The organism is Ulvibacter litoralis (assembly GCF_900102055.1).
In the GTDB taxonomy this organism is placed as follows: domain Bacteria; phylum Bacteroidota; class Bacteroidia; order Flavobacteriales; family Flavobacteriaceae; genus Ulvibacter; species Ulvibacter litoralis.
On sequence record NZ_FNBA01000002.1, the window covers coordinates 288,358 to 346,028 of the forward strand.

Here is a 57,671-nt window from a genome sequence, read left to right on the forward strand (position 1 = left end):
GAAACATATATATTCCCAGCTTCTTTTTGATTTTTTAAAGAGTTTATAAAATCATTGGCCCATTTTTCAACGTTGTAACGTTCCAATCTTTTTTGTAGAATATCGTTGCGTTCCTGTTGCTCTTCCAAAGGCATATTTATCGCTTTGCATAAGGCTTCAGAGGTTTGTTCAAAATTATTAGGATTGATTAGAAGTGATTCGTTCATTTCATTAGCAGAACCTGCCATTTCACTTAATATTAAAACTCCCGATTTGTCTGTTCGTGTAGCGATATATTCTTTAGCAACCAAATTCATTCCATCTCGAATAGGAGTAAGCCACGCGATATCACACGATGTGTATAAATCAATTAAATTTTCAAAAGGCATTGATCTATAAAAATACCAAATAGGAGTCCAATTTACTGTTGAAAATTCTCCATTAATTCTGCCTACGAGTTCGTCAATCTCTTTTTTTAGCAATTGATATTGTGGAACATTAGACCGAGAAGGCACCGCTAGTATTATTAAGCGAACCTTTTCTTTATATTTTGGATGCTTGTTTAAAAAATATTCAAAAGCTTTCAATCTTTTGGCAATTCCTTTGGAGTAATCTAACCGGTCTATCGATAAGATTAATTTTGCATTTTTGGTTGACTCTTTATGTGCATTTAATCGTTGTTGAAAGTCTGATTGATTTTCGATTGTATTCAGTGAATTGGCTTTTCCAGCTTCACTAAACTTTTTATAGTCAATACCCATTGGAAAAGAATCTACCTTAACAATTCTATTGTCAATATGTATTTCGTTAAAACTAACCTCTAGTCGCAACAAGCGTCTAACGGAACTTAAAAAATGTCGTTCGTAATCATAGGTGTGAAAGCCTATTAAGTCGGAGCCTAACAAACCTAATAAAATCTCTTCACGCCAAGGTAAGGTTCTAAATATCTCGTAAGAAGGAAAAGGTATGTGTAGAAAGAAACCAATAGAAATATCAGGTTTTTTATTTTTCACCATTTGCGGAACCAGCATTAATTGGTAATCGTGAACCCAAATAATATCATCATCGTCAGCTTTACTTATAATTTCATCTGCAAATTTTTGATTTACGGCTTTGTATATTTCCCAATTTGTCAATTCAAACTCAGCATACTCTAAAAAGTAATGAAACAAAGGCCAAATAGTTCGGTTGCTAAATCCGAAATAAAAACCATCAACCTCACTTTCAGTTAAGTTTACTTTGGAGCAGCCATGCTCTTTTAATGCGGCATCAATATCCTTTTCTAGTTCAGTAGGGATGTTTTCGGCTGTTAAGCCACTCCAACCTATCCATAAATCGTTACTTCCAGAGTGAACAGATTTCATTCCTGTTGCCAATCCTCCAATACTAGGTGTTGATTTAATCTCTTTATTGTGAATTTCTAATTGAACAGGTAGTCTATTTGAGATAATGATAGTTTTACTCATAAATCGCTATTTTTTGGCTGAAATTAGCTGGTTTTTGTATAAATTTCGATAAAATTGGTATGAAAACCTACTAAATGGAAGTATTTAACCCTAATTTACTATATGAATAATTTAGACTACGGAATAATAGGAAATTGTAGAAGCGCAGCGTTAATCTCTAAGAATGGCGCAATAGAATGGAGCTGCTTACCAACGTTTGACTCTTCTTCCGTTTTTGCAAAAATTTTAGATGAAAAGAAAGGAGGAAGCTTTGAAATTGAAACGACTAATAATTATACCATTACACAAGAATACAAGCTGCATACCGCCATACTAATTACTACATTTTCCGAAGGAAACAATGTTTTTGAAGTAAGAGATTTTATGCCGCGATATAGAGTAGAGGATGGGACGTATTATTCTCCGCCAGAGATTATACGATACATACGTTATATTTCGGGTACCCCTAAGTTTAAAGTACGTTACAATCCTAAATTGGAATATGCAGCTGGAGTAACAAAAACCTACATTAAAAAAGACTTTATTACTAGCTTAACGCACGGCGAAAAATTTGACACGGTTTTTTTATATACTTCTTTTATTAAAGAAGATGTTGTAAACGGTACTGAAATAGAACTTACTGAAGATGGTTATTTTCTGTTTGGTTATAACGAAAAAATATTTGCTCCTACTGTTGAAAAAATATATTTAGAACAACAAAGCACTAAGGTATATTGGCTTAATTGGAGTACTAAAACACCAAGTTATAATTTATACAACAATGAAATAAATAGGAGTTCTATAACTTTAAAACTGCTTAGTTACGATAAAACAGGAGCTGTATTAGCTGCGGCAACAACATCATTACCAGAAACCATAGGAGATGTTCGGAATTGGGATTACCGCTTTTGTTGGATTCGAGATGCTTCTATGGTGATTAAAGTAATGTCTGAACTCGGACATAAGAATGTAGCTAAAAGATACCTTCAATTTATTATTGATCTTATTCCTGACAAGGATGAGAAACTACAAATTATGTATGGTATTAATAAGGAAAAACGACTCACAGAAATAACCTTAGATCATTTAGAAGGATACAAAGGATCTAAGCCCGTACGTGTTGGAAATGCAGCATACAAGCAAAAGCAGAATGACATTTACGGTATTTTAATGGATGTTATTTACCAGCAACTTAATAAATTCTCTAACGACATTGAAAATGGAGAAGATCTCTGGGGAATTACTAAAGGGATTGTTTGGATTGTAGATAAACACTGGCGAGAAGCAGATAAAGGAATTTGGGAATTTAGAGCTGAAGATCGCCATTTTACATTTTCTAAAGTGTTGTGCTGGGTCGCTATAGATCGTGCTATTAAAGTAGCTCGCATTTTTAATAAAACACATAAAATTGAAAAGTGGATTAAGATAGAAGAAGAAATTAAAAAAGACATTCACGATAATGCTTGGAATGCTTCTGTTAACGCATTTACACAATCGTATGGATCTACTTATTTAGACGCCTCTGTTTTGTTAATGGAATCGTATGGTTTTATTGAAGCCAAACACCCTAAGTTTATAGCTACAGTAAAAGCCATTGAAGCTACCTTATGCAATGATGGACTATTATATCGTTATAAAAACGAAGACGATTTTGGATTGCCATCATCCTCTTTCACCATTTGCACATTTTGGTTTATTAATAGTTTATTTAAAATTGGAGAGGAAGAAAAAGCATTGACTTATTTTAATAAATTGTTGGGGTACAGTAATCATTTAGGGTTATTTAGTGAAGATATTGATTTTAAAACCAAACGATTGTTGGGTAATTTTCCGCAAGCCTATTCTCATTTGGCTTTGATAGAATGTGCTATTAATTTTTCATCTAAAGTGACAGATGAGAAGGTGTTAGAATCCATGCGGTAATAGTTTTTTATGCTTTTTTAATAATATATAAAAAAACCGCCCCTTTTTAAGGAGGCGGTTTAAACTAACTAACCAATTTTCAATTTATATTAAATTGAATTTTTAGAATGAATATTTGCCTTCAGCTTTCACTTTTTCAGCAATTTCATTGCGCAAATCTACAATATCAGGGTAGTTTGCATATTTTGTAAATCGTTTAAGACCCATAAGCATCATACGTTGCTCGTCACCTTCTGCAAAAGAAATAATACTTTCTTTTCCTTTTTCTTCTACGATATCTACAGCGTGGTATAAATATAATTTTGCCATAGCAATTTGAGCCGATTGCTCTTTTTCGCCAAAGCGTTTTACATTTTTCTCTGTTCTTAAAATGGCAGATTCTGCCATATAGATTTCAATCAAAATATCGGCTGCAGCAATAAGTAATTGTTGGTGATCTTCTAATTGTGGTCCGTATTTTTGAACAGCACCACCCGCAACCATTAAGAAAGTCTTTTTAAGCTTCTGAATCATTTGCTTTTCTTCTGAAAATAATTCAGAATAATCGGGTGTTTCAAATGAAGGGATACCCATCAATTCTTCTTGTACTTTTTGAGCAGGACCTAATAAATCTACATGTCCTTTCATTGCTTTCTTAACCAACATACCTACTGAAAGCATACGATTAATTTCGTTGGTACCTTCATAAATACGTGCAATACGAGCATCTCTCCAAGCTGCCTCCATAGGAGTTTCTTCAGAGAATCCCATTCCACCAAAGATTTGAATTCCTTCATCGGCACAGTTTTGAACGTCTTCAGAAACGGCTACTTTCAGAATAGAACATTCAATAGCATATTCTTCAACACCTTTTAATTCAGCTTCTTGATGTGTGTTACCACCAGCAACTCGCATATTGATTCTATCTTCAATATTTTTAGCAGCTCTGTACGTAGCAGATTCTCCAGCATAAGCACTAGTTGCCATTTCAGCTAATTTTACTTTTATAGCACCAAATTCTGAAATAGCTGTATTAAATTGTTTACGCTCATTCGCATAGGTTACAGCAGTTGTTAGAATACGACGTTGCGAATCTAAACAAGCTCCCGCTAATTTAATACGACCTACGTTAAGGGCGTTCATTGCAATTTTGAAGCCTTCTCCGCGACCTGCAAGCATATTTTCTACAGGAACTACTGTTTCGCTAAAAAAGACTTGACGTGTTGAAGAGGCACGAATTCCTAATTTGTGTTCTTCTTCACCTAATGTAATTCCATTTGAATTTTCTGGATTGTACTCTACGATAAATCCTGTAATGTTTTTATCATTTTCAATTCGAGCAAAAACAATCATCAAGCTACAGAAACCTGCATTTGAGATCCACATCTTTTGTCCGTTAATTTTATACGATTTTCCATCTTCCGATAGGGTAGCGGTTGTTTTTCCAGAATTTGCATCCGATCCTGCACCTGGTTCTGTTAAACAATACGCTCCAAACCATTCGCCTGTAGCCAATTTTGGAACATATTTTTTCTTTTGTTCTTCAGTACCATATAATGTAATAGGCATTGTACCAATTCCTGTGTGGGCACCAAAAGCAGTACTAAAAGAACCTGTTCCGCTAGAGATATAGTCACATGTAAGTAAGGTAGAAACAAATCCCATTCCTAGTCCAGCATATTCTTCAGGAACAGCTACTCCTAAAAAGCCAAGTTCACCAGCTTTACGCATAACTTCTTCAGTTAAGGCATAATCTTTTGCTTCAAATCTTGCTCTGTGTGCTATAATTTCACGTTCGTTGAACTCCATTACAGCATCTTTCATCATTTTCTGCTCTTCTGAAAAATCTTCAGGAGTAAATACGTCTTCGCATTTTGTTTCTTTTACTAAGAACTGACCTCCGCGTAGGATGTCTTTTTCTGTATCTGCCATGTTTTTATTATCTAATTTGTTCTTTACTATTAATTTGTCTGTTCGAGCGCAGTCGAAAACTATTTTTTAGATATCCGGTCAATTAGGTCTCGACTGCACTCGACCGGACAGTAACTGTTTTTAATTCAAAAACTCAAAAATACCGCAAGCTCCTTGTCCGGTTCCAACGCACATAGTTACAGCACCGTATTTTCCTTTCATATCGCGTTTGCGCATTTCATCAAACAATTGCACTGAAAGTTTTGCTCCTGTACATCCTAATGGGTGTCCCAATGCAATAGCTCCTCCATTTACATTAATAATGTCTGGATTCAACTTTAACTCTCTAATTACCGCTAAAGATTGTGACGCAAAGGCTTCGTTTAATTCAATTAACTCTAAATCTGATTGTTGTAAACCTGCTTGTTTTAGGGCTTTCGGAATTGCTTTTACAGGTCCTATTCCCATGATACGAGGTTCTACACCCGCTGCAGCGTAGTTTACCAGTCTTGCGATTGGCTCAAGGTTTAATTCTTTCACCATATCTTCACTCATTACCATAACAAAGGCAGCTCCATCACTCATTTGTGATGAGTTTCCAGCAGTTACACTTCCTCCAGCAGCAAATACAGCACGTAATTTTGCCAATGCTTCTTTGCTTGTCCCAGCACGTGGACCTTCATCTTTAGTAACGGTATATGATTTTGTTGCTTTTTTCCCGTTTGCATCTACATATGTTTGATCAACAGTAATAGGTACAATCTGATCTTGAAAACGATTTTCAGCTTGTGCTTTTAAAGCTTTCATGTGCGAATTAAAAGCAAATTCATCTTGGTCTTCGCGAGATACGTTGAATTGTTTTGCAACTGCTTCAGCCGTATTTCCCATTCCCCAATAGTAATCTTCATGTCCTGATTTTACAAGGTCGTAGTTCAATTCTGGTTTAAAACCTGTCATCGGAACCGAACTCATACTTTCAGCACCACCTGCGATAATACAATCTGCCATTCCAGCTTGTATTTTTGCCGTAGCCATTCCGATCGTTTCAATACCTGACGAACAAAAACGGTTTACAGTAACACCAGGAACATCAACAATGTCTAATCCCATTAAGGATATAAGACGTGCCATGTTCAATCCTTGTGAACCTTCTGGCATTGCATTACCAACAATTACGTCGTCAATACGTTTCGGATCTAAGTTTGGCAATTCCTTCATCATGTACTTGATGGTTTCGGCAGCCAATTCGTCTGTTCTTTTAAAGCGGAAAACTCCTTTTGGTGCTTTACCAACTGCAGTTCTGTATGCTTTTACTATATATGCTGTTTTCATTTTTTTTCGATTTTTTTAGATTTTTAGGTAGTTTGATTTTGGAATTTCTAACAATAGAGCATTCCTATAATCCAACGATCTAATTTCTTAAAGGTTTTCCTTTCGTTAACATGTGTTGTAATCTTTCTAATGTTTTACGTTCTCCACATAAACTCAAGAAAGCTTCTCTTTCTAAATCTAACAAGTATTGTTCAGACACAAGTGTTGGTTCAGATAAATCACCACCCGCCATTACGTAGGCAAGTTTATTGGCAATTTTATTGTCGTGTTCGCTAATATAGTTACTGTCTTTCATCGAGTCAGTTCCCACTAAGAACATACCTAAAGCCTGTTTTCCTAAAACTTTTACGTCGTTTCGTTTTACAGGTTTTGTGTATCCTTGGTCTGCCATCATTCTAGCAACTGCTTTCGCTGTTGCAATTTGTCTGTCTTTATTTACCACTACGATGTCCTTTCCAGGTAATAAAATTCCTGAATCGTAGGCTTCATAAGCAGAAGTAGATACTTTAGCCATTCCTATGGTTAAGAAATACTCTTGCAAGGTGTTTAATTCAACATCTCCTTTTCTAAAGGTGTCACTTGCTCTAAGTGCCATTTCTTTAGATCCTCCACCGCCAGGAATTACTCCAACGCCAAATTCTACAAGACCAATATAACTTTCAGCAGCAGCAACTACTTTATCTGCATGCAATGTCATTTCGCAACCTCCACCTAGCGTCATTCCATGAGGAGCGACTACAGTAGGAATAGAGGAGTAGCGCAAACGCATACAACTATCTTGGAAATACTTAATAGCAGCATTCAGTTCGTCGTATTCTTGTTCGGCAGCCATCATAAAAATCATTCCGATATTTGCACCCACAGAGAAGTTTGGTCCTTGATTTCCGACTACTAATCCGTCAAAATCTTTTTCAGCAATATCAATTGCTTTGTTTAATCCGGCAAGAACGTCGCCTCCAATGCTATTCATTTTGCTTTGGAATTCTACATTTAAAATTCCGTCGCCTAAATCTTCAACAACAACGCCACTATTTTTAAATACTTCGGAAGATTTTCTAATGTTATCTAAAATGATAAATGAATCTTGTCCTGGTATTTTTACATATTTTTTCTGCGGAATGTCATAATAATAAGTAGCACCGTCTTTCACAGTATAGAAAGACTCTACACCTGAAGCAAGCATTTCTTCAATCCAAGCGGCAGGTTCTTTTCCTAAATCTTTAATAAGTTGTATTCCAGCGTTAACACCAACAGCATCCCAGATTTGGAAGGGTCCGTGTTCCCAACCGAAACCAGCTTTCATAGCGTCGTCAATTTTGTAAAACTCGTCAGTAATTTCAGGAATACGTTTTGAAACATAAGCAAACATACTTCCGAAGCTTTTTTGGTAGAATTCACCTGCTTTGTCTTTTCCTTTAACTAACACTTTAAAACGATCGGCTACTTTGTCGATGGTTTTAGTAAGTTCTAAGGTTGCGAAACTGGCTCTTTTTCCTTTACGGTATTCTAAAGTGTCAAGGTCTAATCCTAAAATTTCACTACTTCCGTCTGCGTTTTTTACTTTTTTGTAAAACCCTTGTCCAGATTTACTACCCAACCATTTATTTTCCATCAAAGTATTGATGAAGTCTGGCAATTTGAAAATATCGTGTTCTTCGTCGTTCGGGCAATTTTCATAAATACCGTTAGCAACGTGTACTAAAGTGTCTAATCCAACTACATCTACGGTTCTGAAGGTAGCAGATTTTGGACGTCCAATAACAGGACCTGTTAATTTATCTACTTCTTCAATGGTAAGTCCCATTTCTTTTACAAGGTGGAACAGACTTTGAATTCCGAAGATACCGATACGGTTTCCAATAAATGCAGGGGTATCTTTAGCGATTACCGAAGTTTTTCCGAGGAATTTTTCTCCGTAACCATTCAAGAAATCTAATACTTCAGTTGAAGTTTCAGGTCCAGGAATGATTTCAAATAATTTTAAATAACGTGGTGGGTTAAAGAAGTGCGTTCCGCAGAAATGCTTTTTAAAGTCATCGCTTCTACCTTCACTCATAAACTTAATAGGAATACCAGAGGTGTTTGAAGTAATCAACGTTCCTGGTGTTCTGTGTTTTTCAAGATTGTCAAACACTATTTTTTTAATGTCTAGACGCTCTACAACTACTTCGATAATCCAATCTACTTCCGATACTTTTGCAATATCGTCTTCCAAATTTCCCGTTGAAATTCGCTTCGCGAAATCAATGTGATATAAAGGAGCTGGCTTCGATTTAATAGCTTTTGCTAAATCGTCATTTACCAAACGGTTACGAACAACTTTGTCTTCTAGTGTTAGTCCTTTCGCTTTTTCTTTGTCGTTTAATTCGCGAGGTACAATATCTAGTAATAGTACTTCTACACCAATATTGGCAAAATGGCAAGCAATACCGCTTCCCATGATACCGGAACCAATAACGGCTACTTTGTTTATTCTTCTTTTTGACATGTTTATGTTATTTTTTCTGTGGTATAAATCTTTTTATTATTGATAAGCTCAAGGATTGTTTGAGCGACATCTTTAAATGTATTTAAGTCTTCTTCAGGAATTGATTCCTTTACAACTTCATCAAAACGTAAGACTACTTTTTTTGAAAAGTCTCTCATTTCTTTTCCGAAGGGAGTTAAATGAATCAAAACACCTCGGCCGTCTAAAGGATTTGGCTTTCGCTCTATAAGTCCTTTTTCTTCCATTATTTTTAAGGTACGTGATAGGCTTGTAGCTTCCATTCCCATTTTTGGGCCTAATGCTGTTGAAGGTGTACCTTCTTCAGGATCGATACTAATTAAAGCAAAACCAGTTGCCATTGTGCTACCTTCTTTACTAGCTTCTTCGTTGTACATTTTCATGACACTCATCCAAGTCGTGCGCAGTACATAATCTATCGTTTTTTCTTTCAATGAAGTTTTCGTTTTCTATCAGAAAATCAAAGTTACGAAAAAATACTATGCACGCATAGTAAATAGTGGTATATTTTTATGATTGAATGTTAAGAAATTGGTTTTAATGATATAAACAAAAAAAGAGCCTTAGTTGGAAGGCTCTTTTTTTTATTTAAAGTATGGTATAAAGGTGAAGTTTATCCTCTTCCATATAGCTTTTCATACAAATCTTTGTACATCGTCTTTATAACTTTACGTTTCGCTTTCATGGTGGGAGTAAGTTGTCCGCCTTCAATACTCCAAACATCTGGTGTTAATTGAAAGGTTTTTACTTTTTCCCATTTTCCAAATTTCTCATTGTGAATATCAATTTCCTTTTGGATACGTGCAATTAGTTCTTCATTTTTAATCGCTTCTTTTGGGTCGGTCGGAATGTTCTTTCCTTTTTTCTCAGACCATGAAGCAACAAATTCCCATGACGGCTGAATTAGCGCAGCGGGCATTTTTTCACCTTCACCTACAACAAGAATCTGCTCAATGAAGTGTGATTGCTTCATTTCATTTTCAATGAGTTGAGGCGCTACATATTTTCCACCACTGGTTTTAAACATGGATTTTTTACGATCGGTAATTTTTAAGAAACCGTCGCTATCTACTTCTCCAATATCTCCTGTGTGGAAATAGCCATTTTTAAGAACTTCTTCGGTTTGTTCTTTATCTTTATAGTAACCCATCATTACTTGTGGGCCTTTGATTAAGATTTCTCCGTCTTCTGCAATTTTAATTTCAGTCTCTGGCAATGCTTTTCCAACAGTTCCAATTCTGAAACCTCCATTGCGCATATCGTTTACAGATACTACGGGAGATGTTTCAGTAAGACCATATCCTTCCATTACTGGGCAACCTGCAGCATTAAATACACGAGCCAGACGTGGTTGTAACGCAGCACTTCCAGATGCGATGGCTTTTAAGTTGCCTCCTAAGGCTTCTTGCCATTTGCTAAATATAAGTTTACGGGCAATTTTCAGTTTAAATTCATAAAAAGCCCCGTTTTGACCATACGGTTCCCATTGTAATCCAAGCTCAACAGCCCAGAAAAACAATTTCTTTTTAATACCCGTTAAATCGGTTCCTTTCGCAATAATTTTATCGTACACTTTTTCAAGTAAACGTGGTACGGCACTCATAACATCTGGTTGCACCTCTTTTAAATTATCACTTATAGTTTCTAAGCTTTCAGCAAAATGAATGCTTGTTCCGCAGTATTGGTACATGTACAATAACATACGTTCGTAAATATGACATACTGGTAGAAAACTTAAAGCTTTCGAATTTCCTAAATCTATTGGCAATCTAGTTTCACTAAATATTGCATTACTCGCAATGTTTTTGTGCGAAAGCATTACTCCTTTAGGTCTTCCTGTTGTACCAGAGGTATAAATAAGGGTTGCTAAGTCATTTTCAGTTACCGCTTCTTTACGTGCTTCAACATCTTCTTGGTTGCTTTCGTCGGCACCTAGTTCTAAAACGTCGGTCCAGTTTGAACAACCGTCTATTTTCTCGAAACAATACACACCTTTTAAAGAAGGTACGTTTCCTTTTATTTTATTTACTTTTTCGAATACTTCTTGACAAGAAACAAAACAGTATTTTGATTCACTGTGATTTAAAACGTATTCGTAATCTTCTTCTGAAATGGTTGGGTAAATTGGCACATCTTGCGCACCTGTTTGAAGAATTCCAATATCACAAATATTCCATTCAGTTCTATTGGTCATCGAAATAATAGCGACTTTATCATTAGCCTCAACTCCTAAACGAAGTAACCCTCGACTAATAGCATTTGCTTTGTCTAGATATTCTTGTGTAGATGTTCCTACCCATTTGCCCTCAATTTTTGTTACTAATGCATTTGCTTGAGGATATTTTTCTAATTGGTAGTATGGGAAGTCAAAAAGTCGTTTTACGTCTGTCATATTATGTATTATTGTAGGAGGTGCAAATTATGAATTTTTTTTTAGATTTTGTAAGAAATAAAAAAAGGAGCTGTTGAAAGCTCCTTTTAAAATTACATAATATTTTGATATATTCTTATTAAAATGATTACTTGTTTTGTAATCCAATGATTTATTCGATGTTAAAATCAGAATCTGAAAAAAGATCTATTTTTCTTCTAACCATTGCTTTGCATTTACAAATCCTTCTAGCCAAGGGGAAACTTCATCGTTTCTATGACTTGGATAATTTGCCCAATTCCACTGAAAAGTAGAGCGCTCAATATGAGGCATCATTGCTAAATGTCGTCCTGTTTTATCACAAAGCATCGCAACATTATAATCACTGCCATTTGGGTTTGCAGGATAGCCTTCATGACCGTACTTCGCAACAATATTGTATTGATTCTCAGGCATTGGAAGGTCAAACTTTCCTTCTCCGTGACTAATCCATACTCCTAAAGTACTTCCTACAAGGCTAGATAGCATCACACTGTTATTTTCTTGAATTTTCACACTTGTAAAGCCACTTTCGTGTTTTTGAGAAACATTATGCTTCATTTTCGCCAACTTTTCGTGCTCAGGATTAATTAGGTCTAATTCTAAAAATAACTGACATCCATTGCAAATTCCGACCGATAATGTGTCTTCTCTCGCAAAGAAGTTTTTCAAGGCGGTATTAGCTTTTTCATTGTATAAAAATGCACCAGCCCAACCTTTTGCCGAACCTAATACATCACTGTTAGAGAAACCTCCAACAGCACCAATAAATTGAATGTCTTCTAACGTTTCTCTTCCTTCAATTAAATCGGTCATGTGTACATCTTTCACATCAAAACCAGCGAGATACATCGCATTTGCCATTTCACGTTCGCTATTACTTCCTTTTTCACGAATGATCGCTGCTTTGATTTTGCGTTCTTTTACTACAGGTAATTTCCCTGTAAAGTGCTTCGGAAAGTGATACGTTAACGACTGATTTTTATAGTTTTTGAAACGTTCTTCTGCCATTCCATTAGCGGTTTGCTTTTGGTCTAATAAATAAGACGTTTTAAACCATGTATCGCGCATTTCAGGAATACTGAAACTAATATCTTCTTGTGTATGCTTCAGTTGAAGCGATTCAGTTTCAGTAACAGTTCCTAGTTTTACGAAGGTAATGTTTGCTTCTGAAAGCGTTTTCTCTACAACAGCATCTTCCGAAGCCTGTAGTACAACACCACAATTTTCAGCAAATAAAGTTGCTACAAGATCGTCGCCTAGTTCTGAAAGATCTAAGTTCGCTCCCAAATTAGTATCTGCGAAACACATTTCTAATAGGGTCGTGATTAATCCTCCTGAAGCGATATCGTGACCTGCGGCGATTTTATTTTTAGAAATTAAACGCTGTAGGGTATTGAATACCGTTTTTACATACTTCGCACTTTTCACCGTTGGCGCATCCGAACCAATCGTGTTAAGCACTTGTGCAAACGAAGAACCTCCTAATTTTGGAGTGTCTTGAGAGATATTTAGGTAGTAGATGCTTCCTTTGTCTTTTTGAAGGGTTGGTTCTACTACTTTTTTAATGTCGTTGCAATGTCCTGCTGCCGAAATAATAACAGTACCTGGAGAGATTACTTCTTCATTCTTGTATTTCTGCTTCATAGAAAGGGAATCCTTTCCAGTAGGGACATTAATTCCTAAATCGATTGCAAATTCGCTAATTGCTTCTACAGCTTTGTACAAACGTGCATCTTCTCCTTTATTATTACAAGGCCACATCCAGTTTGCAGATAACGAAAGACTTTCTAAACCTTTGTCTAACGGTGCCCAAACAATATTGGTAAGTGATTCGGTGATAGAATTTCGAGAACCCGCTACAGGATCAATCAAACCAGAAATAGGGGAGTGCCCAATTGAAGTTGCAATACCTTCTTTTCCGTTATAATCTAACGCCATTACACCACAATTATTAAGGGGTAATTGCAACGGACCTGTACATTGTTGTTTGGCAACGCGGCCGCCCACACAGCGGTCAACTTTATTTGTTAACCAGTCTTTACAAGCTACCGCTTCTAATTGTAATACCTGACTTACATAGTTTTTTACTTCGGAAAGTGTATAGGTTGCATTTTTATAGTTTCGGTTAACAGTAACGTCTGTCATTACTGTTTTTGGAGAACTACCAAACATATCTTCTAAGGCAAAATCCATTGGTTTTTCGCCTGTTGTTTTACTTTGAAATGTAAATTTATGATCGCCAGTTACAGCACCTACTTCATACATTGGAGAACGTTCACGGTCTGCAATTCGTTGTAGATGTGCTATGTCTTTTTCGCCAATTACCAGTCCCATTCGCTCTTGCGATTCGTTTCCGATAATTTCTTTTGCTGAAAGTGTAGGGTCTCCGACAGGTAATTTATCTAGGTCGATAAGTCCGCCAGTATCTTCCACCAATTCACTCAAACAGTTTAGGTGTCCGCCAGCTCCGTGATCGTGAATAGACACAATCGGATTGTGATCGCCTTCGACCATAGAACGGATGGCGTTGGCAGCTCTTTTTTGCATTTCTGGATTCGAACGTTGAATGGCATTTAATTCAATTCCGCTAGAAAACTCACCTGTATCGGCAGATGATACCGCAGCACCCCCCATTCCAATTCGGTAGTTTTCACCTCCTAGAATTACAATTTTATCACCCGTTTGAGGGGTGTCTTTTAAAGCTTGTTCTGCCTTTCCGTAACCAATACCTCCAGCTAACATAATTACTTTGTCGAACCCTAATTTTCGGGCTTCAGAATCGGTAAGTGCATCAACAGCTTCATTGTGTTCAAACGTAAGAACCGAACCTGTAATTAAGGGTTGTCCAAATTTGTTTCCAAAATCGGAAGCCCCATTACTTGCTTTTATTAAAATATCCAGCGGTGTTTGGTACAGCCAATCGCGTGCTTCCATGGCTTTTTCCCATGGGCGATTTTCTTCTAAGCGAGAATAAGATGTCATATACACAGCAGTTCCTGCCAAAGGAAGAGATCCTTTTCCACCTGCAAGACGATCTCTAATTTCTCCACCACTTCCAGTTGCAGCCCCGTTAAAAGGCTCTACCGTTGTTGGGAAATTGTGTGTTTCTGCTTTTATTGAAATTACACTGTCAAATTCTGAAGTTTCATAAAAGTCAGGTTTGTCTTGTGTTTTAGGTGCAAACTGAGTGGCTTTTGGCCCTTTTACGAAGGCAACATTGTCTTTGTATGCTGAAACGATATCGTTGGGATTCGCTTCTGATGTCTTTTTAATTAATTTGAACAAAGAAGAAGGCATTTCTTTGCCGTCAATTTGAAAAGTCCCGTTAAATATTTTGTGACGACAATGCTCGCTATTCGCTTGACTAAACCCAAACACTTCACTATCGGTAAGTTTTCGGCCTAGCTTGGTAGCAAGGTCTTCCAAATAAACAACTTCTTCGGCATTTAAAGCCAAACCTTCTTGCTCGTTATACAACCCAATATTGTCGATTTCACGAATGGCTTCTGGCTGAATATCAATCGTAAAAATATGTTGATCTAATTGCGAATACTTTTGCGAAAGCATCGGATCGAAGGTTTTCGAACTTACAGTTGCATTGGTAAACTCCTCAATTCGAAGAATTCCAGTAACGCCCATATTCTGTGTAATCTCAACAGCATTGGTACTCCAAGGCGTAATCATTACAGCTCTTGGCCCAATAAAAAAATCCGTCCCGATGGTGATCGGAGCGGATGTTTCTATTTTAGGTTGGTTGCCAAACAACCACGCTAATTTTTGTATGTTAGTTTCTGAAATTTCTTCGTGCGTTTGGACAGCAAAAACAGTGTTTTTTACGTCTCCAAAAAAGTGAATCATTCGTTAAAGAATTTGAAGGTTTTTAAAGATGCAAAGATAGCTAATTTTAGCTTACGTTACTACATCATTCAAATTCTTACAAAATAGATTTATTAACTTTTTTTGCTAATAACTTACTACTTATTGTACAATTAGTTTTTGAGTCCCCTTTTTTTCAGAATTTGCGACTTCAATTACATAGATTCCGCTATTAAGGTTCGACACATCAATAGCTTCAGAAGTAGTGATGTTATCTTCAATAATCAATCTTCCTGAAATGTCATAAATACTATAAGTTTCTGGAATAAATTCTGAAGTTGTTTCAATCCAAACTTTTTCCGAAGTAGGATTTGGGTAGATGCTAACTGAAGCTAATTCATTTTCAGCAACACCAGCAATTCCCCAGCGATCTTCAGCAATAGGTCCTCCCCATATAATCGTCGCTAAGTACGGGTTATCAATAAAAGGATTTCGGTTTCCGTAGGCAGTTTCTAAATATGGATTGCGTTGGTCTTCGTAATCGTTTACTTGATCTTCTGCATTCCATTGCAATAAAATTTGAAGCATATCGGTGCTTCCTTGTGTTGCGCCAACAGCATTTAAAGATGGTAAGCAACGATCTCCATAACGTGTGTACATGTACATTAACATACGAGCAACATCTCCTTTCCATTCGTCTCCAGGATACCAATTTCCACTACCAACGTCTCCAGCAGTACCCGAGCCAGCAGCAAAACTTTTGTTTCCTTTGTTGTTATTCATTTGTTGGTCGCTAGGGCGTAAATTGTGCGGGTCTGCAGCAATTCCAGTGCTTCCATTGTTTACACTTCCCATGGTTGGATTTGCGTTAGAACGTGCAAAAACGTGCTCTCTATTGTATTCGCATGACGTTCCTCCAAAATCATCCTTGTCACGACTTCTATCTGTCGTACAACTTCCTGTATCGTCATACCCATAAATTAATAAAACATTGTTTGTATTATTAGGATCTTCATCTGTTATTTTCATAGTATCACGAACATCTCCATAGTTAAATGAACTGCTCGCATTATCTATTTTAGATTGTAGCTCAAAATAGAGATCTTGCCCTGTTAATGTAATGTCTACATCGTTATAATAGGGTTGTTGTGAAAATGCTACAAAAGATATAAGTAGCAAAAGAAGCGTAGTTTTTTTCATTTTTCGTTATTCTTTTTTTTGTAATAGTGCTATATAAAATCCATCGAATCCCGATTTACTTGGGAGTATTTTTTCATCCTTGGTTAAGGTGAACTCTTCACCAGCTTCTCTTTTTAAGAATGTTTTTACTTGTTTTTCATTTTCCGAAGGTAAAATAGAACAAGTTGCATAAACCAACTGCCCTCCAGGTTTTACCATTCGAGAATACGAATCGATAATTTCTGCTTGTGTCTCTTTAATCGTTTCTAAAAACTCAGGACGTAATTTCCACTTCGCATCTGGGTTTCTTTTTAAAACTCCTAATCCAGAACAAGGAGCGTCAATTAAAACCTTGTCTGCTTTCCCAAGTAATTTTTTAATCACTTTAGTAGAATCAATCACACGAGTTTCAATGTTATGAATCCCGTTGCGACGTGCTCTTCTTTTAAGCTCTATTAGTTTATTTCCATAAATATCCATCGATATTACTTGTCCTTTATTTTCCATTAAGGATGCAATATGCAATGTTTTTCCACCCGCACCTGCACAAGCATCTACAACGCGCATTCCGGGTCTAGGGTCTAGTATTTGTGCTACTTTTTGAGAAGAAGCATCTTGTACTTCAAACCATCCATTTTTAAAAGCTTCCGTACTAAATACATTGGCTCTTTCAATTAAACGTAAAGCGTGCGGATGACCTTTTACAGTTTCCGTTTTAATTTCGGCTTCTTCTAAGTGTTCTTTTACTTGTTGAACGGTGGCTTTTAGAGGGTTTACACGAAGTACTACGGAAGCTTGCTTGTTTAACGCTGCAAGTTCAGTGTCCCATTTCTTTCCTAATTCTTTTTCGCCTAACTCGTCCAACCAATCTGGAATCGATTCGCGAAGTTTTCTAATTTTTGAATATTCATCAAAACGTCCTTTAATACGACGTGTTGGTGTTGCTTCAAATTGAGGCCAATCAGGAATAGTAATACCATTTAAGGTTGCCCAAACGGCAAACATTCGGAATAAGTTAGGTCGGTCAAAATGCTCGTTTACATCTGCAATTTCAGCATATAAACGTTTCCAACGTACAATATCGTAGGTGGTTTCAGCAATAAAGCTTCTATCACGTGCTCCCCAACGCTTATCTCTTTTAAGCGTATCTCTTAATACCTTGTCGGCTTGTTTGTTATCGTTAAAAATTAGATTCAGTGAATCTATTGTTGCAAATACCAGATTACGGTGTAATTTCATTGATTTTAAATTGAATAACACCTTATTATATAGGTAGGTGTTTGAAGCTGCAAAGGTATTACAATACAAAGGAATAGTTTTGTTACTTTTGACAAAAATTTTTATGCGATATTTTCTTTCCCTTTTAAGTGTCTTTTTCTTGATTTCGTGTGTGTCTAAAACGGCTCCCGATTTTAAAACGGTTACAATAACTCCTGTATTTACCGACAGTTTGAGTATTAGAGCTATTGTGCCTATAGACGAAACGAGTGTTTGGTTTGCTGCAAATGCAGGTAAGGTGGGTCTTATCGATGGAGCGACACCTAAACTTGCTACAATTAAATATCAAGATTCATTGCTACATTTTAGAGCGATAGCAAAGACACAAAGTGCTGTTTTTGTTTTAAGTATCGCAAATCCTGCAGTGTTGTACAAAATAGGCGTGAGTGGAAAAGATGCAACCAATATTGAAGAGGTTTACGTAGAAGAAGGTGAAAATGTGTTTTACGATTCGATTAAGTTTTTTAACGATACGGACGGAATTGCAATGGGTGACCCTACCGAAGGATGTCTTTCAATTATAACAACTACCGACGGCGGAAATACATGGAATAAAATTTCATGTGATGATTTGCCAGAAATTACCAAAGGAGAAGCTGCTTTTGCTGCCAGTAATTCGAATATTTCAATTGTCGATACCCATGTTTGGATTGCAACAGGAGGGAAGCGCGCCCGCGTATTTCATTCAGCTGACAAAGGTGTTACGTGGGAAGTTTTTAATACTCCGATAGTACAAGGAAAAACGATGACAGGAATTTATAGCATTGCTTTTTTTGATGCACAAATAGGTGTTGTTTTTGGTGGTGATTGGGAAAATAAAGAATTCAATGAAGGCAATAAAGCAATTACACACGACGGAGGAAAAACATGGAACTTACTCAGCAATGGAAAAGGACCGGGTTATCGTTCGTCGGTGAAGTTTGTGCCTAATACCAAAGGGCAAGGGCTAGTCGCAGTAGGTTCGCCAGGGATTTCATATAGTGATGACCAAGGCGAGTCTTGGAAAGAACTATCTTCAGAAGGTTTTTATGCGATCGAATTTGTAAACGATACCCTCGCATTTGCTTCAGGACCCAATAAAATTTCGAAATTAGTCTTTAAGAAATAACCGTTTACTTGTTACTCTTTTTGTGGTTTCGATAGCGATCTAATAGCTTTTTCTTAAAATCTTCTTCTACTTTACGAAGTTTGATAATTTTCTTTGGAGAAATAATTTTCCGTAAATTTTTGGTTAAATCCTCTCGTAGTTGAAGGGAAGTAGCTTCTAATTGATACGCTTTATCAATAAGAGCATTTGCTTCTTCATCGGTTAAATTGTCGATACCGGCTTTAAATTTCTCGAAAATTTCTCGGCGTTCTGCTTTTCTAATGTCATGCAATTTGTTGTCAAAATCGTTATAAACAGGCCAGAACTTTTCAGCTTCAGCAGTCGATAGTTCTAGTTCTGAAGTGATGTAAGCTGTTTTTAAAGCTTTTATTTTTTCGTGCTTTCCGCTTTGGGCGTGGAGTCCCATACTTAGTAAAAAGAACGCTAGGAATATATTTTTCATTTTTATTGTATTAATAAAGTTTCTTCATTTATATGATCTAAAAGGTATTCTTTTAGATTTTCTTCGGAAAACAGTTCGTCTTCGTAAGATAGGTTGTCAATATCATCGTCAGTTAATAACGAAACAACATCGTACGAGTCAATCGCAAGATTTCCATCGTCTATATAAGTGTCAACAGCTGCAAATTGAAGCTTGTTAACTTGATCTGAAACACTTTCTTTCTGATTTACTAACGAGAATACCAAGATAAAACAAGCCGCAATTGCAGCCACATATGCCAATGTTTGTTTTCTAAATAACGGAAGCACTTTTGGTTCTTTAACGAGTGTTTCTTCTTTTACTTCTGAAACAACTACTTTAGCCATGATATCTTCTTCTAACGAATCAAAATAGCCCTCTGGAGTCTTAAAGCCCGTTTTTTTAGGGAGTTCGTCTGAAGCTATTTTGGCAAATAAATCATCTTCAAAAGAATCAAAGTATCCTTCTGGAGTTTTAAAGCCGTGTATGTTTTTAGTATTCTTCACAATAATATGACTGTTAAAAGATTAAAAGGTTTCATTGTTCTTTACATAGGCAGTAATTTTTTTTACTGCAAGGTGATAGCTACTTTTTAGTCCGCCCACCGTAATATCTAAGATTTCTGAAAGTTCTTCGTAGGTATGATCTTCAAAGTACTTCATCGAAAAAATAAGTTGCTGTTGTTGTGGAAGTGTTGCAATTGCTTTCTGAAGCTGAAGCTGAATGGCATCTCCTTCAAAATAAACATCAGATGCTAAGTTTGCGATTGCTTTGTCTTTAACAGCTTCAATTGTGATGTTTCCTCTTTTTGCTTTCTTATTGATAAATGTGATCGCTTCATTGGTTGCAATGCGAAACATCCAAGTATAAAGTTTACTGTCTGCTTTAAAATTATCTATATTTTTAAAAATTTTTATAAAGGTATTCTGAAGTACATCGTCTGTGTCGTCGTGATCCAATACTATTTTGCGTATCTGCCAATACAAACGTTCTTTGTATTGGGATACTAAGGATCGGAATGCTGCCTCTTTTTCATCTTTTGATTGAAGAGCATCTATTAATTCAATTTCACTAACCACGAATCAATTCATTTTAATACTATGACTAATTTACTATTAAAAGGTTTAACCTGCTAGTATATTTATTTTGAGTGCATAAGAAGCTGGTAAAATCGATAAAATGCATTTTTTTCCGATAAAGTAGGAATTTATTTTTTTTGTAGGAAAATAATTACTATTTTTGACATGTACTATTTAATGAACGCTTTCTCAAACAGCAAAGCATTTAATAGGATTATACTAAAAACGGGCTTAAGCGGGGGCTAGCCCGTTTTTTTATACGCTAAATCGAACGAAAAAAAAGAATCGACATTTTGTAGGAAAATAAAAATAATTTACTATCAAAAATCGATAAAAAGCATTAAATAAAGATTAAAAGCAAAATGTATTTGGTAGTTATCTGAAACTTAGATATATTTGAATCATTATAACTTACTTATGTTAAACGTATTACCACGAGCCCCAATTGTGGTGATACAGACTTAAAAGGAGCGGAGCCCCAACCGCTCTTTTTTTATGCTCTATTTTGAAGGTTTTCTTATGAGAGTGATTGCATTTCTACAAGGCTGTAATACATTCCTTTTTTAGCAAGTAATTCTTGATGTTTTCCTTGTTCTACAATTTTACCTTTGGCTAAAACAACTATCATGTCTGCATTTTGAATGGTAGAAAGTCTATGTGCAATGACAATGGATGTACGATTTTTCATCATATTCTCTAAAGCATCTTGAACTAAACGTTCACTTTCCGTGTCTAAAGCAGACGTAGCTTCGTCTAAAATCATAATCGGTGGATTTTTAAGTACCGCACGCGCAATACTTAAACGTTGTTTTTGTCCACCACTTAGCTTGTTTCCACTATCACCAATGTTTGTATCGATTCCTAGCGGTAAACCTTCAACAAACTCCCAAGCATTAGCTACTTTAAGGGCTTCAATAATTTCCTCATTGGTAGCATCTTCTTTGGCAACTTTTAGATTTCCTTTTACAGTATCATTAAATAGAATAGAATCTTGAGTAACGAGGCCTAACAAGCTACGTAATGATTTTTGCGTCATGTCTTTAATATTGACACCGTCAATAATGATAGCACCTTTGTTAACGTCGTAAAAACGCGTTACAAGATTTGCAATGGTACTTTTACCGCTTCCACTTTGTCCTACCAACGCAACTGTGTGTCCTTTGGGAACATTTAGTGTAAACTCATCCAATACCCATTCGTCTTCGTATTTAAACGAAATGTTTTCAATATTTACATTTTGAGTAAAGCCTTCTTTTTCAATAGCATCTGGAGCGTCTTTAATAGAAGATTCCGTTTCTAGAATCTCTAATACACGTTCGGCTGCCGAGTTTCCTTTCTTTACATTATAACTTGCCTTACTAATCGCTTTGGCAGGAGTAAGAATGTTATAGGCAAGCCCCATATATATAATGAAGGATTCTGGGGGTAATGTTTTTTCAATTAAAACCATAGATCCACCATACCATAATAATATGGAAATGGTTACAATTCCTAAAAACTCACTAGTTGGAGAAGCAAGATTCTGACGGTTTAAAAGTATGTTCGAAAATTTGAAGAAACGTTGTGTTGAATCTTCAAAACGTTTGTTGAATATTTTTTCAGCATTAAATCCTTTAATAATTTTAAGTCCGCCAAGTGTTTCTTCTAAAATAGATAAGAAGAATCCTTGTTCCTGTTGTACTTTATCACTGTGTCTCTTTAGGCTTTTTCCAATTCTCGAAATAATAAAACCCGACAACGGAATGAAAATAAAAACAAATAAAGTAAGCTTCGGGCTAATTGCTAGCATGGCGATAATGGTAAATAAAATCATTAATGGCTCACGAACAATTAATTCTAAAATTGAAAGGAAAGAATGTTGTATTTCTAATACATCACTAGTGATACGTGCGATGGTATCTCCCTTGCGTTTTTCAGAATAGAAGGAAACAGGAAGATCAATCGTTTTTTTGTAAAGATCATTACGTAAGTCTTTTAAAACCCCATTCCGAAGAAATGTAATAAAAAACATCGCTAAATACCCAAATAGGTTTTTTAGTAAAAATGTACCTATCACCAAAGCAATCATGATCATCAAGGTATCTAATTCGCCCGACTCAGCAATAGATTTGTTAGCGTAGTAATTGGTGTAATCTTCAAAATAGTCCCCAATTTTCATCAATCCTTGAAAGCTTGGTTTTGCAACCACTTTTTCAGTGTTTCCAAAAAGTACTTTCAGCATTGGCATTAGAGAGACAAAAGCTAGTGTTCCAAATAATGCGTAAAAAATATTGGAAATAATATTGAGCCACGCATAGCTTTTATATGGAATCGCATAGCGAAGTATTTTTTTAAAGTAGTTCATTCGTTGTGGAGCTTACCCCAAATTTAAATGTGAAATGATATTCTCTATTTTTTTCTGAAGCGGAGCTTCTTCGGCACCATTAACAGAAATATAAAACTTTATTTTAGGTTCGGTACCGCTAGGACGCGCTGCAATTTTACTTCCGTCTTCGGTGTAGTAAATTAACACATTCGACTTCGGAATGTTAAGTGGTTCAGAAACACCTTTAAGTACATTAATAGCAGTATTTGCATCGTAATCTTCAATTCGAATTACAGGGCTTCCAGCAATTTCTGTGTACGGATTCTCACGTAGATTTTTCATTATTTCTGAAATCTCTTCAGCACCTTTCTTTCCTTTTTTAACCAACGAAATTAGATGTTCTTTGTAGAACCCAGTTTGTGCATAAATCTCCTGAAGGTATTCGTAAATACTACTGTCAGCTTCTTTTTGTTGAGCTGCAATTTCGCAAGCGAGTAGGGTAGCGGTTACTGCATCTTTATCGCGAACGAAACCACCAACCATATAACCAAAGCTTTCTTCACCACCGCCCACAAATTCGAGTTCTGGGAAGTCTTTTACCATTTTGGCGATCCATTTAAAACCTGTTAAGCCTTCTTTATAGATGACACCAAACTGCGTTGCAATTTTCTCAATCATTGGTGTAGAAACAATGGTAGAAGCTATAAATTGGTTTCCTGTAAGTTTATGTTGTTTTTTGTATTGCTGTAGTAAAAAGTATGTTTTTACAGCCATTGCTTGGTTTCCGTTCAAGAGAACCATTTTTCCTTCTGCATCTCGAACTGCAATTCCGAGGCGATCACAATCAGGGTCGGTACCAATTACAATATCTGCATTGGTTTCTTCCGCCAATTCTAATGCCATCTTAAGCGCAGCAGGTTCTTCAGGGTTTGGAGAAGCTACAGTTGGAAAATCACCATCAGGAATCGCTTGATCTGCCACTAAGGATACATTTTTATATCCAGCTTGTTCCAGTACCTTCGGAACCATAGTAATAGACGTTCCGTGGAGGGACGTAAACACTATTTTTAAATTATCTTTTGCTTCTTGCGAAGTATTAAAACTTCCGTTTTTGATGGAAGCTTCCGCAAAGGCATTGTCAACTTCGGTATCTATTAATTGGATAAGCGCTTCGTTTGCTTCAAATTTGATGTCTGTGTATTCTAAGGCATTAATTTCAGCAATAATTTCAGCATCTTGTGGCGGTACTAATTGTCCACCATCTTCCCAATATACTTTGTATCCGTTGTATTCTGGCGGATTGTGAGAGGCTGTAAGTACAATTCCGCATTGACAACCTAAATGTTTTACCGCAAAAGAAAGTTCGGGAGTTGGGCGTAATTCAGAAAATAAAAACACTTCAATTCCATTGGCCGAAAATACATCGGCAACCAGTTTTGCTAATTCTTTACTATTGTGTCTGCAATCGTAGGCAATTGCTACTTTGCACGTTGTATTTGGAAATTGTTTTTTTAGGTAATTGGAAATTCCTTGGGTGTTTTTACCTAAGGTATATTTGTTGATTCGGTTGTCTCCAACGCCCATAACACCACGCATACCACCCGTTCCGAACGCTAAATTTTTATAAAAACTATCTTCCAATCCTTCGGGATCGTGCGCAATCATTTCCTTAATGGTATGTTGCGTTTGTTCGTCAAAAAAAGGAGTAAGCCATTTATTAAGGCGTTCTAAAATTTTAGGGTCTACGTGAATCATTCTTTGGTATTAGTGGTTTTTTGCGCAAAATATAGACGCAAAAATAACGAAACTTACTCTTTTTGAGTAACGTTTAACCGCTCTTTAATAATGTAGTTTTTAGCATCTTTCTTGCTTCTTAGGATTAATTCGCCTAAAAAACCAGCTAAAAATAATTGCGATCCTAAAATCATTGCGGTTAATGCAATGTAAAATTGTGGTCGCTCAGTGATTAATCTGCCGTAGGGGTTAATAAACAACTTGTCGATTCCTAGATAAATAGCAAGGCAAAAGCCTATAAATAAGGTGACAGCTCCCCAGGCTCCAAAAAGGTGCATGGGACGTTTTCCGAAACGGGAAAGAAACCAAATGGTAATTAAGTCTAAAAAGCCTCTTACAAAACGTTCTGCTCCAAATTTTGTCGTTCCGTATTTGCGGGCTTGATGCTGTACTACTTTTTCGCCAATATTACTAAAACCTGCATTTTTAGCAAGTACAGGGATGTAACGATGCATGTCTCCCGTTACTTCAATCGTTTTTACCACTTCACTTTTGTAGGCTTTGAGGCCACAGTTAAAGTCGTTTAACGAGACACCAGATGTTTTTCTAGCGGCAAAATTGAATAGTTTTGAAGGTAAATTTTTACTGAGTACAGAATCGTAGCGTTTCTTTTTCCAACCGGAAACAAGATCGTACCCATCTTTTACAATCATGTTATATAACTCAGGGATTTCTTCAGGGTTGTCCTGTAAGTCGGCATCCATGGTAATTACAACATCTCCTTTGGTTACCGCAAAACCTGCATGCAGCGCTTGTGACTTTCCGAAGTTTTTCAAAAAGCAAATTCCTTTTACCTCTGTATGCTCTTTTGAAAGGGCTTCAATAAGCTCCCAAGAAGTATCGGTGCTTCCATCGTCGATAAAAATCAACTCATATAAAAAACCATTGGATTGCATAACTTTTGCAATCCAATGGTATAATTCGTTTATTGACTCTTCCTCATTGAGTAGAGGAATAACGATAGATAAATTCATTTAGTAGTTTAGATAGTTGGACGATTGTTTTTCATTACAAGTCCTGAAATTAATGCAATAATAAATCCGAAGAAAAGAGAGGCAATAATACCTATTGCAACCATAATTCCTGGGCTCATCATTTTTTCTGCCATACCAAGTCCCATTTCCATTTGCTCTTCGGTCATGTTTGGATTTTGCTCGATCATTTTAACGCGAGACGCTTCTAACATATTGACCACAAAATCGGGTTCGATTATTGTAACAAATATATAGGTAAAGATAGAACCTATAATTCCAGCAATTAATGCAATGGCCAATCCAGTTTTCAGTGCTTCCGCAAGAGATAAAAATCCGTCGTTGTCTTTTTTAAATGTTTTAATTCCGTAAACAATAGCGGCAATTGTTGCGGCGAAGTTTAATACACTTTGCCACCAAGGCTGTTCGTACGTCATTCCTGTAGCATAGACGATTACAGAGACGAAGATGGTTGCTAATGCTAAAACAATCCCATAGGGAATAGCGATTTTTTTTACAGATGCGGTTTGTGTTTCCATATTTATTATTTTTGGTTTGGCTAGTTAGTAAACAAAGATAGCAAAACGTTACATAATCTTTGTGGAGAGTTTCATCTTTTGTGTACGAAAGGGTAGTAATAGCTTCGTTTTACGCGATTAAACGAGCATTATTTTTCGATCTGTATCTTTTCAGAATAAAAAAATGAAATAAATTATTGCAAGTATGTAATTAATACTTAAATTTGCACCCTCAATCCTTGAATTATGGGAGCGACAATTTAAAACATAGATACAATGAAAAAAGGAATCCATCCTGAAAATTATAGATTAGTAGCATTTAAAGACATGTCTAACGAAGACGTTTTTATTACTAAATCTACCGCTAATACAAAGGAAACTTTAGAAGTAGATGGCGTTGAGTACCCATTAGTAAAAATGGAGATCTCTAGAACATCTCACCCATTTTATACTGGTAAATCTAAACTTATCGATACTGCAGGACGTATTGACAAGTTCAAAACGAAATACGCGAAATTTAAAAAATAAATTTCGATTGCCTAAAAAGTTGCAACAAGTAACTTTTGGGAAACAACTACTAAAGCCTTCGAGAAATCGTAGGCTTTTTTTTGTGGCAACCTATCTTGCACCAAAACTTCTTTAGTATCTTTAACGCTCAAAGTATCAATTAAAATTACGTAGATGAATTACATTCTTTTTGACGGAACAGTTCGAAACCAATTATTACCCTTCACATTTACACGCCCAGTTGCCGATATTCGTGTTGGGATTTTGACCATTCGTGAAAAATGGGAGCGATTGTTAGGTTCTACAACCACTACAGTTACCGAAGAGTATCTTTCAGAAAAATATCCAATGGTCGAGTTGGAGCAAAATGTACTTATTAATGCTTCTTTTCTTCCTTCGGAAAATTTAGTACAGCTCATTAAAAAGCTTTCAGAAAATCAAGCTATTTTTTATAAAGACGAGCCACTTGCCTTTTTTTCTACGGAAGATCAAGAAATCGATTTTGATACTTTTGATGTTGTTGAGTATACGCAGGACGATGTGCTTCGCATTGAGCATACTTGGGATTTATTTTCAAAAAATGCGGAAGCCATTCAAAGAGATTTTGAAATGCTAACGGAAGGAAGGGAATCGCAACCCATTCCTGAATATACAGTCGCTTTTCACAAAGAAAATATATTTATAGAAGAGGGTGCAAAACTACCTTTATGTTCTCTTAACGCTACAGATGGCCCAATTTATATTGGTAAAGATGCCGAAATTATGGAAGGTGCCATGATTCGCGGACCTTTTGCACTCTGCGAACATGCAACCGTAAAAATGGGCGCTAAAATCTACGGTGGAACAACTATTGGACCGCATAGTAAAGTAGGTGGAGAAGTCAGTAATTCTGTGATTTTTGGCTTTTCAAACAAAGGGCACGATGGTTTCTTGGGGAATTCGGTATTGGGAGAGTGGTGTAATTTAGGTGCCGATTCCAATAACTCGAACCTTAAAAATAACTATGCAGAAGTACGTCTTTGGGATTATGAAACAGAAGGTTTTGCGCGAACAGGCTTGCAATTTTGTGGACTTATGATGGGAGATCACAGTAAATGCGGAATTAACACCATGTTTAATACAGGAACTGTGGTTGGAGTGAGTTCAAATATCTTCGGAAGCGGATTTCCACGTAATTTTGTTCCTAGTTTTAGTTGGGGTGGAAGCGCTGGAATGACAACCTATTTAACCAAAAAAGCATTTGAAGTTGCAAAAGTGGTTATGTCTAGACGCGCGCTCGAATTTACAGAAGTTGATGCGAATATCTTAACTCATATTTTTGAAGAAACGGCCAAGTGGCGCAGAGATTAAGCTAATTTACATTTAAATAGTCGGAGCTAAGTATAAATTTGAATATGGAAGGCGCAGCTAGAATAATGAGCAGCACGATAATCGAAGTTATGAGGATAAGAAGCTTCTTTTTGCGTTTTTGAAGTGCTTTTTCTTTAAAGACTTTTTTCTGAAAAGCCGCGTACTCATACGTTTTCATTTCTTTATGGTCTTCAAAGGTGCCAAATGTACTATTGAAAGACTGATTTTTATCAAATGGAGTTTCTCGTTTTCGTACAAATAGTTTATGTCCTGCCCGTGTTCCTGTGCTTTTATACTTCATAGGCTTTTATTTATTAGACGGGGAGTAAAGCGTTCTGTTACAATTTAAGTTAAAGTAATCGAACCCTTATTTTGCTTTCTTCACACGTTTTAATACCAAAAAGTTCTGCGGATTACTACCCAAACCGCTTACTTTTTTATTCACAAAACGTACTGCCATATCGTAAAACAAAGGTACTACAGGAGCTTCTTGTATTACAATTGAATCCATTTGGGTGTATAAAGCTTTTCGATCATCAATGTTAGAAATTCCTTGTGCTTTTACATATAAACTATCGAAAGTCTCATTTTTAAAGTGTGTGTAGTTGGGGCCGTCGGGTGTAAAGTTCGGACTGTAAAACAACGATAAGTAATTTTCGGCATCAGGATAATCTGCCACCCAGCTAGCGCGAAATATGTCCAATTCGCCCGTAGATTTCATTTGGCGAAGCGTAGAAGGTGGCATTACATCTATGGTAACCTTAATGCCAATTTTTTCAAGTTCTCGTTGTATAAATTCGCATAAATCTAAATACTGACTGTTGGTTCCGATGTTTATTTCTGGAGTTGCATCGCCCGTTTCTTGTGTGTATTGCGCAATTAGCTCGCGTGCTTTTTCGGGTTGGTACGAATAGCCATCAATGGCTTCGAACCCTGGTAATCCCTTCGGAATAAAGCCGTTTACAGCTGGAATTCCCATGCCATTTCTAAGGTAAGTAACCATTTTCACGCGATCAAAACCGTAATTAATAGCTTGTCGAAGTGTTTTTGAAGTAATCTCTGGCGATTCTGTATCTAAAAAAAAACCTAAGTATTCTGTGTTCAAGAAAGGACCTGTGTTTAGCTGAAGCTTGTCTTTGTATTTTTCTTGTAGCTTTCCGTGGGTGGTTACCAATTCGTCTTTATACGAACTGTCAAGTCCTGAGATAAAATCAATTTTCCCTTGTACAAGCTGTAAAAACTCACTTTGCTTGTCGGGTAAAAATGTAACAGCCACCGCTTCTAAGTACGGAAGTTGGTTTCCTTGTTCGTCTTTTTCAAAGTACAACGGATTTTTCCGAAGCACTAATTTTACATTTTCTTCCCATAATTTAAACTGAAAAGGACCAGTTCCTACCGGATTTCTTCGGAATTCACTACCGTAATGAGTAACGGCTTCTTGAGCAACCACCGAGCAATAGCGCATGGAAAGTAACCCTAAAAAAGGAGGGAAAGGCTGTTTAAGCTGAATGGTAAATGTCGTGTCATTTTCGGCACGATAGCTATGTACGTTCTGAAGCACCCAACTTCCTGAAGAAGCGACCTTCTCGTCGAGCAAGCGATCAAAACTATAGGTAAAATCGGAAGCGACTACCGTACGAGTAGAATCTTGAGAATTGACGGCAAATACTTTGTTTTTATGAAAATACACATCGTTACGAAGTGTGAATGTATAGGTGTTTGTGGTGTCGTTTACCGTCCAACTTTTTGCAATATCGGGTTGTATGTTTAGTGCATCGTCCAATTGTACCAATCCATTGTACAATTGATTGGTAGGCCAAATACTTTGCGGATTCCGAGCAAAGGCAGGATCTAGAGTAGGGATATTGCTGTGTTCGTTATATCTAAAAATTAAGTGATCTTTATTTTTAGTTGCTTCAGTTTCGCACGAATAGAAGCTAAAAATGACACTAATTATAAATAAAAAAGAAAGATGTTTTTGTATCAAAATATATGGTTTGCTAACTACATACGAATATATTGGTTTAAATCTTCTTTCTGAAACTTTTAAAGACCATCTGCTTATTTTTGAGGGATAAAATTGCAATTATAAAAGATGCCTTTTTGAAATTTGAACAATTGACACCTTTGTTTTTCTATAAGTTATTATTTATGAGAGTTTTAATGTTGTGTAGCTAATTCTTCTAGAGTTGAAAGAACCAAATATAGTTTGTACTTTTGCAAGCCTTTTAATACGCCCATGAATACAACAAAAAAAGTCGCTTTTTATACTTTAGGATGTAAACTTAATTTTAGTGAAACATCGACCATTGCTCGTAACTTTAACGAGGAGGGTTTTGATCGTGTCGATTTTTCTGAAAAAGCAGATATCTATGTAATTAATACGTGTAGTGTTACTGAAAATGCTGACAAACGTTTTAAAACCATTGTAAAGCAAGCGCAAAAGGCAAATCCAGATGCATTTGTAGCTGCAGTGGGATGTTATGCGCAACTGAAGCCACAAGAGTTGGCAGACGTTCATGGTGTTGACTTAGTATTAGGAGCTACTGAAAAATTTAAAATCACCGATTATATCAACGACCTTTCAAAAAATGATTTTGGCGAGGTTCATAGTTGTGAGATTGAAGATGCCGACTTTTACGTCGGTTCGTATTCGATTGGTGATCGTACGCGTGCGTTTTTGAAAGTTCAAGATGGTTGCGATTATAAATGTACGTATTGTACCATTCCATTGGCACGTGGAATTTCGAGAAGTGATGCGTTGGAAAGTGTTTTGAAAAATGCTGCGGAAATTTCCAAACAAGATATTAAAGAGATTGTATTAACAGGAGTTAATATTGGTGACTACGGAAAGGGAGAGTTCGGGAATAAAAAACACGAACACACCTTTTTTGAACTTTGTGAAGCGTTGGATACCGTTCCTGGAATTGAACGTTTACGAATTTCTTCTATAGAGCCCAATTTACTGAAAAATGAAACCATCGATTTTGTGTCGAAATCAAGAACGTTTGTACCTCATTTTCATATTCCGTTGCAGAGTGGGAGCAATGCCATTCTGAAACTGATGCGTCGTAGGTACATGCGTGAATTGTATACTGAGCGGGTAGCAAAAATTAAAGAAGTGATGCCACATGCGTGTATTGGTGTGGATGTTATTGTCGGTTTTCCTGGAGAAACGGAAGAACATTTCTTAGAAACGTTTCATTTTTTAATTGAAATGGACATTTCATATTTGCATGTTTTTACGTATTCTGAACGTGATAATACGCCAGCTGCTACGATGGAAGGTGCTGTTGCTGCGAATGTGCGAAGAAAACGTAGTAAAATGCTTCGAGGCTTATCGGTTAAAAAACGCCGTGCCTTTTATGAAAGTCAGTTAGGTAGTGAACGTACCGTTTTGTTTGAAAGTGAAAACAAACAGGGATATATCCACGGATTTACTGAAAATTACGTGAAAGTAAAAACTCCTTGGAATCCTGCGTTGGTAAACACATTACAGACCGTTTCACTTACCGAAATAGATGAGGATGGTTTGGTGCGCTTTGCTTTTGTTGAAGCTCCTGTAATCTCGCGTTAGGGATTGCAGCGGCATCCTCTATATTGCTTTTTTCGAGCAATGTAGAGATATAGCGTAACGCCCGACCCTTTCGCTCTGCCAGCGGCAGAATGAAAGGGAAACGCCCTTACTTCTTAAATATTAATACCTACAGGAAGTAAATTTTTATATTTCCTACGGTTGCTTCTTAAAAATGAAGCAATTTCTGGACTGGTAGGAACGAGACTAATGCTTCGTTCTTTTACGATATCAAAAACGGCTTTGATAAAAATGTTCCGAAAACCTTGTTCTTCCATTTCTTCGGGCATAAAATACTTGGTGAGGAAAATTTTCCGATCTTGGAGCGCATACTCTATACGTGCCATATTATCACCAACTTCGAGTTCAAATTGTCTTAAAAACTCATTATCAGTAATTTCTACATCTTCAATCATAGGGAATAAATTAAAATAGTTTATAATGACTCCTGTTAAGAAGGTTATTGTTTCTTGTAGTAGGTTAGTGGGGAAGAGTTAAAAGGTGTTAGGATTGTTACCTTGTGTTAGTAAAAATACGACTATTATTTGTGCTAAAAGCAGTTAATATTTTTGTTTTATTTGAAAGAAATTCTTTTTTTATAGAGGAAATACAGTTTAAAACAGGCGTTCTGTTTACGGTATTGTTTTCATTAGTTTGCGGAGTAATTCTTTTGAAAGAGTGGCTAAGGATTTTAAAATTGTTTTTTAAGTAAATCCTATTTGTGAGTGCTAGTTTTGTTGTCGCTAAGGGTATGGATTTTTTTAGGAATGTGATAGCATCACTTTCAGTTTTCCGTACACACCAACAGTTCAAAATTTTCTTCATAAGTAAATGCCCCAATTACTATCAGATAATTTTATATTTGTTCTGTAAATTTACGTAAAATCTTACAAATAATTAGCATTATGCTCCATATACTTGAGGAAACAAATGAGTACTGAAAAGATTCATGTTTATTTCGTACCTGGCCTCGCTGCCGGAAAAGAGATTTTTAGAAATATTTCGTTGCCTAAACACCGTTATGAACTTCACATAATTGATTGGTTGATTCCTGAAAAGAAAGAACCTTTGTCAAGCTACGCAAAACGAATGGCAGCATTTGTTAGGGAGCCTAATTCGGTATTGATTGGAGTTTCGTTTGGCGGTGTTATGGTTCAAGAGATGGCTTCTTTTTTAGCCTTGAGAAAACTAATTATCATTTCTAGTGTGAAACGGCGTAAGGAGCTTCCGACGCGTTTAAAAGTGGTAAAGAAAACACTTGCTTACAAACTAGTGCCTACAAGTCTTGTGCTTAGTGCTAACGATCTTACGCGATTTGCGATTGGACCTAAAACTGAAAAACGATTGCGTTTGTATCAAGAATACCTTCATGTTCGGGATAAACAATATTTAGATTGGGCAATAGAGAATATGGTGTGTTGGCAACGAAAAGTAGTCGATCCTGCAGTTGTCCATATTCACGGGGATAGCGATGTTGTTTTTCCTGTAAAAAACATAGAAAATTCTATTCAAATTCCAGGAGGAACCCACATTATGATATTGAATAAAGGGAGTGTTATTTCTAAAAAGATAATTGAAGTCATTGAGAATAAATAAAGGGACTATCGTATGGTAACCCTACTTAATTTTTTATCTTTATTGAAAATTTTAAGTTATGAATGTTATATCGAAAATAGGGATGGCCGTGGTTATTTTCGGCGTGTGTGGATTGTGTATTAACGCAGTGCAGGATGAGTCTACAGACGAAATCATGGAGAAGAAGTTAATTAATAATTACAATGTATATGCACTTCCGTTACCTGAATATATGGAGTTTGCGGGAGAACGTGTGCCGCTAGATAATCCAGATATTAGAGAGCGTATGGATAGAGAATTGTTGGTGAATACATACTGGCAATCAAATATGTTTTTAATTATAAAGAGAGCTAATAAGTTTTTTCCTAAAATTGAACCTTTGTTAGCTCAGTATGGGCTTCCAGATGATTTTAAATATTTAGCGGTGGCTGAAAGTGGATTGGATAATGTTCGTTCGAATGCAGGAGCTTCTGGTTTCTGGCAATTTATGAAGGGAACAGGAAAAGAGTACGGCTTAGAAATTAACGATTATGTAGATGAGCGTTATAATTTAGAATTGGCGACAAAGGTTGCTGCGGAGTACTTAATTAAATCGAAAGAGCGTTTTGGTAGTTGGACAACTGCTGCTGCTGCGTATAACGCTGGAAATGCAGGTGTTAATAAACAATTTCAGCGTCAGGGTGTAGATGATTATTACGATTTATTATTGAATGATGAAACAAGTCGGTACGTATTTAGAATTTTAGCTTTCAAAGAAATATTAAGCAACCCACAGAAATATGGTTTTAACTTTAGAGAGAAAGACTTGTATACTCCTGTCCCTACATTTAAAGTTTTAGTCGATAAGCCTGTAGAGGACTTTGCAAAATTTGCGAAAGATTACGGGATTAACTATAAAATATTAAAAATACACAATCCTTGGCTTAGAGATACATTTTTAAACAATGCCTCAGGGAAAGAATATTACATTGAAATCCCAGAGAACGGGTATTATACAATGGGACAATAAACATACTTTATGAATACAACATTAATAGCGTCTTTAATCATTATTGGTCTTTTAGCAGGAATTCTTAGCGGATTTATGGGTGTAGGAGGAGGCGTTATAATGGTACCATTAATGATCATCCTTTTAGGATTTAATCAACACCAAGCACAAGGGCTTAGTTTAGCTGTTTTAGCGGTTCCAGTAACATTTATTGCTGCGTATACATATCACGTAAATGGGAGCCCAATAAACTGGAAATACGCTATATTAATCGCCTCCTTTTTTGTCATTGGAGGCTATATAGGGTCTAAGTTTGCAGTAGCAATACCGCAGAATATACTTAAAAAGATATTTGCTGTTATTTTGGTTGTTGCAGCTGTGAAAATGTTTTTTTCAAAATAAGTTGAGAGGGCTTATAATTTTAAAAGTTATTCTTTAGTATCGCTTTTTGCTTTCTGAAGTAACGTATTTAAGAAGTTTAATACTTAGCAGATTATAAATAATTATAGTTTTACTGAAAAGCCTTGTAAGTTCTTATAAAAGAATCTACAAGGCTTTTTTTTGTTGACGCACCAATTTGTAAGCTGTACGGTGTAAGGTTGTTTATGAAGAAGCCTATTATAGCTTGCTTATTAATAGTTTTAAAGTGCAGTGAATAGTCTTTATATTCTGACAAGAGCGTGCGCTTTACAATGGCTAAAAGTAATATGCAGTCCGTGTATATAAAAAATACAATTATAGTAAGAATAAAAAAAGAGCACTTAAAAAGTGCTCTTTAATTAAATATGTATGTGTTTTAAGATTACTCTTTTGCAACAATTCTGTCGGTTTCTGCAGCGAAATCCTTAATAAGTGCAATACCATTTACAAATGAATTGTAGTTTAAGTTGAATGAAGTATCGTATTTCTCGTTGTAAGGGTGTAGTACTCCTCTTCTAACATCAACAATCTTTTTAGACTCATCAATAAAGAATGTTGTAGGAAAGCCTAAGCTGTGCTTCATAGTTTGTACAATATGATCGTGTGTGTTCTCTTTTTCATCTACATATAATATAGTGAATTTAGAACTGTACTCGCTAGCAATCTTTTTGACGTTCTTTTTAGTATCCCAAAATAAAATTACAAAGTCAATCTCATCGTGAAATTTATTAGCAACTTCATTTAAAGCTGGAATTTCTCCAACACCAGGTGTACACCAAGAAGCGTAAGTCATTAAGAAAACAGGCTTTTCAAAGTCATATAATTCTACTTTACGACCAGAAAGTTTTTTCACCTTAAAGTTGTCTAAATAACTTTCGTTAACAACATTATTAATTAAGGAATCAAAAAGAGATTCTGCACGCTCAAAATCTTTAGCTGCATATGCGGCTTGAGAATTTTGGCGGTATTTTTTTATGTTCTCTCCAATCTTTGTAGAAAACAAGTTTTCTGGCTCAATTTCTTGCGATTGAGCGGATATAGAGATTAATAAAAATAGAAGAAGTAGTTTTTGTACCATACGTTTCTTATTGTATGGTACAAATGTAGATAGGCTTTTGTTAGCAGAGGTGAACTTTTAGATATAGTGCTCGAAATAATCGTTTAAATACAAATCACAGTAAGACTTTTCTGAATAACGTGCGAAAATGGTAATTATTATCTTCTTCCGCCTCTATTTGCAGCACGACCAAATTGTTGTCTTGGTTGTCCCATTTTTTTCATTTGCTGCTTCATCATTTTAACTTGCTCGTCTAACATATTATGTTTGTCAAGTTTTTTAGCTTCAGCCAGCAAGAGTTCAGCTTCACGTTTTCTATTTTTTGTCATTGCTATTCCAGCAAGATTTAATTTTGTCATTGCCATATCGGCATCCATAGAAAGACCAAGTTCGACTGCTTTTTTGAAATATTTTTCAGCTTCAGTCATATTGGTTTGTGAAATCATTAACCCATTTAGGTAGTTATAATATCCTTGTTGCTTACGAATAAGTGCTCCTTCTGGATTGCTAATTCGGTCTAACCATTTTTTTGCTCCAGGAAAATCCTGCTTCCGAAGTCTTAGAAAAGCAAGAAGAATTATTTCGTTTTTAAAATATAAGAAAATAAATACTAGCGATAAAAGTAGTAACATTATACCGTTACCTATATTAGTTTCAGTAAATTGCCACACTGCGATAGCTATGGTTATTGCTGCTAATACTAGCTTGAAATTTTTATTAAACATGCATTGTTTTTTTAATGGTTTGCAAAGGTACTAAAAACATTCAAAAATATTTTATGTTTTCCATTTGGGAAAGTAAAAAAACGTTGTATATTTGCACCCGACTTTTAGGCGACTTGCACTAAAGTAATAAAGAATAGAATTTTAGTAGATAAAGTAACATATAATGAGCAAAAGAACATTTCAGCCATCAAAAAGAAAGAGAAGAAATAAACACGGTTTTAGAGAGCGTATGGCTTCTGTAAACGGTAGAAAAGTACTTGCTGCTCGTAGAGCAAAGGGTAGAAAGAAAATTTCTGTATCTTCTGAAACTCGTCATAAAAAATAATGTTGATAAGTTATATATAAAAGGTGTTGTTTATAAAAACAACACCTTTTTTTATACCCTGTAGATTCATAATTTTACAAAATAGAAAAAGTTCAGTACAAATGCCAAAAAACACCAACATAAAATCTGTTTTAATTATCGGTTCTGGTCCAATCGTTATTGGTCAAGCCTGTGAATTTGATTATTCCGGTTCTCAAGCGCTACGTTCGCTTCGTGAAGACGGTATTGAAACTGTTTTAATTAACTCCAATCCTGCAACAATAATGACAGACCCTTCAATGGCAGATCATGTATATCTGTTGCCATTGACGACAAAGTCTATCGTTAAAATATTAAAAGAACATCCTCAAATTGATGCTGTTTTACCTACAATGGGTGGACAAACAGCGTTAAATTTAGCGATTGAAGCAGATGAGAAAGGGATTTGGAAAGATTTTAATGTAGAAATTATTGGTGTTGATATAGACGCTATTAATATCACAGAAGATAGAGAACAATTTCGAACTTTAATGGAGAAAATTGGGGTTGCAATGGCACCGCAAGCGACAGCAACTTCATACCTAGAAGGAAAAGAAATTGCTCAAGAGTTTGGTTTTCCTTTAGTAATTAGAGCTTCGTATACCCTTGGTGGTGCTGGAGCTTCTATTGTATATAAGGAAGAAGATTTTGACGAATTATTGAGCCATGGTCTTGAAGTGTCGCCTATTCATGAGGTGATGATCGACAAGGCAATGATGGGCTGGAAAGAATACGAGTTAGAGTTGTTGCGCGACCGAAATGATAACGTTGTTATTATTTGTGCGATTGAAAATATGGATCCGATGGGAATTCATACGGGAGATTCTATCACCGTAGCACCAGCGATGACGTTGAGTGACCCTACCTATCAACGCATGCGTGATATGGCCATTAAAATGATGCGCAGCATTGGTGATTTTGCCGGAGGATGTAACGTGCAATTTGCCGTGAGTCCTGATGAAAATGAAGAGATTATCGCCATCGAAATTAATCCGCGTGTTTCAAGATCGTCTGCATTAGCTTCAAAAGCAACGGGATATCCTATTGCTAAAATTGCAAGTAAATTGGCAATTGGGTATCACTTAGATGAACTTCAAAACCAAATTACCAAATCAACTTCAGCGTTATTTGAGCCAACTTTGGATTACGTTATTGTAAAAATCCCTCGTTGGAACTTCGATAAATTTGAAGGAAGTGATCGTACGCTAGGACTTCAAATGAAGAGTGTTGGGGAAGTAATGGGGATTGGACGTAGTTTTCAAGAAGCACTTCACAAAGCAACGCAGTCGTTAGAGATTAAGCGAAACGGATTGGGAGCAGATGGGAAGAGTTATACCGATTATCAAGAAATTCTCGACAAATTAAAACATGCAAGTTGGGATCGTGTATTTGTAATTTACGATGCCATCCAAATGGGAATTCCGTTAAGTAGAATTCACGACATAACAAAAATAGACATGTGGTTCCTTCGTCAATACGAAGAACTTTACATGCTCGAAAAAGAAATAGCAAGTTTCACGTTAGAGACCCTTCCGAGGGAATTATTACTAGAAGCCAAACAAAAAGGATACGGTGACCGTCAAATCGCGCACATGTTGAAATGTTTGGAGAGTCAAGTCTATGCAAAACGTGAAGAACTAAACGTACAGCGTGTTTACAAGCTTGTAGATACCTGCGCGGCAGAATTTGCAGCACAGACACCTTATTACTATTCTACGTTCGAGAATGATATGGAAACTGCCGACGGTAAAAAGTATGCAGAGAATGACAGTATTGTTACCGAAAAGAAGAAAGTAATTGTTTTAGGTTCTGGTCCAAACAGAATCGGACAAGGAATCGAGTTTGATTATTGCTGTGTTCACGGGGTTTTAGCGGCTTCTGAAATTGGCTACGAAACCATCATGATTAATTGTAATCCTGAAACAGTTTCTACCGATTTTGATGTGGCAGATAAATTGTACTTCGAACCAGTTTTCTGGGAACATATTTACGATATCATTCGTCACGAAAAACCGGAAGGTGTCATAGTTCAACTAGGAGGACAAACGGCGTTGAAATTAGCTGAAAAGTTAGAGCGCTACGGAATTAAAATTTTAGGAACCAGCTTCGAAGCCTTAGATTTGGCTGAAGATCGCGGAAGTTTCTCTAGAATTTTAAAAGAACTTGAAATTCCTTATCCTGAATTTGGTGTTGCTGAAACAACCGATGAAGCATTGGCACTTTCAGACCAATTAGACTTCCCATTATTGATTAGACCTTCTTATGTATTAGGAGGTCAAGGAATGAAAATTGTTATTAATAAACAAGAATTAGAAGAACACGTAGTTGATTTACTTCGGAAAATTCCGAATAACAAATTACTTTTAGATCATTATTTAGATGGTGCGATTGAAGCGGAAGCAGATGCAATTTGTGACGGTGAGGATGTGTACATCATAGGGATCATGGAACATATTGAACCTTGCGGAATTCATTCTGGCGATTCTAATGCGTTGCTACCTCCGTTTAATTTAGGAGATTTAGTACTTCAGCAAATAAAAGATCACACAAAGAAGATTGCTTTAGCATTAAACACTGTTGGTTTAATAAACATTCAGTTTGCTATTAAAGATGATAAAGTATATATCATTGAAGCAAATCCAAGAGCGTCTCGTACGGTTCCGTTTATCGCGAAAGCATACGGAGAACCTTATGTAAACTACGCAACAAAAGTGATGCTAGGACATAGTAAAGTGAAAGACTTTGATTTCAAGCCACATTTAGATGGGTATGCCATTAAGCAACCAGTGTTTAGTTTCAATAAATTCCCGAATGTAAACAAGCAATTGGGACCAGAAATGAAGAGTACTGGAGAGAGTATTCTGTTTATTGATGATTTGAAAGACGATGCTTTCTACGATTTATATTCAAGACGTAAAATGTATTTAAGTAAATAATACATTCCCTATACATTTTAAAACCCTATCAAATTTTGGTAGGGTTTTTTGTTTCTAGATTGTTTTAAAAGAAACATCAGCATAAAACACTTTTATGAAACCCTCTTTTTATTTGCTTTTCTTTTTATGTATTTCGTTTACCGCCTGTACGAGCTCTACCTATGACGATATTGAACAACAGCAAGAAGAACTTCCTTCTTTTATTACCTATCAAGACGTACGTCCCATTTTTGAAGCCAATTGTGTTACGTGTCATAGCAGTCCGCCACAAAATGGAGCACCAATGTCGTTAGAAATTTATTCTGAAGTAGCCAATGCTATCGAAACAAGAGGGTTGCTTGATCGAATAAACAGAGAAGAAGGGGCGGGAGGACTAATGCCTTTAGGTGGTCCAAGAATGTCACAACAAAGCATAGACCTCATAGTACAATGGGATACGGAAGGATTGTTAGAAAATTAAAAGACTTACTCATGAAACAGATCTTTTTACTTATTGCTTTTTTAATTTGCACCACCAGTATATTGCAAGCGCAGGAAAGATACAGTACCAAAACAGGAATAATAACTTTTGAAGCCTCCGTACCTTCTTTTGAAGAAGTGAAGGCAACCAATGCACAAGTCAGTGCTTTGTTAAATACAACTTCTGGAGATATTGCTGTTTTAGCGCTGCTGAAAGGATTTCGATTTAAAGTGGCTTTAATGGAAGAACACTTTAACGAGAACTATATAGAATCTTCCAAATATCCCAAAGCAACATTTAAAGGCACGATTGAAGATTTTATAGCTTCTAAACTTTCCGAAGAAGAAAAAAAATACAACCTCAAAGGAACGCTAAGCTTACATGGCGAATCTAAAATTATTGATACGTCAGTACGTATTTCACAAACAGATGAAGGTATTACGATGCAACTCAATTTTGACTTAAAACCTAAAGAATTTAATATCAACATCCCCAATTTAGTAAGTAGTAAAATCGCTGAAATCGTCTCAGTTTCGGCGGTTCTTCTACTTCAACAAAACAATAAATAAGAAACAAGAAATGAAAAACAGAAAAGGATTTTTAATGATCGTGCTAGTTCTCGGTTTTGCAGGCTATATAGGTTATAATTATTTGTATAAAGAACACCGAAATATCTCTGAAGAAACATCGAGTTTAGAAATCTCAGCTTCCTATTTGTTAGAGCGATTCAAAAAGAACGACGCGGCTTCTCTTTTAAATAAAACAATTACTGTTACCGGAACTGTTTCAGAAATAGAAAAAAATACCATTACACTTTCAAATAGTGTGAATTGCAATTTTGAAACAGACTTAAAGAATATATCACTTAGTACTCCAGTCATAATAAAAGGAAGGTGTATTGGGTATGACGATTTGTTTGAAGTGGTTAAAATGGATCAATGTAGTATTATAAAGTAATAAAGTATGCGAAAAATCAGCCTTTTAGTATTTTTTATATCAGCAGCACTGTTTTCACAAGAGGATCTTTTAAGCGATTTAGAAAACGACGTTATTGAAGATAAAACAGTTATCGCTGCTTTTAAAGGACTGAAAGTGGTGAATTTTGAGTCCACAAAACTAGCGAGTGAAGGCGATATTTTCTTTGTGGTCGCACACCGATTTAGTTCTGTAAAATATGGATTCGATGATTTTTTCGGCTTAGACAATGCAGTAACTCAATTAAAGTTTATTTATGGGGTAAATGAATGGCTTAATGTTGGAGTTGCCCGGAGTTCGTATCTAAAAAAATATGGAGTGCATGTCAAATACCGACTCTTTCCACAAGAAAAAGAGGGGTTTCCTGTAACTATTGTTGGGTATAATTTAGTGACTGCAAATACGTCTTTAGATAAAGACCAATATCCAAAACTAGCGTTTGAAAACATTCTAACCTATACGTCGCAGCTTCTAATCTCACGTAAGATCAGTGAGTCTCTTTCATTGTTAGTGGCGCCTACATTTATTCATGAAAATTTGGCAACACGAAGTAGGGAGGTGCTCGATAACGGAGAAACCATTGCTCATGATGAAAAAGCAGACCAATTGGCATTAGGGTTGGGAGGACGCTATAAATTGACAAAGCGAATGAGTGTTAATTTAGATTATGGATTGCATCTGAACAGAAACAGGAATTCAAATTATAGAAATTCACTATCGGTAGGAGTAGATATTGAAACGGGTGGACATGTGTTTCAAATGCACTTTACCAATGCACAGGCAATGTTTGAAGATGGGTATATCATACAAGGGCAAGGAGACTGGAGTGATGGTGATGTATTTTTTGGTTTTAATATAAGTAGGGTTTTTTAAAGGGTAACTGTTTTATAAGTATAACAGATTATACAAAACTTTAAAACTACAATTATGAAAAAAATTACCTTAGTATTTATGGCGTTACTAGCTTCAATAGCTTCGGCGCAAACAACTTTTGATCTTGACTGGGCAATTGGTATTACGGGAGCTGCGGCTAGCGTTACCATTGAGCCTGGAGACACAGTGCGTTGGACGTGGACAGATTCACAGCCACATACAGTTACCAATATAGCTGGTAGTACAGAAACGTTTGATAGTGGAATATTAACGGGTGTTGGAGAACAATTTTCGTTCACTTTTACAGACGTGGGAGCCAATAATTATCAATGTGATGTGCATCCTGGGATGAATGGAACCATTACCGTAGATGATGTTGCTTCAATAGATGATAAATTTAAAGTTAATATCAATTTCTATCCAAATCCAGTCCAAGATAAGTTGATGGTAACTTCATTGTTTCAATTAGATACGTATAAAATTTATACTGTTTTAGGGGAGTTGGTTTCGAAAGGGGCTGCTACAGGAAATGTAACAGAGATTAATACAGCAGCTTTGGAAGCTGGTTTGTATTTTGTAAACACAACATCTGGAGAATTACAATCTACGTTTAAAATTGTAAAGCAATAATTTTAAAAGGCTAATTCAACACCTTATTTGAAAGAGGCTGTCTAAAAAAGTGAGTTCAGTATTACAATTGTACAATAGCTTTTTGGATAGTCTCTTTTTATTTTTTTGGACGCATAGCAACAATCACATTGTGCTCTTTTAATTCATCTATGTATTTTGAGGAGTCGAAGGCTGCATGGTTAAATTCATCTTTTCTAGAATGTTTCAGTTGTACACGTCGCGCACTTTTTATAAAGCGCCGTATTTCCTGTTCAGAGTCTAAAATTAATCCAGGAACTGGAACACTTTCTCCTTCATCATTTTTTGAAACCATCGTGAAGTAAGAAGAATTACAATGTTTTATAACGCCTGTGTGAATATCTTCTGAAACCACACGAATGCCAACAATCATCGAAGTTCGCCCTACGTAATTTACGGATGCTTTCATTGTTACTAATTCACCAACGTCTATCGGGTTTAAAAAATCGACTGTATCTACAGAAGCGGTCACACAATAGTTTTTGCTGTGTTTTGAAGCACAAGCGAAAGCGATTTGATCCATTAACGAAAGAATGTACCCCCCGTGAATCTTTCCACTAAAATTAGTGTGAGACGGCAACATTAGTTCTGAAATCGTTACTTGCGATTCTTCTACATGTTTGTGAATGGTTTCCATTATTCTCGATTAAAATGCGGTGAATTCTCTTGTTCAATACCCGTGACAAAGTATTTGGAATCTCCCCAAAAGAAAAACGTACTAAAACGTTCTACATAGGTAAGCTTTACATACTGACCTTGGTATTCGTTCATTTTCTCAATAATCTCTTTTTCATTGTCCATTACTGAAAAAGCAAAGATTTGAGCACCACTAATTCCTTGGCTTATTTCTCCTTCATAGGTTTTTACCATCACTCCCTTTTTACTGAATTTTATCAATTCTCCAGCGCGAGTTCCTTCACTATACGGTACAAAATACACAAAAGCGAAGTACAGTAAATACAGTGCAGCAAGACTTCCTAAGATAATAAATAGAATTTTTTTCATAGTACTTTTGTATTAATCAAGGTTGTCTTCGTCATTCGCTTTAAGCAACAGTTTTTCATTAATCTGTTTGCTGGCTTTCGATCCTAATTTTTTTAATTTTTCCACACGGGTAATCAAGTTTCCTTTTCCAGTTAACTTTTTCATCGTCGTGTCGTACGATCCTTTTACGGTATTTAATTGGTTTCCTACTTTCAGTAAATCTTCGGTCAGGTTCACAAATTGATCGTATAAACGTCCGGCTTGTGTGGCAATTTCTAAGGCATTTTGTTGTTGCTTCTCGTTATTCCACATGCTATCAATAGTTCGTAAGGTAGCTAAAAGAGTCGTAGGTGTAACAATCACAATATTTTTTTCGAATGCCCAATTGTACAAACTATTATCTTGGTTAATGGCAACGGCAAAAGCAGGTTCAATAGGAACAAAAAGCAATACGAAATCGGGACTTTCAATTTTATAGATATCCTGATAGTTTTTTGCACTTAGTTGTTCGATGTGCTTTTTTAGCGATCCAATATGATCTTTTAAAAATCCTGACTGAATGCTAGTGTCTTCTTCATTCACAAAACGTTCGTAAGCAACCAGCGATACTTTCGAATCGATAATCATTTTTTTGTTGTCAGGTAAATGCAGCACAACATCGGGAAGCACACGTTTTCCGTCGTCGGTGGTAAAACTGTTCTGAACAAAATATTCTCGGTCTTTCTCCAGTCCGCTTTTTTCCAGCACACGCTCTAATACCAACTCGCCCCAGTTTCCTTGCAGTTTGCTGTCTCCTTTTAAGGCTTTGGTTAAATTAGTCGCTTCCTTGCTCATTTGCTCGTTCAGCGCTGTTAACCCAATAATTTGTTGACGGAGCATGGCGTGTCTGTCGATGCTTTCTTTATGCGTGTCGTCTACCTTACGTTCAAACTTTTCTATTTTATCTTGAAGCGGTTTTAGAATCCCATCAATATTTTCTTTGTTCTGTTTGGTAAATTTTTCGGATTTACTTTCCAGAATTTTATTGGCTAAGACTTCAAAATCGTTACTGAATTTCTCCTGTAATTTTTCTACTTCATTTTTCTGTTCGCGAAGTTTCGCTTCCAAGTTCTCAAATTCTGAATTACGTTTCGTCAATTCTAAATTCAAGAAATCTTTTTCTTTACGGATGCTCTCGCGTTCTTGTAATGTTACTTCAAAACGCTCACTTAGTTTTTCTTCTTGAAGTTTAGCTTGTTCTAACTTTGCTTCTAGGGTACTGGTTTCCGATTTGTTTTTGAGACGTGCAAATAGATTGCCAATAAAAGCACCAATTAAAAGGCAGATAGCTGCTAGCAATAGAAAAAGAAATGTTTCACTCATTAATCGTAAAGTTTCCTGTAAAGATACTTAATTCTTAACAGTAAATCTTCCCGTTTTTGGGTCAAATTGGATGGTGTCTTCCGGAAAAAGAACTTCAAATCGCTTTGCTTCAATCAAGTTTTTAGGAGTGTCAAAATAGGCTATTTCTGGTGTCATAACCAGTATTTTATCGGCTAATTGTATCGCCAAATCTATTTCGTGTGTAGAAAAAAGAATGGTTTTCTTCGTTTCTTTGGTGAGTTTTTTTAGCAGTTTTAAAACAGAAGCGCGGTGGTATAAATCCAAATGTGTAGTAGGCTCATCGAGTAAAATTAGCGGCGTATCTTGCGCCAAAGCACGTGCAATATATACACGTTGTAATTGACCGTCGCTCAGTTCAAAACATTTGCGTTGGGCTAAGGTTTCGGTATTTGTAACCAGAAGTGCATTTTGAATAATCGATATATCTTCTTCGGAAAGAGAACCCATCCAATTGGTGTGGGGTTGTCTTCCTAAAGTGACCAATTCTAACACTGTCAAGTTTTGAGAAGCGGGAGCTTCCGTCAGTACAATACTAACTTCAGTGGCTAGCTGAAGCATGGTATATTCATTGATGTTTTTCCCTTTCAACGAAACGGTCCCTTTCAATTCGGGTTGCATTTTAGCGAGGGTTCGTAGCAAGGTAGATTTTCCAATTCCATTGCTTCCTACTAAGGCAACGAGTTCTCCTTCAGCAATAGAAAAAGAAATCGCTTCAGCAATGGCAATAGCCTTCTTTTTGGACGAATATCCTACGCTTACTTCTGAAGCTTCTAACACCGTTGTTTTCTTTTCCGAAGCCATTAAAATAACAATTTACGTTTCCGAACCAATAACCAAATAACGATGGGAGCACCAACTAATGAAGTGATCGCGTTAATAGGGAGGGTGTATTCACTAAACGGAAGTTGTGCAATGGTGTCGCAAATAAGCAACAACAAACTTCCCGAAAGTAATACTGCCGGAATTAATACAAAATGATTTGATGTTTTAAAAAACTGCCGTGTTACGTGTGGCACTGCGAGTCCGACAAACGCAATCGGACCTGCAAAAGCGGTGATGCTCCCTGCGAGAATGCTCGTGGCAATGATGAGTAAAAAAGTAGTTTTCTTAATGTGTAAGCCCATGCTTTTGGCATAGTTTTCTCCTAAAAGTAAGGCATTTAACGATTTACTGCTCACATAACTAAACCCAAATCCGATGAAACAACAAACGCTTAAAATAAAAACACCTTGCCAAGATTGATTTCCTAAGCTTCCGAAGGACCAGAAAATGTATTGCTGTAATTGTTCTGCATTACTGAAGTAGGAGAGTACCGCAACCACAGCAGCAGTAACACTTCCAAACATGAGTCCGATGATTAAAATCGCCATCGTATCTTTAATTTTAAAGGTAACGGCTAAAACAGCAAGCAGTACTAAAAAACTACCCAATGCCGCCGCAATGACCAAGCTCCATTCGTTGGTTAAAAAGCCGCCCATTACACCTCCGAAAAAACCAGCCCCTAAAATTAAAAAGGCAACTCCTAAGCTAGCTCCGCTACTTAATCCTAATACAAAAGGACCTGCCAACGGATTTCTAAATAAGGTTTGCATCAATAAACCTGAAACTGCCAAGCCGCCACCAGCCAACATCGCTGTAATGGCTTTGGGAAGACGATACTCTATTAATATGTACTGCCAAGACGCTTTCGTAGTTCCGTTGCCTGTAAGTCCGGAAATGACTTCAGAAAAAGGAATGGATACCGATCCTAGACTTACGTTGATTAAAAAAGCACCGGCTAAAAGAAGCAGCAAGAGGATGAAAAAACCACGATATGTTGGTTGGGTGTGCATTACTCTAAGTGTGTAAAAAAGTACAATTCATCGTCGGGAAGCAGTTCTGGGTGCAATATTTTCACAATATCCTTTAGCACTAAATCGGGACGGTTAGGCGCAAGCTCGTAGTAAATGAGTCCGCCAGTCGCACCTTTCTTATTCGTAGAACCGTATAATTTATCATTTTTAAATGCATCAAATTTTGAATAGACACTATGTGTTTCTTCCAATTGTTGCTTAGTTGTAAACTGACTGGTGCCAATCCAATACTGTGCGTGTTGCCCTTTTTCCAAGACAGATTCAAGATTGAGCGATAAGCTTCCTGTTCCTTCCGAATCTTTCCAAAGGTAGTCTCCGTTTGCATCGGCTATAAATTGAGCCGCCCAACTGTCTCCTTGTGGCAAATACCAAACATCTTTATACATGGCTCCGCTTAATACGGTTGGTTTTACTTGCGTCTGACTCGCAAGCTCTTTAGTTTTATAGTAATCGGTTTCAATAGCGTTGAAAATACTGTCGGCTTCTTTTTCCTTTCCGAAGAGCACTCCGAAAAATTTAATCCATTCTGCTTTTCCTAAGGGAGAGGTTTCGGTCCAATCGCCATTATACATCACAGGAATTCCTGTTTTTTGAAGGGTGCTAAACGTACTGTTGTTTCCGTCGATGGCAAAGCCAACCACAAGATCTGGAGATAAATCGATAAGGGTTTCAGTATTTAGGTCTTCATTTTTACCAATTTCCGTTACCAAGCCTGCATCAATGCGTTTTCGAGTCGCTTCCGAAGAGATGTAATTTAGATTGGGGAACCCTACTAAAGCTTCCGAAGTACCAAGCATTTCTAGTGATGGAATGTGCGTTGTAGAGGTTACTACAATCTTTTTTACGGGAATTTGAACCACCGCATCGAAGGTTTCCGAAGTGGGTAATTTGGTGTTTTCTGAAATTAAAGCATACGTAAATTCCTTTTCAGCACCTGGCCACGGATTGGTGAGTGTGATGGTCTTATACGTGTCAAAGGTGTTGATTTTAAATCCTTTGGCGTGTGTTATTTCAATAGAAGTTTTGGTTTCAGAAACAACAGGATCTGATTTTTGAACCTCTTTACAGGAGAGAAATAAAAAGAGAAAACTAAGGAGGTAATACATTTTTTGCATCCTCAAAAATAATAGTTTTTGTTTGGCTTCGCTACCAAATAAATAGCTTATTTTTGCACAGAATTTTGGTGGAAAATTTTAAATGATTTTCCTTAAAAGGGAATTCGGTTGTATGCCGAAGCTGTTCCCGCAACTGTAAGTCGTTCGTAATAAGCGAATCGTACACACTTCAACCACTGTTAGCAATAACGGGAAGGTAGTACTAATGACAAGCCAGGAGACCTGCCATAATTTGAAAAGAATAAACTTTCGGGATAAAAGTTGCTTATGAATAGACAGTATTGCCTTATATCATTGTTTTTGCTGTGTTGTGGTTTCTTCGGAAATGCGCAAACAGATACCATACAGCGTTTAGATACGGTGGTTTTAAACGATTCTAAACTTGTCCATTTTTCGGAAGGGTTTAAGTTGCAAACACTTTCCGATTCTATACTAGACAACCATACCTCATTAACCGACGTGTTGCGATTTAGCACGCCTATTTATTTTAAGGAGAATGGCTACGGAATGGTTTCATCGCCTTCTTTCCGCGGTACAAATGCGTCACAAACGGCTGTGATTTGGAATGGAATTCCAATAAATTCGGCACTTAACGGACAAACAGATTTTAATACCATAGCGCCACAGGCCTCCGATGCGATTACCGTGCGTAGTGGTGGTGGAAGTGTTCCCTACGGAAGCGGTGCCATTGGCGGAAGTATTCATTTAAACAATGAAATGGTGTTTAAAGAGTTTTCGGAAACCGATTTGAAGCTTTTATACGGAAGTTTTGGTACGGTGGAAGGAAATTTTAAAACGAAAATGGCAAGCAAAACAATGTTTGCCGATGTGCATGTCAATTTTATTTCTTCGGAAAATGATTATGAGTATTTGGAAACCGATCAGAAAAATGAAAACGGGGAATTCAATCGTTTTAACGCAGGAACCGATATAGGATTCAAGCGAAAAAACCACCTTTTTACTTGGAACACCAATTATTTTCTAGGGAAGCGAAATTTTTCAAATACCATCACTGCGATTTCGAGAAGTCGGTATGAAGATGTTACCACACGAAATCTTTTTTCATGGAAGGTTTTTGGGAAAAAGTACGAATCTACCCTTAAAGTCGCACATTTGTATGAACAATATTGGTATTTCGCCAATAGAGAAACCAATAATTACGACGGTGGAAGAGCACATACCTTACTGAGTGATTATGCTTTCGATTACAAGCTTCAGAAAGATATAAAACTGAGTTTTAATGCAAACTACACGCGAATTGAAGGAAAAGGAACCAATATTGGTACCAATACACGAAATACGCTTACCTTCTTTTTAATGCTGCACCATCAAGTAACCGATGCTTTTAGTTATGGTGCCAGCGTTCGACAGTCGTTTTTAAACGATTTTGACAATCCTTTTTTATTCTCGGCAGATGCTTCATATAAAGTAGCAGATTGGTACACGGTAAAAGCAAATGGGTCTAAAAATTATCGAGTTCCGACCTTTAATGATTTGTATTGGAATGCGGGAGGAAACGATGCGTTGCAACCAGAATCGTCGTTACAAGGAGAGTTGAGCAATGTGTTTCACTTCGGAAAGCTTCAGTTGGAAGCGACAGCGTATTATATACATTCAAATGAGTTGATTCAGTGGCGACCAAATGCGAGCGGTGTTTGGATGCCCGAAAATGTTTCCGAAGTAGAAAACTATGGCGGAGAATTTTCAGCAACATATAAAACCAGTTTTCAGAAGCATGACTTTGAAATTCAAGCCAATTACGCCTATACCAAGGCGTTTAATGTAGAAAAGCAGAAACAGCAATTGTATGTGCCGTTTCACAAAGCGACAGGCTTGTTTACCTATACCTATAACCGTTTTCAATTTGAATATCAAAGCTATTACAACGGAAAAGCATTTACCACTACCGATAATAAAGGGAGTGTAAAAGCACATTCGGTTTCCAATATTCGCACCTCGTACACACTAGGACCGAAGACTAATTTGATTATGCTAGGTGTCAATGCAAATAATATTTTTAATACTTATTACGAAAATGTGGCGTACAGGCCCATGCCAAACAGAAACATTCAAACATTCATAAACATTAAATTTTAAACACCAATGAAAATTTTTAAACAACTAACGTACCTATTAGTAGCTACATTTTTATTTGTCTCTTGTAGTAGTGACGACGATGCTATCGATTCACCACCATTGCCATTAGGAGATTATGAAGCAGGTTTTTTTGTTGCAAATGAAGGACCTTTCGGAACAGGAACAGGAACCATTACTTTTGTAGCAAATGATTTTTCGAGCGTATCACAATCAATTTATAATACTGTAAATAGTTCAGATATTGGGAACGTTGTAAACTCAATGGGCTTTTATGCTGAATCTGCGTACATCGTAGCGAATAACTCACACCTTGTTCAAGTGGTAAATCGGTATACGTTTGAATCGGAAGCTACAATCACTGACGGGTTAGATAATCCGAGAAATTTTGTAGCAGTAGGGGATAAAGGATATATTACAAACTGGGGAGACGCTTTTGTAGAAACTGACGATTACATTGCTGTTGTCGATCTTCTTACAAACACAGTGACGGAAACAATCGCATTGCCATTAGGTCCTGAGAAAGTTATTGCAGTAGGAACAAACCTATATGTAGCACACCAAGGAGCTTACGGACAAAACAACTTGATTTCTGTAATTGATACCACTACAGATACAGTTTCAACTACAATTACGGTAGGAGATGTACCAAACTCTATGGTGCTTATAGGGTCAGACCTTTGGGTATTGTGTGGTGGAGCGCCATCGTATGCAACTGTTGAAACAGCTGGGAGCTTGGTAAAAGTTTCTACAGCTACAAATACAGTGTCGGCAACAATGACATTTGAAGTAACTGAGCATCCAAGTTTGTTGACTTCGGAAGGGTCTGATTTGTATTACACACTAAACGGTGAAGTTTACACGATGGATGTTGCAGCAGCTACTTTGCCTACAACAAGTATTATTTCAGGATTTTTCTACGGAATGACCGCGCATAACGGAAAATTATACGCTACCGATGCTGGCGATTACGCAAGTGATGGTACGTTAAAAGTGTATGATCTTGCAACGCAAGTAGAAGAACAGTCTATTACGGTTGGTATTATTCCAGGAGGAATCTACTTTAACAACTAAGAAAATATTTAAAAGCTAGTGCTCTGCCACCATTAATTGATAGGTTGGAGTGCTAGCTTTACTTTCAGAAATCTCTTCAAGCGTTGTGAAATTACGACGCACCGGTCTCGGACTTGGTAAAATTTCATTTAAAGCAGCCGCTAAAAGAGGCTCATTAGGATCTCCTAAAACCCCTAAATTGCTATAATCTTCGCTTAGCTCAATATCAGGTAACAAACCATCTATGTAGTCTGTATTTCCATTCGCATTGGCAGTTTTGAAAACCAACGGTAACATTGCATAAGAATGTGCTGGGTTTGCTTGGCTTCTACTAAATTCAGGTGCTGGAGCATCGTACAATAAAAAAGAAGCTTGAAACTTTCCTGTAGTAGCTGTTCCTACTTGAGTAACGGTAATATAAGGATCCAATCCATTTATGATTAATTCACTTGCGGAAGCAGTTCTTCCTGTTCCGATAATAAATACTCTATTTAAGTTAAGACTGTTAATCGCTTCACCCGTAGTAAAACTGTCAACAAAAAGTCCGTTTTCGGCATAATCAGCTTGGCGGTCTTCGTTCCATTGCTCGGTATAAAACACTTGGTTTGTAAACTGCCCTGTAATCATTCCGGCAAGGTAGGTTGCGCTTCGAACAGAACCCCCTCCGTTGTAGCGTAAATCTAAAACAAGATCGGTAACACCATCGGCTTGAAATTGTGCAAATGCAGCATTTAATTGTGAATCGAAATTGGCAGTAAACGCATTGTATAATAAATATCCTACTTTTTGTCCTTCAACAGTAAGTGTTCTAGAAACTTGAATCGGATTTTCAGTGTATTCTGTTTTAGTAAGCGTAGTACTTTGTCCGTTAGGAATGATATCGGTACCATTAAAATCGGCAAATCCAATGGTGTAAGTTTCAGGTGCTAGTAAATCGTTGTAATTGGTTTGGGTAATCTGTTGTCCATCGATAGTATTAAATATAAGTCCGCGAGTTAATCCTTCCGAAGCAGCGCTAGTATTTGGAAGTACAAAACGTACATATCCAAATACATTTCCACTATTATCGGGATAAAATACCAATCCAAACTCCATTCCGTTGGTGAGAGTTACACCAGCCAATGAATTTTCAAGAGCAATGTAATCGTCGACCAAAAGACTAAAACGATCTTGATCTGATTTTAAATAATCGAAAAGGGATTCTGGAGTATCGAAACTAGTGATAAATGCGTTTTTTTCGTCTTCAGAAACAAACGCGTCATTTGCTAATTCTGAAGTATCTTCCTTATAGAGATAGAAAAAATTAAGTCCGCGGTAAATAAAATCTTGAATTTCGGCTGCGGAAGCTACTTGTAATTCGTCATCATTATCTTTAAAACAAGAGGTCATGACAACTGAAACGGCAAAGAGAAGTAGGAATAATTTCTTTTTCATTGGAAGCTTTTTAAATCATTTGTTTACTAAACTCCTAAAGTAAGCACATTATTGTTATTGTGAAAACTTGATGCGAAGAATAATTTAATGAGCCTGAATATAAGGGGTTTCTTCCGTTTTAGGTACATTCGTTTGAGTAGTGTAAAATAAATTGTAACAAAATTGAGGGATACTCGTCATAATGAAAGAAGGGCACAACTAAGGATTACTTCGGAAAGCTAACACGAACCAAAAATGAAACAAACTGAATTTATAGCAACAGTACTTCCATTTAAAGATATGCTGTACAGACTTGCCAAAAGAATCCTTGTTTCTAGTGATGAAGCTGAAGATGCTGTCCAAGAAGTGTATTTGAAATTATGGAAGGGCAAAGACAAAATAAAGAAGTATAAAAGTCCGCAGGCATTTGCTGTTACAATGACGAAAAACTATTGCTTAGATCGCTTAAAATCGAAACAGGCATCAAACTTGAAGATTGTACATAGTAATTACCAAGCCAATGAAAGTTTAGAACGACAGCTTGAGGCAAACGACGGAGTGAGTATTGTATTTAAATTGATGGAATCCCTTCCGGCACAACAAAAAATCATCATGCAATTACGCGATATCGAAGAATTTGAATTTTCAGAAATCGCAAAAATGGTCGATAGTAACGAAACAGCAGTACGTGTTTCATTGTCTAGAGCCCGAAAAACAATTAGAGAACAATTACGTAAACAATACAAATATGGAATTAGCTAACATAGAAAAACTGTTAGAAGCTTATTTTGAAGGAAACACCACGCTGGCCGAAGAAGCTACGCTACGGTCTTATTTTACAGAAGCTTCAGTAGCACCCCATTTAAAAGAGTATGTTCCTTTATTTTCAAGCTTACAATTGGCAAAAGAAGAAGTTTTAAATAAAGAACTGGTTCTTTCAGAAGAAACAACGAAAACCTCTAGAAATTGGTGGTATGGTATTGCAGCTTCAGCAGCAGTTGTGGCGATTATAGCTGGATTTGTATTTACGCAACCTAATTTATCACAAGAAGAACAAGAAGCATTAACCGCATTCAACGAAAGTAAAAAAGCGATGCTTCTTTTATCACAAAACTTTAATAACGGAACCGAACAATTGGCGTTAGTTGGTCAATTTTCAGAAACAACAAATAAAATTTTAAAATAAACCTAATATAAATAGATATGAAAAAAATAGCAATTTTAATAGCACTAGTTTTAGCACCAATGATTGCCTCTGCGCAAAACGCATTCGACTCTTTCGAAGATGAAAAAGACGTGTCGTCAGTAGTGGTAACTAAAAACATGTTCAAATTACTGAGCAAAATGGATTTAGATTCTAGCGATCCAGAAGCGAAAGAGTATTTGGCAATGGTCGATAACTTAGAGAATATAAAAGTATTTACGACCGAAAACCCTTCAGTAGCTTTAAAAATGGATGCTTCCGTAGCGAAATATGTTGCAAGTTCAAAAGGACTAGGAGAATTAATGCGTGCCAAAGATGACAAGAAAACAATTAAGTTTTATTCCAAAGAAGGGAAAAGTGAAAACTTTGTAAGTGAGTTGTTGATGCACTTAAAAGGAAATGTAGACGGTAAAGACATGACAGTAATCATGAGCATTACAGGTAATATTGATCTGAAGCAAATTTCGAAGCTTACTTCTGAATTGAAAGTTCCAGGAAGCGACGAATTGAAAAACATAGATACTAACAAGAAAAAACAATAACAATGGCACTAGTTAAATATATAATTCCCTTGTTGCTTGCTGCATTGTCTTTTGCAAGTTGCAGTAACGAAAAATCGTTGCAGAAATATTTGGTTGAAAAACAAGATAATGATAAGTTTTTAAAAGTGGATGTAGCGACAAGTTTGTTGCAATCTGAAACTAGTTCTCTTTCTGAAGAAGAAAAGGAAATATTAAAAACAGTGAAGAAAGTGAATGTTGTCGCGTACAAAATTACCGATGATGTAGCTGAGTATGAAACTGAAAAAGGAGAGCTTGCAGCAATTATGAAGCAAGAGAAATACAAGACACTTATCAAGTTTGGTTCTAATTCGAAGGGGGCAACCTTAAAATACTTAGGCGAAGAAGATGCTATAGATGAGGTTATTGTGTTTGCCAGTGACGATGAAAAAGGATTTGCTGTCTTTCGTTTGTTAGGTAAGGACATGCGTCCAGATAAAATGATCAAGCTGATGAAGGCAATTGACAAAGGAGATATCGATGTGTCAAAATTCTCAACAATAGGCAAAATATTCGATATGTAACCCAAGTCGTTTTTTCCTACAAATAAAAGCTCCGTTAAACGGAGTTTTTTTTGTTTTTGGTCGAAAACGCATTTTTGAATTGCGCCTATGTTGAAGTCCCGATGTATATTTGAATGTATAATTGAATATATTAGTTTACAGCCCCCGATAAAACTATATTATTCTACAGCCAGAGATCTCTATTATAAAGTGCTAGGTTGTTTTATACTAAAAAAGGCTTCCAAATGTGGAAGCCTTTTAAGTTTGTAGTAAGTTGGAGGTTTTATATTCCAGTATAGTTAGAAGGAGTGATTACACGCATTTCTTTCTTTACAGCTTCGGAAACTTCTAAGGTTTCAATAAAGTCTGAAATAGACTTCTGGTTTATCCTCTCATTGGTTCTCGTAAGTCCTTTTAAAGCTTCATATGCATTTGGATAGGCTTCCCGTCTTAAAATGGTCTGTATGGCTTCAGCAACCACAGCCCAGTTATTTTCTAAGTCTTCAGCAAATTTCGCTTCATTCAGTAATAATTTATTCAATCCTTTTAAAGTAGATTGGAATGCAATTAATGTATGACCAATAGGAACTCCGATATTACGTAACACGGTACTATCGGTTAAATCACGTTGTAGTCTGCTTACAGGAAGCTTTGCCGATAGGTGTTCAAATACTGCATTTGCAATTCCTAAGTTTCCTTCACTGTTTTCAAAATCGATCGGATTTACTTTATGTGGCATCGCACTAGATCCAATCTCTCCAGCTTTAATTTTTTGCTTAAAGTAATCCATCGATACATACGTCCAAATATCACGATCTAGATCTAGAATGATGGTGTTGATACGCTTTAAAGTATCGAACAAAGCCGCCATGTGATCGTAATGCTCAATTTGAGTAGTAGGGAAGGAGTGGTGCAAGCCTAGAGTGCCTTGTACAAAATTTTCAGCAAACCCTTTCCAGTCGATGTTTGGGTACGCTATTTTATGTGCGTTAAAGTTTCCAGTAGCGCCTCCAAATTTTGCTGCACTTTTAATATCGTTTAGTAAATCGAATTGTTCTTTAATTCGAACTACAAATACTTCAATTTCTTTTCCAAGACGCGTAGGAGAAGCCGGTTGTCCGTGCGTACGTGCCAACATCGGAATGTCTGCCCAGTCGGAAGCTAATTCTTTCAGCTTGTCTTGTAATTCAAATAAAAGAGGTACATACACATCGTTCATCGCATCTTTTAAAGATAACGGAATCGCAGTGTTGTTAATGTCTTGAGAGGTTAATCCGAAGTGGATAAATTCTTTGTATTTCTGAAGGCCTAAACCATCAAACTTTTCTTTGATAAAGTATTCCACCGCTTTAACATCATGGTTGGTTACTTTTTCAGTGTCTTTTATATGTTGTGCATCAACAACAGAGAAATCTAAATACAAATCCCGTAACGTTGGAAATAAGGTTGTATCAAAATCTTTCAGTTGCGGAAGTTTTAATTCTACTAAAGCGATAAAATACTCTACTTCTACTTGTACTCTGTAGCGAATCAATGCTTCTTCAGAAAAATAAGGAATTAATGATGCTGTTTTGGAAGCATATCTTCCGTCTATTGGTGAAATTGCTTGTAACGCGTTTGTGTTCATGGCTTAAAATTTGAAGAAGCGAAGATACGGAAGACTTAAGAGTTACGCGGTATAGATTTCAACTTTTCTATCTGTTTTAGGATATGTTTTCCACGTGCTTTGTAAGCGTGCGTTCGCTGGTGTGTGTTTGCTTGAATTATGGTGATTAATTCTGAATGAATCCAATCTTTTTCGGTTCCTAAGTAATACAACGATTGCATTGCATATACCTCACAGGCTACTTTTTGGTTGCTGATAAGCCAGTCAAAGCAGCATTCGACGATGGTTTCTTTGTGTTTTTCTGAAAGTACTTTCTGTATTTCAGCATCTTTCTTTTTGTAATAGGTTGTTGTTAAAAACTCGCAAATTTTAGCCAACGGACGAACGGCTTGATCTTTATAAACTGTTGGAAGTTTCTCAAAATAGATGTCTAAATAGGGATAGAGTAACGATAGATTTTCTATGCATACAAATTCCAGAATCCAAGCGGCTTTATATGAAATGTCATCTTTAACAGTAAAGCAATGTTCTAATAATTCTGGAAGGGTTTCAGGATGCTCTAATACCCAATGTGCAACTTCCAATCGGGTTTTTCGATAGGCTTTTGTGTAGTTTAATTTTTCGAGCAATGCTTCAGAAGCCATCTTATAAAAGGGAATTAATCTGTGCGACTACTTTCGGAACACCTGTGGTTGCTTTTTCAGCAAAAACTGTAATCCGTTCCGAAGAAGCTATAGAAGGTTTCGGATCTACAAAATAGATTTTAGCATCTTCTTGTGCGTATTGAATAAGTCCAGCAGCAGGATATACTTGCATCGAAGTACCAATAATGATAATAATATCTGCGGCTTCCACCAAATCAATAGCCGTCTCTAATAGCGGAACAGCTTCTCCAAACCAAACGATGTGCGGACGTAATTGATGTTTGTTTTTACACAAATCTCCAAGGTTGAGGTCTTTTTTCCAATCTAATATTGTGTGTTCTTCAACAGTACTTCGCACTTTTAATAGTTCGCCATGTAAATGAACTACGCGTGTGCTTCCTGCTCGTTCGTGTAAGTCGTCCACATTTTGAGTAATAATAACTACTTCGTGTTCCTTTTCTAAGTCGGCCAAGGTTGTATGTGCTAGATTTGGTGAAACTTCTAATAGTTGTTGTCTTCGCAGGTTGTAAAAATCGAGAACAACTTTTGGGTTTCGGGCAAATCCTTCGGGAGATGCAACTTCCATCACATCGTGTCCTTCCCAGAGTCCGTTACTATCTCTAAAAGTTTGTATGCCACTTTCGGCGCTAATTCCTGCACCTGTTAATACTGCAATTTTCATTATATATATTTATCTTCGTTCTAAAATTACCTATTTCTTGTGGATTTACAATTATTAGAACACCTCCGTACTTTTTTAACCCCTCGCCGACAAGAACTTTTCAAGGAAGTTCTTTCAAAGCGAACACGTCATTTTACGGTAGTAACCGAA

53 protein-coding genes and 1 riboswitch (2 of these 54 only partly in view) are annotated in these 57,671 nt (G+C 36.5%); of the genes, 22 read left to right on the forward strand and 31 right to left on the reverse strand.

The window, feature by feature from the left end; genetic code table 11:
- Positions 1-1,445, reverse strand: partial view of a bifunctional alpha,alpha-trehalose-phosphate synthase (UDP-forming)/trehalose-phosphatase gene (locus BLQ00_RS07355; protein ID WP_093142570.1) — the 5' portion only. The gene continues 763 nt to the left of window position 1, outside the view; only the first 1,445 of its 2,208 coding nucleotides appear in the window; its start codon is at positions 1,443-1,445; its stop codon lies off the left edge, out of view.
- Between the two features lie 102 nt (positions 1,446-1,547).
- Here BLQ00_RS07355 and BLQ00_RS07360 point away from each other — a divergent pair, with 102 nt between their 5' ends.
- Positions 1,548-3,347, forward strand: a complete 1,800-nt coding sequence (locus tag BLQ00_RS07360) for a glycoside hydrolase family 15 protein (protein WP_093142572.1) — start codon at positions 1,548-1,550, stop codon at positions 3,345-3,347.
- Between the two features lie 102 nt (positions 3,348-3,449).
- Here the strand turns inward: BLQ00_RS07360 and BLQ00_RS07365 are convergent, their stop codons facing one another.
- From BLQ00_RS07365 to BLQ00_RS07400, 8 genes are all read right to left on the reverse strand, one after another.
- Complete coding sequence (locus BLQ00_RS07365; RefSeq protein ID WP_093142575.1) at positions 3,450-5,258, reverse strand: acyl-CoA dehydrogenase family protein; 1,809 nt, start codon at positions 5,256-5,258, stop codon at positions 3,450-3,452.
- A gap of 120 nt (positions 5,259-5,378) precedes the next feature.
- Positions 5,379-6,569 carry an acetyl-CoA C-acyltransferase gene (locus BLQ00_RS07370; RefSeq protein WP_093142577.1) on the reverse strand — a complete coding sequence of 397 codons (1,191 nt, stop codon included), beginning with the start codon at positions 6,567-6,569 and terminating at the stop codon, positions 5,379-5,381.
- A gap of 79 nt (positions 6,570-6,648) precedes the next feature.
- Positions 6,649-9,057, reverse strand: coding sequence for a 3-hydroxyacyl-CoA dehydrogenase/enoyl-CoA hydratase family protein (locus BLQ00_RS07375; protein ID WP_093142580.1), 2,409 nt, complete (start codon positions 9,055-9,057; stop codon positions 6,649-6,651).
- A gap of 2 nt (positions 9,058-9,059) precedes the next feature.
- On the reverse strand, positions 9,060-9,509 hold the full coding sequence (locus BLQ00_RS07380; protein ID WP_093142582.1) for a MarR family winged helix-turn-helix transcriptional regulator: 450 nt from the start codon (positions 9,507-9,509) through the stop codon (positions 9,060-9,062).
- Positions 9,510-9,688: 179 nt separating this feature from the next.
- On the reverse strand, positions 9,689-11,467 hold the full coding sequence (locus tag BLQ00_RS07385; protein ID WP_093142585.1) for an AMP-dependent synthetase/ligase: 1,779 nt from the start codon (positions 11,465-11,467) through the stop codon (positions 9,689-9,691).
- 186 nt (positions 11,468-11,653) lie between these two features.
- Complete coding sequence (gene purL, locus BLQ00_RS07390; RefSeq protein ID WP_093142586.1) at positions 11,654-15,346, reverse strand: phosphoribosylformylglycinamidine synthase; 3,693 nt, start codon at positions 15,344-15,346, stop codon at positions 11,654-11,656.
- A 120-nt stretch (positions 15,347-15,466) separates the two neighbouring features.
- Complete coding sequence (locus tag BLQ00_RS07395; protein ID WP_093142589.1) at positions 15,467-16,504, reverse strand: endonuclease; 1,038 nt, start codon at positions 16,502-16,504, stop codon at positions 15,467-15,469.
- 6 nt (positions 16,505-16,510) lie between these two features.
- Entirely contained in the window at positions 16,511-17,722 is a 1,212-nt protein-coding gene (locus BLQ00_RS07400) for an RsmB/NOP family class I SAM-dependent RNA methyltransferase (RefSeq protein ID WP_093143914.1), read from the reverse strand.
- Positions 17,723-17,825: 103 nt separating this feature from the next.
- Here BLQ00_RS07400 and BLQ00_RS07405 point away from each other — a divergent pair, with 103 nt between their 5' ends.
- Positions 17,826-18,869 (forward strand): sialidase family protein, encoded by a 1,044-nt coding sequence (locus BLQ00_RS07405; RefSeq protein ID WP_093143916.1) that lies wholly within the window; start codon positions 17,826-17,828, stop codon positions 18,867-18,869.
- 4 nt (positions 18,870-18,873) lie between these two features.
- On the opposite strand, the gene BLQ00_RS07410 is transcribed toward BLQ00_RS07405, so the two are convergent.
- The 7 genes from BLQ00_RS07410 to BLQ00_RS07440 all read right to left on the reverse strand — a co-directional run bounded on the left by BLQ00_RS07410 (position 18,874) and on the right by BLQ00_RS07440 (position 26,017).
- The gene (locus tag BLQ00_RS07410) at positions 18,874-19,311 is read right to left on the reverse strand and encodes a hypothetical protein (RefSeq protein WP_093142591.1); all 438 of its coding nucleotides are present in this window, start codon (positions 19,309-19,311) and stop codon (positions 18,874-18,876) included.
- Between the two features lie 2 nt (positions 19,312-19,313).
- Positions 19,314-19,835 (reverse strand): hypothetical protein, encoded by a 522-nt coding sequence (locus tag BLQ00_RS07415; RefSeq protein WP_093142594.1) that lies wholly within the window; start codon positions 19,833-19,835, stop codon positions 19,314-19,316.
- 21 nt (positions 19,836-19,856) lie between these two features.
- On the reverse strand, positions 19,857-20,408 hold the full coding sequence (locus BLQ00_RS07420) for an RNA polymerase sigma factor (RefSeq protein ID WP_093142596.1): 552 nt from the start codon (positions 20,406-20,408) through the stop codon (positions 19,857-19,859).
- Positions 20,409-20,925: 517 nt separating this feature from the next.
- Positions 20,926-22,752, reverse strand: a complete 1,827-nt coding sequence (locus tag BLQ00_RS07425) for an ABC transporter ATP-binding protein (RefSeq protein ID WP_093142599.1) — start codon at positions 22,750-22,752, stop codon at positions 20,926-20,928.
- 12 nt (positions 22,753-22,764) lie between these two features.
- Entirely contained in the window at positions 22,765-24,468 is a 1,704-nt protein-coding gene (locus BLQ00_RS07430) for a phospho-sugar mutase (RefSeq protein ID WP_093142603.1), read from the reverse strand.
- 53 nt (positions 24,469-24,521) lie between these two features.
- Entirely contained in the window at positions 24,522-25,481 is a 960-nt protein-coding gene (locus BLQ00_RS07435; RefSeq protein WP_093142605.1) for a glycosyltransferase family 2 protein, read from the reverse strand.
- A gap of 8 nt (positions 25,482-25,489) precedes the next feature.
- On the reverse strand, positions 25,490-26,017 hold the full coding sequence (locus BLQ00_RS07440) for a DUF4199 domain-containing protein (protein WP_093142608.1): 528 nt from the start codon (positions 26,015-26,017) through the stop codon (positions 25,490-25,492).
- Between the two features lie 255 nt (positions 26,018-26,272).
- Between BLQ00_RS07440 and BLQ00_RS07445 the strand changes: the two genes are divergently transcribed.
- Both BLQ00_RS07445 and BLQ00_RS07450 read left to right on the forward strand, forming a co-directional pair.
- A complete protein-coding gene (locus BLQ00_RS07445) occupies positions 26,273-26,524 on the forward strand; it encodes a type B 50S ribosomal protein L31 (protein ID WP_093142610.1) in 252 nt (83 codons plus the stop codon).
- A gap of 153 nt (positions 26,525-26,677) precedes the next feature.
- Positions 26,678-27,853 carry a GlmU family protein gene (locus BLQ00_RS07450; RefSeq protein WP_093142612.1) on the forward strand — a complete coding sequence of 392 codons (1,176 nt, stop codon included), beginning with the start codon at positions 26,678-26,680 and terminating at the stop codon, positions 27,851-27,853.
- Between the two features lies 1 nt (position 27,854).
- Here BLQ00_RS07450 and BLQ00_RS07455 read toward each other — a convergent pair whose 3' ends face one another.
- Both BLQ00_RS07455 and BLQ00_RS07460 read right to left on the reverse strand, forming a co-directional pair.
- Positions 27,855-28,154, reverse strand: a complete 300-nt coding sequence (locus BLQ00_RS07455) for a hypothetical protein (protein ID WP_093142614.1) — start codon at positions 28,152-28,154, stop codon at positions 27,855-27,857.
- A gap of 66 nt (positions 28,155-28,220) precedes the next feature.
- Entirely contained in the window at positions 28,221-29,837 is a 1,617-nt protein-coding gene (locus BLQ00_RS07460; protein WP_093143919.1) for an ABC transporter substrate-binding protein, read from the reverse strand.
- 255 nt (positions 29,838-30,092) lie between these two features.
- Between BLQ00_RS07460 and mtaB the strand changes: the two genes are divergently transcribed.
- Entirely contained in the window at positions 30,093-31,430 is a 1,338-nt protein-coding gene (gene mtaB / locus BLQ00_RS07465) for a tRNA (N(6)-L-threonylcarbamoyladenosine(37)-C(2))-methylthiotransferase MtaB (RefSeq protein ID WP_093142617.1), read from the forward strand.
- Between the two features lie 113 nt (positions 31,431-31,543).
- On the opposite strand, the gene BLQ00_RS07470 is transcribed toward mtaB, so the two are convergent.
- On the reverse strand, positions 31,544-31,843 hold the full coding sequence (locus BLQ00_RS07470) for a GNAT family N-acetyltransferase (protein WP_093142619.1): 300 nt from the start codon (positions 31,841-31,843) through the stop codon (positions 31,544-31,546).
- Positions 31,844-32,357: 514 nt separating this feature from the next.
- Here BLQ00_RS07470 and BLQ00_RS07475 point away from each other — a divergent pair.
- The 3 genes from BLQ00_RS07475 to BLQ00_RS07485 are packed head-to-tail and all read left to right on the forward strand — an operon-like array spanning position 32,358 to position 34,392.
- Positions 32,358-33,023 carry an alpha/beta hydrolase family protein gene (locus BLQ00_RS07475; protein ID WP_093142622.1) on the forward strand — a complete coding sequence of 222 codons (666 nt, stop codon included), beginning with the start codon at positions 32,358-32,360 and terminating at the stop codon, positions 33,021-33,023.
- A 58-nt stretch (positions 33,024-33,081) separates the two neighbouring features.
- Positions 33,082-34,011 (forward strand): lytic transglycosylase domain-containing protein, encoded by a 930-nt coding sequence (locus BLQ00_RS07480; RefSeq protein ID WP_093142623.1) that lies wholly within the window; start codon positions 33,082-33,084, stop codon positions 34,009-34,011.
- Positions 34,012-34,020: 9 nt separating this feature from the next.
- Positions 34,021-34,392, forward strand: coding sequence for a sulfite exporter TauE/SafE family protein (locus BLQ00_RS07485; RefSeq protein ID WP_093142626.1), 372 nt, complete (start codon positions 34,021-34,023; stop codon positions 34,390-34,392).
- Positions 34,393-34,792: 400 nt separating this feature from the next.
- On the opposite strand, the gene BLQ00_RS07490 is transcribed toward BLQ00_RS07485, so the two are convergent.
- On the reverse strand, positions 34,793-35,488 hold the full coding sequence (locus tag BLQ00_RS07490; protein WP_093142628.1) for a TlpA family protein disulfide reductase: 696 nt from the start codon (positions 35,486-35,488) through the stop codon (positions 34,793-34,795).
- 137 nt (positions 35,489-35,625) lie between these two features.
- Positions 35,626-36,192: a hypothetical protein gene (locus BLQ00_RS07495; protein ID WP_093142630.1), complete on the reverse strand. Its 567-nt coding sequence runs from the start codon at positions 36,190-36,192 to the stop codon at positions 35,626-35,628.
- Between the two features lie 163 nt (positions 36,193-36,355).
- On the opposite strand from BLQ00_RS07495, the gene rpmH reads away from it, so the two are divergent.
- From rpmH to BLQ00_RS07530, 7 genes are all read left to right on the forward strand, one after another.
- Complete coding sequence (rpmH, locus tag BLQ00_RS07500; RefSeq protein WP_082830860.1) at positions 36,356-36,517, forward strand: 50S ribosomal protein L34; 162 nt, start codon at positions 36,356-36,358, stop codon at positions 36,515-36,517.
- A gap of 101 nt (positions 36,518-36,618) precedes the next feature.
- Complete coding sequence (gene carB, locus BLQ00_RS07505) at positions 36,619-39,471, forward strand: carbamoyl-phosphate synthase large subunit (protein ID WP_093142633.1); 2,853 nt, start codon at positions 36,619-36,621, stop codon at positions 39,469-39,471.
- 94 nt (positions 39,472-39,565) lie between these two features.
- A complete protein-coding gene (locus BLQ00_RS07510; protein WP_093142635.1) occupies positions 39,566-39,931 on the forward strand; it encodes a c-type cytochrome in 366 nt (121 codons plus the stop codon).
- 11 nt (positions 39,932-39,942) lie between these two features.
- Positions 39,943-40,500, forward strand: a complete 558-nt coding sequence (locus BLQ00_RS07515; protein WP_093143921.1) for a YceI family protein — start codon at positions 39,943-39,945, stop codon at positions 40,498-40,500.
- Positions 40,501-40,510: 10 nt separating this feature from the next.
- Positions 40,511-40,888: an OB-fold protein gene (locus BLQ00_RS07520; RefSeq protein ID WP_093142638.1), complete on the forward strand. Its 378-nt coding sequence runs from the start codon at positions 40,511-40,513 to the stop codon at positions 40,886-40,888.
- Positions 40,889-40,894: 6 nt separating this feature from the next.
- On the forward strand, positions 40,895-41,779 hold the full coding sequence (locus BLQ00_RS07525; protein ID WP_093142640.1) for a DUF5777 family beta-barrel protein: 885 nt from the start codon (positions 40,895-40,897) through the stop codon (positions 41,777-41,779).
- Positions 41,780-41,833: 54 nt separating this feature from the next.
- A complete protein-coding gene (locus BLQ00_RS07530) occupies positions 41,834-42,409 on the forward strand; it encodes a T9SS type A sorting domain-containing protein (RefSeq protein WP_093142643.1) in 576 nt (191 codons plus the stop codon).
- Between the two features lie 97 nt (positions 42,410-42,506).
- Here BLQ00_RS07530 and BLQ00_RS07535 read toward each other — a convergent pair whose 3' ends face one another.
- From BLQ00_RS07535 to BLQ00_RS07560, 6 genes are read right to left on the reverse strand one after another with little or no spacing between them, the layout of a single operon-like run.
- The gene (locus BLQ00_RS07535; protein WP_093142645.1) at positions 42,507-43,064 is read right to left on the reverse strand and encodes an acyl-CoA thioesterase; all 558 of its coding nucleotides are present in this window, start codon (positions 43,062-43,064) and stop codon (positions 42,507-42,509) included.
- Positions 43,064-43,432 carry a 6-phosphogluconate dehydrogenase gene (locus BLQ00_RS07540; protein WP_093142648.1) on the reverse strand — a complete coding sequence of 123 codons (369 nt, stop codon included), beginning with the start codon at positions 43,430-43,432 and terminating at the stop codon, positions 43,064-43,066. The genes BLQ00_RS07535 and BLQ00_RS07540 overlap by 1 nt, the downstream gene beginning before the upstream one ends.
- A 12-nt stretch (positions 43,433-43,444) precedes the next feature.
- Complete coding sequence (locus BLQ00_RS07545) at positions 43,445-44,773, reverse strand: DNA recombination protein RmuC (RefSeq protein ID WP_093142649.1); 1,329 nt, start codon at positions 44,771-44,773, stop codon at positions 43,445-43,447.
- 27 nt (positions 44,774-44,800) lie between these two features.
- Positions 44,801-45,595 carry an ABC transporter ATP-binding protein gene (locus BLQ00_RS07550; RefSeq protein WP_093142652.1) on the reverse strand — a complete coding sequence of 265 codons (795 nt, stop codon included), beginning with the start codon at positions 45,593-45,595 and terminating at the stop codon, positions 44,801-44,803.
- The gene (locus BLQ00_RS07555; RefSeq protein ID WP_093142654.1) at positions 45,595-46,626 is read right to left on the reverse strand and encodes an iron ABC transporter permease; all 1,032 of its coding nucleotides are present in this window, start codon (positions 46,624-46,626) and stop codon (positions 45,595-45,597) included. Before BLQ00_RS07555 ends, BLQ00_RS07550 begins: the two co-directional genes overlap by 1 nt.
- Complete coding sequence (locus BLQ00_RS07560) at positions 46,626-47,762, reverse strand: ABC transporter substrate-binding protein (protein WP_093142657.1); 1,137 nt, start codon at positions 47,760-47,762, stop codon at positions 46,626-46,628. Before BLQ00_RS07560 ends, BLQ00_RS07555 begins: the two co-directional genes overlap by 1 nt.
- A 49-nt stretch (positions 47,763-47,811) precedes the next feature.
- Positions 47,812-48,006: riboswitch (cobalamin riboswitch) on the forward strand.
- A gap of 23 nt (positions 48,007-48,029) precedes the next feature.
- On the opposite strand from BLQ00_RS07560, the gene BLQ00_RS07565 reads away from it, so the two are divergent.
- On the forward strand, positions 48,030-49,859 hold the full coding sequence (locus tag BLQ00_RS07565; protein WP_093142659.1) for a TonB-dependent receptor plug domain-containing protein: 1,830 nt from the start codon (positions 48,030-48,032) through the stop codon (positions 49,857-49,859).
- Between the two features lie 6 nt (positions 49,860-49,865).
- The gene (locus tag BLQ00_RS07570) at positions 49,866-50,930 is read left to right on the forward strand and encodes a YncE family protein (protein ID WP_093142662.1); all 1,065 of its coding nucleotides are present in this window, start codon (positions 49,866-49,868) and stop codon (positions 50,928-50,930) included.
- Between the two features lie 15 nt (positions 50,931-50,945).
- Here the strand turns inward: BLQ00_RS07570 and BLQ00_RS07575 are convergent, their stop codons facing one another.
- Complete coding sequence (locus BLQ00_RS07575) at positions 50,946-52,343, reverse strand: S41 family peptidase (RefSeq protein ID WP_093142664.1); 1,398 nt, start codon at positions 52,341-52,343, stop codon at positions 50,946-50,948.
- A 234-nt stretch (positions 52,344-52,577) separates the two neighbouring features.
- On the opposite strand from BLQ00_RS07575, the gene BLQ00_RS07580 reads away from it, so the two are divergent.
- Genes BLQ00_RS07580 through BLQ00_RS07595 form a run of 4 tightly spaced genes read left to right on the forward strand, consistent with a single transcriptional unit; the run spans position 52,578 to position 54,610 of the window.
- Positions 52,578-53,084 carry an RNA polymerase sigma factor gene (locus tag BLQ00_RS07580; RefSeq protein ID WP_093142667.1) on the forward strand — a complete coding sequence of 169 codons (507 nt, stop codon included), beginning with the start codon at positions 52,578-52,580 and terminating at the stop codon, positions 53,082-53,084.
- Entirely contained in the window at positions 53,071-53,508 is a 438-nt protein-coding gene (locus tag BLQ00_RS07585; protein WP_093142669.1) for a hypothetical protein, read from the forward strand. The genes BLQ00_RS07580 and BLQ00_RS07585 overlap by 14 nt, the downstream gene beginning before the upstream one ends.
- A gap of 17 nt (positions 53,509-53,525) precedes the next feature.
- The gene (locus BLQ00_RS07590) at positions 53,526-54,068 is read left to right on the forward strand and encodes a DUF4252 domain-containing protein (RefSeq protein WP_093142672.1); all 543 of its coding nucleotides are present in this window, start codon (positions 53,526-53,528) and stop codon (positions 54,066-54,068) included.
- A 2-nt stretch (positions 54,069-54,070) separates the two neighbouring features.
- Positions 54,071-54,610 (forward strand): DUF4252 domain-containing protein, encoded by a 540-nt coding sequence (locus BLQ00_RS07595; RefSeq protein WP_093142675.1) that lies wholly within the window; start codon positions 54,071-54,073, stop codon positions 54,608-54,610.
- Positions 54,611-54,872: 262 nt separating this feature from the next.
- Here BLQ00_RS07595 and purB read toward each other — a convergent pair whose 3' ends face one another.
- The 3 genes from purB to BLQ00_RS07610 are packed head-to-tail and all read right to left on the reverse strand — an operon-like array spanning position 54,873 to position 57,524.
- Positions 54,873-56,216, reverse strand: coding sequence for an adenylosuccinate lyase (gene purB, locus BLQ00_RS07600; protein WP_093142677.1), 1,344 nt, complete (start codon positions 56,214-56,216; stop codon positions 54,873-54,875).
- Between the two features lie 35 nt (positions 56,217-56,251).
- Positions 56,252-56,839, reverse strand: a complete 588-nt coding sequence (locus BLQ00_RS07605) for a hypothetical protein (protein WP_093142680.1) — start codon at positions 56,837-56,839, stop codon at positions 56,252-56,254.
- Between the two features lies 1 nt (position 56,840).
- On the reverse strand, positions 56,841-57,524 hold the full coding sequence (locus BLQ00_RS07610) for an SIR2 family NAD-dependent protein deacylase (protein WP_093142682.1): 684 nt from the start codon (positions 57,522-57,524) through the stop codon (positions 56,841-56,843).
- Positions 57,525-57,560: 36 nt separating this feature from the next.
- On the opposite strand from BLQ00_RS07610, the gene BLQ00_RS07615 reads away from it, so the two are divergent.
- Positions 57,561-57,671 carry the 5' end (the start) of a TrmH family RNA methyltransferase gene (locus BLQ00_RS07615; RefSeq protein ID WP_093142685.1) on the forward strand. The gene runs 555 nt beyond the window's last position, so the window shows 111 of its 666 coding nt (coding positions 1-111); its start codon is at positions 57,561-57,563; the stop codon falls past the right edge of the window.

Bases quoted from the DNA above. Each gene is read 5' to 3' on its own strand.
- BLQ00_RS07495 (WP_093142630.1), bottom strand. From the start codon at position 36,192: ATGTTTAATAAAAATTTCAAGCTAGTATTAGCAGCAATAACCATAGCT.
- BLQ00_RS07540 (WP_093142648.1), bottom strand. From the start codon at position 43,432: ATGAAAAAAATTCTATTTATTATCTTAGGAAGTCTTGCTGCACTGTAT.
- BLQ00_RS07425 (WP_093142599.1), bottom strand. From the start codon at position 22,752: ATGAACTACTTTAAAAAAATACTTCGCTATGCGATTCCATATAAAAGC.
- purB (WP_093142677.1), bottom strand. From the start codon at position 56,216: ATGAACACAAACGCGTTACAAGCAATTTCACCAATAGACGGAAGATAT.
- BLQ00_RS07520 (WP_093142638.1), top strand. From the start codon at position 40,511: ATGAAAAACAGAAAAGGATTTTTAATGATCGTGCTAGTTCTCGGTTTT.
- purL (WP_093142586.1), bottom strand. From the start codon at position 15,346: ATGATTCACTTTTTTGGAGACGTAAAAAACACTGTTTTTGCTGTCCAA.
- BLQ00_RS07515 (WP_093143921.1), top strand. From the start codon at position 39,943: ATGAAACAGATCTTTTTACTTATTGCTTTTTTAATTTGCACCACCAGT.
- BLQ00_RS07565 (WP_093142659.1), top strand. From the start codon at position 48,030: ATGAATAGACAGTATTGCCTTATATCATTGTTTTTGCTGTGTTGTGGT.
- BLQ00_RS07385 (WP_093142585.1), bottom strand. From the start codon at position 11,467: ATGACAGACGTAAAACGACTTTTTGACTTCCCATACTACCAATTAGAA.
- BLQ00_RS07595 (WP_093142675.1), top strand. From the start codon at position 54,071: ATGGCACTAGTTAAATATATAATTCCCTTGTTGCTTGCTGCATTGTCT.
- BLQ00_RS07375 (WP_093142580.1), bottom strand. From the start codon at position 9,057: ATGTCAAAAAGAAGAATAAACAAAGTAGCCGTTATTGGTTCCGGTATC.
- BLQ00_RS07605 (WP_093142680.1), bottom strand. From the start codon at position 56,839: ATGGCTTCTGAAGCATTGCTCGAAAAATTAAACTACACAAAAGCCTAT.
- BLQ00_RS07590 (WP_093142672.1), top strand. From the start codon at position 53,526: ATGAAAAAAATAGCAATTTTAATAGCACTAGTTTTAGCACCAATGATT.
- BLQ00_RS07585 (WP_093142669.1), top strand. From the start codon at position 53,071: ATGGAATTAGCTAACATAGAAAAACTGTTAGAAGCTTATTTTGAAGGA.
- BLQ00_RS07440 (WP_093142608.1), bottom strand. From the start codon at position 26,017: ATGGAAACACAAACCGCATCTGTAAAAAAAATCGCTATTCCCTATGGG.
- BLQ00_RS07445 (WP_093142610.1), top strand. From the start codon at position 26,273: ATGAAAAAAGGAATCCATCCTGAAAATTATAGATTAGTAGCATTTAAA.
- BLQ00_RS07550 (WP_093142652.1), bottom strand. From the start codon at position 45,595: ATGGCTTCGGAAAAGAAAACAACGGTGTTAGAAGCTTCAGAAGTAAGC.
- carB (WP_093142633.1), top strand. From the start codon at position 36,619: ATGCCAAAAAACACCAACATAAAATCTGTTTTAATTATCGGTTCTGGT.
- BLQ00_RS07525 (WP_093142640.1), top strand. From the start codon at position 40,895: ATGCGAAAAATCAGCCTTTTAGTATTTTTTATATCAGCAGCACTGTTT.
- BLQ00_RS07455 (WP_093142614.1), bottom strand. From the start codon at position 28,154: ATGAAGTATAAAAGCACAGGAACACGGGCAGGACATAAACTATTTGTA.
- BLQ00_RS07580 (WP_093142667.1), top strand. From the start codon at position 52,578: ATGAAACAAACTGAATTTATAGCAACAGTACTTCCATTTAAAGATATG.
- BLQ00_RS07575 (WP_093142664.1), bottom strand. From the start codon at position 52,343: ATGAAAAAGAAATTATTCCTACTTCTCTTTGCCGTTTCAGTTGTCATG.
- BLQ00_RS07435 (WP_093142605.1), bottom strand. From the start codon at position 25,481: ATGAATTTATCTATCGTTATTCCTCTACTCAATGAGGAAGAGTCAATA.
- BLQ00_RS07570 (WP_093142662.1), top strand. From the start codon at position 49,866: ATGAAAATTTTTAAACAACTAACGTACCTATTAGTAGCTACATTTTTA.
- BLQ00_RS07430 (WP_093142603.1), bottom strand. From the start codon at position 24,468: ATGATTCACGTAGACCCTAAAATTTTAGAACGCCTTAATAAATGGCTT.
- BLQ00_RS07545 (WP_093142649.1), bottom strand. From the start codon at position 44,773: ATGAGTGAAACATTTCTTTTTCTATTGCTAGCAGCTATCTGCCTTTTA.
- BLQ00_RS07485 (WP_093142626.1), top strand. From the start codon at position 34,021: ATGAATACAACATTAATAGCGTCTTTAATCATTATTGGTCTTTTAGCA.
- BLQ00_RS07400 (WP_093143914.1), bottom strand. From the start codon at position 17,722: ATGAAATTACACCGTAATCTGGTATTTGCAACAATAGATTCACTGAAT.
- mtaB (WP_093142617.1), top strand. From the start codon at position 30,093: ATGAATACAACAAAAAAAGTCGCTTTTTATACTTTAGGATGTAAACTT.
- BLQ00_RS07395 (WP_093142589.1), bottom strand. From the start codon at position 16,504: ATGAAAAAAACTACGCTTCTTTTGCTACTTATATCTTTTGTAGCATTT.
- rpmH (WP_082830860.1), top strand. From the start codon at position 36,356: ATGAGCAAAAGAACATTTCAGCCATCAAAAAGAAAGAGAAGAAATAAA.
- BLQ00_RS07560 (WP_093142657.1), bottom strand. From the start codon at position 47,762: ATGCAAAAAATGTATTACCTCCTTAGTTTTCTCTTTTTATTTCTCTCC.
- BLQ00_RS07510 (WP_093142635.1), top strand. From the start codon at position 39,566: ATGAAACCCTCTTTTTATTTGCTTTTCTTTTTATGTATTTCGTTTACC.
- BLQ00_RS07555 (WP_093142654.1), bottom strand. From the start codon at position 46,626: ATGCACACCCAACCAACATATCGTGGTTTTTTCATCCTCTTGCTGCTT.
- BLQ00_RS07470 (WP_093142619.1), bottom strand. From the start codon at position 31,843: ATGATTGAAGATGTAGAAATTACTGATAATGAGTTTTTAAGACAATTT.
- BLQ00_RS07535 (WP_093142645.1), bottom strand. From the start codon at position 43,064: ATGGAAACCATTCACAAACATGTAGAAGAATCGCAAGTAACGATTTCA.
- BLQ00_RS07450 (WP_093142612.1), top strand. From the start codon at position 26,678: ATGAATTACATTCTTTTTGACGGAACAGTTCGAAACCAATTATTACCC.
- BLQ00_RS07475 (WP_093142622.1), top strand. From the start codon at position 32,358: ATGAGTACTGAAAAGATTCATGTTTATTTCGTACCTGGCCTCGCTGCC.
- BLQ00_RS07480 (WP_093142623.1), top strand. From the start codon at position 33,082: ATGAATGTTATATCGAAAATAGGGATGGCCGTGGTTATTTTCGGCGTG.
- BLQ00_RS07360 (WP_093142572.1), top strand. From the start codon at position 1,548: ATGAATAATTTAGACTACGGAATAATAGGAAATTGTAGAAGCGCAGCG.
- BLQ00_RS07490 (WP_093142628.1), bottom strand. From the start codon at position 35,488: ATGGTACAAAAACTACTTCTTCTATTTTTATTAATCTCTATATCCGCT.
- BLQ00_RS07370 (WP_093142577.1), bottom strand. From the start codon at position 6,569: ATGAAAACAGCATATATAGTAAAAGCATACAGAACTGCAGTTGGTAAA.
- BLQ00_RS07365 (WP_093142575.1), bottom strand. From the start codon at position 5,258: ATGGCAGATACAGAAAAAGACATCCTACGCGGAGGTCAGTTCTTAGTA.
- BLQ00_RS07405 (WP_093143916.1), top strand. From the start codon at position 17,826: ATGCGATATTTTCTTTCCCTTTTAAGTGTCTTTTTCTTGATTTCGTGT.
- BLQ00_RS07530 (WP_093142643.1), top strand. From the start codon at position 41,834: ATGAAAAAAATTACCTTAGTATTTATGGCGTTACTAGCTTCAATAGCT.
- BLQ00_RS07410 (WP_093142591.1), bottom strand. From the start codon at position 19,311: ATGAAAAATATATTCCTAGCGTTCTTTTTACTAAGTATGGGACTCCAC.